Annotated in this window: 43 protein-coding genes and 1 riboswitch (1 of these 44 only partly in view); of the genes, 22 read left to right on the forward strand and 21 right to left on the reverse strand. The window is 68.0% G+C overall.

Going from position 1 to position 46,411, the window contains the following annotated elements; all coding sequences use genetic code 11:
• The 4 genes from G3T36_RS15310 to G3T36_RS15325 all read left to right on the forward strand — a co-directional run.
• On the forward strand, positions 1–407 hold the 3' portion of the coding sequence (locus tag G3T36_RS15310) for an isoprenyl transferase (protein WP_163290667.1). 379 nt of this gene lie to the left of the window's left edge; the window shows 407 of its 786 coding nt (coding positions 380–786); its start codon lies off the left edge, out of view; the stop codon is at positions 405–407.
• A gap of 59 nt (positions 408–466) precedes the next feature.
• Positions 467–1,582, forward strand: coding sequence for an aminotransferase class V-fold PLP-dependent enzyme (locus tag G3T36_RS15315; protein WP_163290668.1), 1,116 nt, complete (start codon positions 467–469; stop codon positions 1,580–1,582).
• A 302-nt stretch (positions 1,583–1,884) separates the two neighbouring features.
• Positions 1,885–3,183, forward strand: a complete 1,299-nt coding sequence (gene phoH2, locus G3T36_RS15320) for an RNA 5'-3' helicase PhoH2 (protein WP_163290744.1) — start codon at positions 1,885–1,887, stop codon at positions 3,181–3,183.
• Between the two features lie 116 nt (positions 3,184–3,299).
• Positions 3,300–3,929, forward strand: coding sequence for an A24 family peptidase (locus G3T36_RS15325; protein WP_163290669.1), 630 nt, complete (start codon positions 3,300–3,302; stop codon positions 3,927–3,929).
• Between the two features lie 105 nt (positions 3,930–4,034).
• On the opposite strand, the gene G3T36_RS15330 is transcribed toward G3T36_RS15325, so the two are convergent.
• The 4 genes from G3T36_RS15330 to G3T36_RS15345 form a co-directional block, all read right to left on the reverse strand.
• Entirely contained in the window at positions 4,035–5,441 is a 1,407-nt protein-coding gene (locus tag G3T36_RS15330) for an aspartate ammonia-lyase (protein ID WP_163290670.1), read from the reverse strand.
• A 74-nt stretch (positions 5,442–5,515) separates the two neighbouring features.
• On the reverse strand, positions 5,516–6,154 hold the full coding sequence (locus G3T36_RS15335) for a carbonic anhydrase (protein ID WP_163290671.1): 639 nt from the start codon (positions 6,152–6,154) through the stop codon (positions 5,516–5,518).
• Positions 6,151–6,777, reverse strand: coding sequence for a DUF4245 domain-containing protein (locus tag G3T36_RS15340; protein WP_338031603.1), 627 nt, complete (start codon positions 6,775–6,777; stop codon positions 6,151–6,153). The genes G3T36_RS15335 and G3T36_RS15340 overlap by 4 nt, the downstream gene beginning before the upstream one ends.
• Positions 6,778–6,803: 26 nt before the next feature.
• Positions 6,804–7,046, reverse strand: a complete 243-nt coding sequence (locus tag G3T36_RS15345) for an exodeoxyribonuclease VII small subunit (protein ID WP_163290673.1) — start codon at positions 7,044–7,046, stop codon at positions 6,804–6,806.
• Between the two features lie 147 nt (positions 7,047–7,193).
• On the opposite strand from G3T36_RS15345, the gene G3T36_RS15350 reads away from it, so the two are divergent.
• The gene (locus G3T36_RS15350; protein WP_163290674.1) at positions 7,194–9,581 is read left to right on the forward strand and encodes a cell wall-binding repeat-containing protein; all 2,388 of its coding nucleotides are present in this window, start codon (positions 7,194–7,196) and stop codon (positions 9,579–9,581) included.
• A 53-nt stretch (positions 9,582–9,634) separates the two neighbouring features.
• Here G3T36_RS15350 and xseA read toward each other — a convergent pair whose 3' ends face one another.
• Complete coding sequence (gene xseA / locus G3T36_RS15355; protein ID WP_163290675.1) at positions 9,635–10,891, reverse strand: exodeoxyribonuclease VII large subunit; 1,257 nt, start codon at positions 10,889–10,891, stop codon at positions 9,635–9,637.
• 69 nt (positions 10,892–10,960) lie between these two features.
• Between xseA and G3T36_RS15360 the strand changes: the two genes are divergently transcribed.
• A complete protein-coding gene (locus G3T36_RS15360; protein ID WP_163290745.1) occupies positions 10,961–11,992 on the forward strand; it encodes a 4-hydroxy-3-methylbut-2-enyl diphosphate reductase in 1,032 nt (343 codons plus the stop codon).
• A 47-nt stretch (positions 11,993–12,039) separates the two neighbouring features.
• On the forward strand, positions 12,040–12,897 hold the full coding sequence (locus G3T36_RS15365; RefSeq protein WP_163290676.1) for an SDR family oxidoreductase: 858 nt from the start codon (positions 12,040–12,042) through the stop codon (positions 12,895–12,897).
• 20 nt (positions 12,898–12,917) lie between these two features.
• Here G3T36_RS15365 and G3T36_RS15370 read toward each other — a convergent pair whose 3' ends face one another.
• Positions 12,918–13,493 (reverse strand): DUF6264 family protein, encoded by a 576-nt coding sequence (locus tag G3T36_RS15370; RefSeq protein ID WP_163290677.1) that lies wholly within the window; start codon positions 13,491–13,493, stop codon positions 12,918–12,920.
• Positions 13,494–13,512: 19 nt separating this feature from the next.
• A complete protein-coding gene (fbaA, locus tag G3T36_RS15375; RefSeq protein ID WP_163290678.1) occupies positions 13,513–14,538 on the reverse strand; it encodes a class II fructose-bisphosphate aldolase in 1,026 nt (341 codons plus the stop codon).
• 243 nt (positions 14,539–14,781) lie between these two features.
• On the opposite strand from fbaA, the gene glpX reads away from it, so the two are divergent.
• Positions 14,782–15,768, forward strand: a complete 987-nt coding sequence (glpX, locus tag G3T36_RS15380) for a class II fructose-bisphosphatase (RefSeq protein WP_163290679.1) — start codon at positions 14,782–14,784, stop codon at positions 15,766–15,768.
• Between the two features lie 107 nt (positions 15,769–15,875).
• Here glpX and G3T36_RS15385 read toward each other — a convergent pair whose 3' ends face one another.
• Positions 15,876–17,222 carry a DNA recombination protein RmuC gene (locus G3T36_RS15385; RefSeq protein ID WP_163290680.1) on the reverse strand — a complete coding sequence of 449 codons (1,347 nt, stop codon included), beginning with the start codon at positions 17,220–17,222 and terminating at the stop codon, positions 15,876–15,878.
• 94 nt (positions 17,223–17,316) lie between these two features.
• Entirely contained in the window at positions 17,317–17,898 is a 582-nt protein-coding gene (locus tag G3T36_RS15390) for an exonuclease domain-containing protein (RefSeq protein WP_163290681.1), read from the reverse strand.
• Positions 17,899–18,009: 111 nt separating this feature from the next.
• Here G3T36_RS15390 and G3T36_RS15395 point away from each other — a divergent pair, with 111 nt between their 5' ends.
• The 3 genes from G3T36_RS15395 (at position 18,010) to ychF (ending at position 20,314) form a co-directional block, all read left to right on the forward strand.
• Positions 18,010–18,765: a class I SAM-dependent methyltransferase gene (locus G3T36_RS15395; protein WP_163290682.1), complete on the forward strand. Its 756-nt coding sequence runs from the start codon at positions 18,010–18,012 to the stop codon at positions 18,763–18,765.
• A 24-nt stretch (positions 18,766–18,789) separates the two neighbouring features.
• The gene (locus G3T36_RS15400; protein ID WP_163290683.1) at positions 18,790–19,176 is read left to right on the forward strand and encodes a VOC family protein; all 387 of its coding nucleotides are present in this window, start codon (positions 18,790–18,792) and stop codon (positions 19,174–19,176) included.
• A 64-nt stretch (positions 19,177–19,240) separates the two neighbouring features.
• Positions 19,241–20,314 carry a redox-regulated ATPase YchF gene (gene ychF, locus G3T36_RS15405; RefSeq protein WP_163290684.1) on the forward strand — a complete coding sequence of 358 codons (1,074 nt, stop codon included), beginning with the start codon at positions 19,241–19,243 and terminating at the stop codon, positions 20,312–20,314.
• A 92-nt stretch (positions 20,315–20,406) separates the two neighbouring features.
• Here the strand turns inward: ychF and G3T36_RS15410 are convergent, their stop codons facing one another.
• A complete protein-coding gene (locus tag G3T36_RS15410) occupies positions 20,407–21,156 on the reverse strand; it encodes a patatin-like phospholipase family protein (protein WP_163290685.1) in 750 nt (249 codons plus the stop codon).
• 147 nt (positions 21,157–21,303) lie between these two features.
• On the opposite strand from G3T36_RS15410, the gene G3T36_RS15415 reads away from it, so the two are divergent.
• Positions 21,304–21,765: a DUF8821 family protein gene (locus tag G3T36_RS15415; protein ID WP_163290686.1), complete on the forward strand. Its 462-nt coding sequence runs from the start codon at positions 21,304–21,306 to the stop codon at positions 21,763–21,765.
• 1 nt (position 21,766) lies between these two features.
• On the opposite strand, the gene G3T36_RS15420 is transcribed toward G3T36_RS15415, so the two are convergent.
• The 3 genes from G3T36_RS15420 to G3T36_RS15430 all read right to left on the reverse strand — a co-directional run bounded on the left by G3T36_RS15420 (position 21,767) and on the right by G3T36_RS15430 (position 23,666).
• The gene (locus tag G3T36_RS15420; protein WP_163290687.1) at positions 21,767–22,309 is read right to left on the reverse strand and encodes a DapH/DapD/GlmU-related protein; all 543 of its coding nucleotides are present in this window, start codon (positions 22,307–22,309) and stop codon (positions 21,767–21,769) included.
• A gap of 63 nt (positions 22,310–22,372) precedes the next feature.
• The gene (locus G3T36_RS15425) at positions 22,373–23,020 is read right to left on the reverse strand and encodes an alpha/beta hydrolase family protein (protein WP_163290688.1); all 648 of its coding nucleotides are present in this window, start codon (positions 23,018–23,020) and stop codon (positions 22,373–22,375) included.
• Between the two features lie 76 nt (positions 23,021–23,096).
• On the reverse strand, positions 23,097–23,666 hold the full coding sequence (locus G3T36_RS15430; RefSeq protein WP_163290689.1) for a carboxymuconolactone decarboxylase family protein: 570 nt from the start codon (positions 23,664–23,666) through the stop codon (positions 23,097–23,099).
• Between the two features lie 116 nt (positions 23,667–23,782).
• On the opposite strand from G3T36_RS15430, the gene G3T36_RS15435 reads away from it, so the two are divergent.
• From G3T36_RS15435 to G3T36_RS15465, 7 genes are all read left to right on the forward strand, one after another.
• Complete coding sequence (locus tag G3T36_RS15435; RefSeq protein WP_163290690.1) at positions 23,783–24,277, forward strand: nucleoside deaminase; 495 nt, start codon at positions 23,783–23,785, stop codon at positions 24,275–24,277.
• 179 nt (positions 24,278–24,456) lie between these two features.
• Positions 24,457–25,680 carry an ROK family transcriptional regulator gene (locus G3T36_RS15440; RefSeq protein WP_163290691.1) on the forward strand — a complete coding sequence of 408 codons (1,224 nt, stop codon included), beginning with the start codon at positions 24,457–24,459 and terminating at the stop codon, positions 25,678–25,680.
• Positions 25,677–26,642, forward strand: coding sequence for a carbohydrate ABC transporter permease (locus tag G3T36_RS15445; RefSeq protein WP_163290692.1), 966 nt, complete (start codon positions 25,677–25,679; stop codon positions 26,640–26,642). Before G3T36_RS15440 ends, G3T36_RS15445 begins: the two co-directional genes overlap by 4 nt.
• Positions 26,635–27,447, forward strand: a complete 813-nt coding sequence (locus G3T36_RS15450) for a carbohydrate ABC transporter permease (protein WP_163290693.1) — start codon at positions 26,635–26,637, stop codon at positions 27,445–27,447. The genes G3T36_RS15445 and G3T36_RS15450 overlap by 8 nt, the downstream gene beginning before the upstream one ends.
• A gap of 54 nt (positions 27,448–27,501) precedes the next feature.
• Positions 27,502–28,743, forward strand: coding sequence for an ABC transporter substrate-binding protein (locus G3T36_RS15455; protein WP_163290694.1), 1,242 nt, complete (start codon positions 27,502–27,504; stop codon positions 28,741–28,743).
• 84 nt (positions 28,744–28,827) lie between these two features.
• Positions 28,828–30,006 carry a glycoside hydrolase family 15 protein gene (locus G3T36_RS15460; protein ID WP_163290695.1) on the forward strand — a complete coding sequence of 393 codons (1,179 nt, stop codon included), beginning with the start codon at positions 28,828–28,830 and terminating at the stop codon, positions 30,004–30,006.
• Positions 30,003–32,258 carry a glycoside hydrolase family 31 protein gene (locus G3T36_RS15465; RefSeq protein ID WP_163290696.1) on the forward strand — a complete coding sequence of 752 codons (2,256 nt, stop codon included), beginning with the start codon at positions 30,003–30,005 and terminating at the stop codon, positions 32,256–32,258. Before G3T36_RS15460 ends, G3T36_RS15465 begins: the two co-directional genes overlap by 4 nt.
• A gap of 205 nt (positions 32,259–32,463) precedes the next feature.
• Here the strand turns inward: G3T36_RS15465 and G3T36_RS15470 are convergent, their stop codons facing one another.
• The 7 genes from G3T36_RS15470 to G3T36_RS15500 form a co-directional block, all read right to left on the reverse strand.
• The gene (locus G3T36_RS15470) at positions 32,464–32,829 is read right to left on the reverse strand and encodes an iron chaperone (protein WP_163290697.1); all 366 of its coding nucleotides are present in this window, start codon (positions 32,827–32,829) and stop codon (positions 32,464–32,466) included.
• A gap of 218 nt (positions 32,830–33,047) precedes the next feature.
• Positions 33,048–34,547 (reverse strand): MDR family MFS transporter, encoded by a 1,500-nt coding sequence (locus G3T36_RS15475; RefSeq protein WP_163290698.1) that lies wholly within the window; start codon positions 34,545–34,547, stop codon positions 33,048–33,050.
• A 67-nt stretch (positions 34,548–34,614) separates the two neighbouring features.
• A complete protein-coding gene (locus tag G3T36_RS15480; protein WP_163290699.1) occupies positions 34,615–35,757 on the reverse strand; it encodes a cysteine desulfurase family protein in 1,143 nt (380 codons plus the stop codon).
• Positions 35,757–36,611: a carboxylating nicotinate-nucleotide diphosphorylase gene (nadC, locus tag G3T36_RS15485; RefSeq protein ID WP_163290700.1), complete on the reverse strand. Its 855-nt coding sequence runs from the start codon at positions 36,609–36,611 to the stop codon at positions 35,757–35,759. The genes G3T36_RS15480 and nadC overlap by 1 nt, the downstream gene beginning before the upstream one ends.
• A complete protein-coding gene (nadB, locus tag G3T36_RS15490; RefSeq protein WP_163290701.1) occupies positions 36,605–38,176 on the reverse strand; it encodes an L-aspartate oxidase in 1,572 nt (523 codons plus the stop codon). Before nadB ends, nadC begins: the two co-directional genes overlap by 7 nt.
• A 1-nt stretch (position 38,177) precedes the next feature.
• Positions 38,178–39,476: a quinolinate synthase NadA gene (gene nadA / locus G3T36_RS15495; RefSeq protein WP_163290702.1), complete on the reverse strand. Its 1,299-nt coding sequence runs from the start codon at positions 39,474–39,476 to the stop codon at positions 38,178–38,180.
• The gene (locus G3T36_RS15500; protein ID WP_193571242.1) at positions 39,473–40,237 is read right to left on the reverse strand and encodes an NUDIX hydrolase; all 765 of its coding nucleotides are present in this window, start codon (positions 40,235–40,237) and stop codon (positions 39,473–39,475) included. The genes nadA and G3T36_RS15500 overlap by 4 nt, the downstream gene beginning before the upstream one ends.
• A gap of 344 nt (positions 40,238–40,581) precedes the next feature.
• A riboswitch (glycine riboswitch) is annotated at positions 40,582–40,682 on the forward strand.
• 188 nt (positions 40,683–40,870) lie between these two features.
• Between G3T36_RS15500 and gcvT the strand changes: the two genes are divergently transcribed.
• From gcvT to gcvP, 3 genes are read left to right on the forward strand one after another with little or no spacing between them, the layout of a single operon-like run.
• Positions 40,871–42,133 (forward strand): glycine cleavage system aminomethyltransferase GcvT, encoded by a 1,263-nt coding sequence (gene gcvT, locus G3T36_RS15505; protein WP_163290703.1) that lies wholly within the window; start codon positions 40,871–40,873, stop codon positions 42,131–42,133.
• A gap of 2 nt (positions 42,134–42,135) precedes the next feature.
• Complete coding sequence (gene gcvH / locus G3T36_RS15510) at positions 42,136–42,507, forward strand: glycine cleavage system protein GcvH (protein ID WP_163290704.1); 372 nt, start codon at positions 42,136–42,138, stop codon at positions 42,505–42,507.
• A gap of 14 nt (positions 42,508–42,521) precedes the next feature.
• The gene (gcvP, locus tag G3T36_RS15515; protein ID WP_163290705.1) at positions 42,522–45,446 is read left to right on the forward strand and encodes an aminomethyl-transferring glycine dehydrogenase; all 2,925 of its coding nucleotides are present in this window, start codon (positions 42,522–42,524) and stop codon (positions 45,444–45,446) included.
• A 108-nt stretch (positions 45,447–45,554) separates the two neighbouring features.
• Here gcvP and G3T36_RS15520 read toward each other — a convergent pair whose 3' ends face one another.
• Positions 45,555–46,367 (reverse strand): CPBP family intramembrane glutamic endopeptidase, encoded by an 813-nt coding sequence (locus G3T36_RS15520; protein WP_163290706.1) that lies wholly within the window; start codon positions 46,365–46,367, stop codon positions 45,555–45,557.
• Between the last annotated feature and the right edge of the window lie 44 nt (positions 46,368–46,411).

Here is a 46,411-nt window from a genome sequence, read left to right on the forward strand (position 1 = left end):
GACTGCCCGAGTCGCTGGTGGCAGCCCTTGTCGCCGCAGAGAAACGCACGGCCGCCAACACGGGGCTGCACATCAACCTCGCCGTCGGCTACGGAGGCCGCAAAGAGATCACGGATGCGATGCGCAGCATCGTCGCAGCACACCACGCCGACGGCGGCAGCCTCGAAACCCTCGCCGACCTGCTCACGCCGGACCTCATCGGTGAGCACCTCTACACCGGCGGCCAGCCCGACCCCGACCTGGTCATCCGCACCTCGGGTGAGCAGCGGCTCAGCGACTTCATGCTCTGGCAAAGCGCGCACAGCGAGTTCTACTTCGTCGAGGCGCTCGGCCCCGACCTGCGCGAGGTCGACTTCCTCCGTGCCGTGCGCGACTACTCTCGGCGTCAGCGACGATATGGCGGCTGACCGGCCCGAATGAGCATCCCTCGCGCGCCCGGGCTGTCAGAATGAGCGCGGAGGAAACGATGACCACTGTGGAAGAGTTCGCCGCGGGATTCCGCGAAGAGCCCGGCTACCTGGACTACGGCCGGGTCGGGCCGTTGTCCGCGTCCGTTCTCGCAGAAGCCACCGGGCAGAACGAGATCCTCGCCAAGGCGCGGTTCGGGAGTGTCGAAGGGATGCGCCGGGAGGACCAGCGTGTGCGCGACGCCGTCGCGACACTGACCGGGTTCGCCTCCGATCAGGTGGTGTTCCAACCGAACACGAGCACGGGCCTCATGCACGCGATGTTCGGGATGACCGGAGACGTGCTGCTCTCGGCCGGTGAGTTCCCCAGCCTCACGTTCGCAGCGGTCCGCGCGTCGCAGGCCCTCCACGTGGTCACCCCGACCTGGCTGGAGACCGACCACGGCCGGGTGACACCCGGGCAGATCAAGGAGCAGCTCACCCCGGGCATCGCGGCCGTAGCTGTCAGCCTCGTCGACTCACGCACCGGCTACCTGACCGACATCGACGGGATCCGCCAGGTCATCGGCGATCGGCTGCTCATCCTGGACGCGATCCAGGGCTTCGGCGTGGTCGACGCACCGTACGAGGTCGCCGACGTCGTCGTCGCCGGCGGCCAGAAGTGGGTGCGCGCCGGCTGGGGCACCGGCTTCCTGGCGCTCAGCGAGCGCGCGCTCGACCACCTCACCCCGGTGTTCAGCGGCTTCACGGGCATCGACGTGGACGAGTCGTGGGACACCGTGGTCGACCCGAGCCACGCGGCGAAAGCGTTCAGCGTGAGCAACCCCGACCTCATCGCGCAGGCCCGCTTCTCGGCCGGGCTCGAAGAGATCGCCGCCGTCGGGGTACCGGCGATCAATGCCGCCATCGCCGACCGCGTCGAAAGCGTGCTCGACATCGCCGACGAGTTCGCGATACCGGTCGGATCGTCGAGGAGCTCCGACGAGCGAGCCGGGATCGTGGTCCTCGAACCGCAGCCGGAGCAGCTGACCGTGCTTGCGGCATCCCTGTTCAACCACGGCGTTACTGCGACGGGCCGCGGGCAGAGCATCCGCCTCAGCATCCACGCCGGGACCGGCGAAGAGACGCTGGACATGCTCCGCGCCGCCTTCACCTCCTACGCGAGTGCCTACTAGCAGGACGTTGTCGAGACCCTCAACTGGGGTCAGGATTCACCTCCCCGTTACCTGAACATTTGGCGTGTCACACCCGGCGTTTCCCGCCGCGGACGTACCGTCGGATTACCGGGCATGGCGCCCGGTCGAGACGGCCACGTAAGTTCGTTTCGCGACAGAACCGGCCGACTCGCCAACTGAATCCGATCGCACTCGCTGCGGCCGGGGTGGGAGTGGTTGTGGCCGAACTAGAAACCCGACAGCCAGCTGGAAACCAGGAGAACGGAACCGAACGGCGGGACTCGCAGGAGACAACTGAACAGATCGAACAGACCGAGCGTACCTATGTCCTGGATACCTCGGTCTTGTTGTCTGACCCGAAGGCGATCTTCCGGTTCGCCGAACACGCCGTCGTCATCCCGGTCGTGGTGATCAGTGAGCTGGAGGGTAAGCGCAACGATCCGGAGATCGGGTACTTCGCCCGGCAGGCGCTGCGCAACCTCGACGAGCTGCGCATCAAGCACGAGCGTCTCGACTTCCCGATCCCGGTCGGCGACGGCGGCTCCCTCCGTGTCGAGCTGAACCATTCCAACATGTCCGTGCTGCCCAGCGGGCTTCAGATGGGAGACAACGACTCCCGCATCCTGGCGGTCGCCCAGAACCTCGCGAACGACGGACTGGCCGTGACGGTCGTCTCCAAAGACCTGCCGCTGCGCGTGAAAGCCGCGTCCATCGGTCTGGCCGCCGAGGAGTACCGTGCCGAACTGGCCGTGGACTCCGGATGGACGGGGCTGGCCGAGATCACCCTCGGCTCGGATGCGATGGCCGACCTCTACGACCAGGAGACCGCTCGCTCGCCGCTCGTCGCCGAGCTCCCGGTCAACACGGGGCTGATCATCCACTCCGACCGCGGCTCCGCTCTTGGCCGCGTGACGGGAGAGCGCACCTTCAAACTGGTGCGCGGCGACCGCGATGTCTTCGGCCTGCACGGCCGGTCGGCGGAGCAGCGGCTCGCCATCGACATGCTGCTCGACCCGGAGATCGGGATCCTGTCACTGGGAGGTCGAGCCGGAACGGGGAAGTCCGCGCTCGCGCTCTGCGCAGGCCTGGAAGCGGTGCTCGAGCGCAACCAGCACAAGAAGATCATGGTGTTCAGGCCGCTCTACGCAGTCGGCGGGCAGGAACTCGGCTACCTGCCCGGAGACCAGGGCGAGAAGATGAACCCCTGGGGGCAAGCGGTGTTCGACACGCTGGGCGCCCTGGTCTCACAGAACGTTCTCGACGAAGTGCTCGACCGGGGGATCCTCGAGGTCCTGCCGCTCACGCACATCCGGGGTCGTTCGCTGCACGACGCGTTCGTGATCGTCGACGAGGCGCAGTCCCTGGAGCGCAATGTGCTCCTGACGGTGCTGAGCCGCGTCGGTCAGAACTCGCGTGTCGTGCTGACCCACGATGTCGCTCAGCGCGACAACCTCCGTGTCGGCCGGCACGACGGTGTCGCCTCCGTCATTGAAACGCTCAAAGGCCACCCGCTGTTCGGTCACATCACGCTGACCCGGTCGGAGCGTTCGGCCATTGCGGCACTGGTGACCGAGATGCTGGAAGGAAACGAACTGGCCTGATCCCGCCGCTCGGGGCGACCGCCCTCGTTCCTCCGGGAGCGGGGGCGGTCGGCTGCGCGGCCTGTGGATGGTTTCGGCGGCCGGCGCCGCTCCGGGTCTAGCGTTTCAGGATGCGCGTGGATCGATCGATCAGAGCACCGGATGCGGTGGCCCGGGTCGCGCTCGCAGCGTGCCTGATCGTGGTCGGGCTGCGCGCCGCCGACGGGCAGGTCTCCGCCGCCGTGCCGCTCCTGTACCTCGCGGTCGTGACCGGCGAGCTGTGCCGCATCGATCTCGCAGAGTTCCGGCTGCCCAACGCGCTGGTCGTTCCGGGGCTGGGGTTCGCCGCCGCGGGGCTGTCGTGGGGCGCGTTCGCCGGCGCGTTCGCCGGCGCGGACACGACCGGTGCAGCCACGACGGGTTTAGTAGCGACCGGTGCAGCCACGACCGGTGCCGCGACCGGTGCAGCCATGGCGGTCGCTGCGCTGTGCGGGGGAGCGGGCTATGCGGCGGTGCTGCTCATTCCCGCGCTTGCAGGCGAAGCGGGAATGGGCGATGTGAAGCTTGCCGCGCTGCTCGGACTCGTTCTCGGCGCGCTCGGTCCATGGCAGCTGGTGCTCGGCCCGGTCTCGGCATTCGTCGCTGCCGGCGTCGTGGCCCTCGTCACCGGGATGTTCGGTGGCACGCGGGCCGGTGATCGGATCGCCTTCGGACCGTTCATGCTGGGCGGGTTCTGGGCGGCTGTCGCCCTGTCGCCCGCTGCCTGACCGCGGCGCGCGGCGCACGTCGGGTGTGCGGTGGTTCGGTACGTCTGCCGCGGCTCGAGCGGGGGCAGACGTACCGAACATGCGCAGGCGCTCGGCCCGAGAGGACTAGCCCGGGTGGGTCATGCTCAGCACGTCGAGTGCGGTGTCGAGCTGCTCCAGGGTGACCTCGCCGCGTTCGACGAAGCCGAGGTCGATGACGGCTTCACGGATCGTGATGCCCTTCGCGACCGCGTGCTTGGCGACCTTGGCGGCGGCTTCGTAGCCGATCACCCGATTCAGCGGGGTGACGATGGACGGCGACGACTCGGCGAAGGCGCGGGCGCGGTCGACGTTGGCCTCGAGCCCGATGATCGTCTTGTCCGCGAGAACACGCGCTCCCTGTGAGAGCAGACGAATCGACTCGAGGAGTGCGGTGCCCATCACGGGGATGGCCACGTTGAGTTCGAAGCTGCCCGACGCACCGCTCCAGGCGATGGTGGCGTCGTTGCCGACGACGCGCGCACAGACCATGAGCACGGCTTCCGGGATGACCGGGTTGACCTTGCCGGGCATGATGGACGAGCCGGGCTGCAGGTCGGGGATGCTGAGCTCGCCGAGCCCGGTGTTCGGGCCGGACCCCATCCAGCGGAGGTCGTTGCAGATCTTCGTGAGGCTGACCGCGATGGTGCGCAGCGCGCCCGACGCCTCGACGAGCGCGTCACGGTTCGCCTGCGCCTCGAAGTGGTTGCGCGCCTCGGTGATCGGAAGCTCGGTCTCCTGCGTGAGAAGTTCGATCACCAGCTGGGGGAAACCGATCGGCGTGTTGATCCCGGTGCCCACGGCGGTGCCACCGAGCGGAACCTCCGCGACCCGGTGCAGTGCGGCCTGGATGCGCTCGATGCCGAGGCGGATCTGCGCCGCGTAGCCGCCGAACTCCTGGCCGAGCGTGACGGGGGTCGCATCCATCAGGTGGGTGCGGCCCGACTTCACGACCGTCGCCCAGAGTGCGGCCTTCTCCTCGAGCGCGACGGCGAGGTGGTCGAGCGCCGGAATGAGGTCGTCGATGAGCGCGCCCGTCACGGCGACGTGCACCGACGTCGGGAAGACGTCGTTCGACGACTGCGAGGCGTTGACGTGGTCGTTGGGGTGAACCGGGCTGCCCAGCCGCCGGGTGGCGAGCGTGGCGAGCACCTCGTTCATGTTCATGTTCGACGACGTGCCGCTGCCGGTCTGATAGACATCGATCGGGAACTCGCGATCGTGCACTCCGGTGACCACTTCGTCAGCGGATGCGGCGATCGCGTCGGCGATCGACTGGTCGAGAACGCCGAGGCGGGCGTTGGCCAGCGCAGCCGACTTCTTGATGCGGGCGAGCGCAGCGATCTGCGCGGACTCGAGCACGGACCCGGAGATCGGGAAGTTCTCGACTGCGCGCTGCGTCTGGGCGCCGTAGAGGGCGTCGGCCGGAACGCGGACCTCGCCCATCGTGTCGTGTTCGATGCGGTACTCGGCATGAGCCGGGGTGTCCACCACGGTGTGTTTTCCTTTCTGGGGCGCTGCGCGCTGTGCGGGTTGCACGCGCGTCACGCGTTTGAGCCGGCCGGTCCTCAGACCAGTCCGACGACGATGTCGGGAACGGCCCGACCTTCCTGGAGGCGGTAGTTGGCACCAACGATAGCCAACCTTCCCTCCGCGACGGCAGAGCTGATCAGCTCGGAGCTCCGCAGGAGATCGGCGACCGTGTCGCGCAGATGCTCCCGGCCCACCTCGCTCGCGTCGACGTCTGCTATCTCGATCGGGTGCTCGGGCGAGGCGTGCGTGATCCGCCGGACGGCGGGAACGATCGGTGCGATGAGGTTGGCGATGTGCGGCGGCAACGGTTGGGCATCCGGTGCCTGCGACTCGATCGCCGCGCGCACGGCGCCGCACTCGTCGTGCCCGAGTACGAGTATGAGTGGCACGCGCAGCACTTCGACCGCGTACTCGAGGGAGCCGAGCACCGACTCCGACATGACCTGCCCGGCGTTGCGGACGACGAAGGCGTCACCGAGCCCCAGGTCGAAGATGATCTCGGCCGCGAGGCGCGAGTCGCTGCATCCGAAGATGGCGGCCAGCGGGGACTGCGAGGCAGCGAGCGTCTCGCGACGCTCGACATCCTGGCGCGGATGCTGGGGCTCGCCGGCGACGAAACGCTCGTTTCCGCGCAGCATCGCCTCCCACACCCGCGAGGGTCTCGGGGGCGTCATTTCCCCGCTCCCAGCGTGCCGAGCTGATCGCACAGTGCGTTGGTCACGGTATCGAACTCCTGGTTCTGGGCGGTGCCGAAGACGACGACGGTGCTTGAGCCCGCCTTGGTCGCGAGGGCGTAGTCGACGTTGCCGTTGTCCTGACCCGAGTTGCGGTTGTCATAGACATCCCACCGCAGCCCGCAGGCGGTCTTCGTCGACGAGACGAGCGAGCGGTCGACCTGGGTCGCGAGCCAGCTGTCGTTGGCCTTGAAGCCCTGCATGATGCCGATGTATTCCTTCGACGGCGTGATGAGGCCGATGTACCAGGCGTCGACGCCGTCGGGAGTCTTCGTGCGCAGTTCGGCGGCGTTCGACTTCCAGCCGCTGGGCAGTGCCGGTGTCAGCAGCGCATCCGGTTCGGCACCCTGCGCCTGCCCGGCGATGCTCGCGTAGTCGACGGCGGGAGCGCCGGCGGGCTGGCCACGCGGAACGAAGAGCACGATGAGTGCCACGACGGCCACCGTCGCGATCAGCGAGAAGACGAGGTTGTTCACCGTCTGCCGGTTGCGGTGGTTGCGTGAATTCTCGGCCTTGCGCTCAGCCGTTTCTTCGGGTGTTTCCGGCCGCCCGAGTTCTGCCACGACTGCGGGGGGCCGTTTCGACGGACTCATTCGTCGTCAACGACTCCCGTCGTGGTCGGGACGGCACCGGCGCGAGCGGCGTCGAGCCGCGCCTTCGCACCGATGAGCCACTCTTCGCAGCGCCGGGCGAGCGCCTCGCCGCGCTCCCAGAGCGCGATCGAATCCTCGAGTGAGGTCGAGCCCTGTTCGAGTTCGGAGACGACGCGGACCAGTTCGTCGCGAGCCTCTTCGTAACTGAGAGCCTCGACTCCGGTGGTGGATTGCGCCATGCCACCCAGTCTAGTTCGAGCCCCAGACGGTCTGTTGCGAGTTTCCACAGGCAAGCAAAAGCATGGTCGCGTCCACCGAACTGGGCACTGCCGCGTGACGCCGTTCTTGCCTAAGCTTCTCCCGGCGACTGACATGGAAGGACTTGAATGCGATATTCCTCGTCGGCGATGGTGATCATCGCGGCGTCGTCAGTCGTGATCGCATCCATCGGCATACCGGCGAGCGCCGCATCCGCACGCACCGTGACGGCGGCGGTGATCGCGCGCGCGCATCCGGCACCAGCGGCGCCCCCGGCCAGGATGGTTCCGCATCCGGCCGCCCTGTACGAGCGCGCCGCGGCTGCGCTCCCCGCGAGCCTTCAGGCCTCGATCGGACGCGACCTGCACATCACACCTGCCGCCTATCTCGCCGCCGCGTCGGCAGCGGAGAATGCATCCGACGTTCTCGCGCGGCTTCGGACATCCGGTGTAGCGACAGACTCGGCACGACTCGACGGCACGACGCTTCGGGTGCCGGTCGCGACCGAGCGCGCAGCCAGCGCCGTCGCAGCCGCCGGTGCGACGCCGGAGCTCGGACCCATGCCGGCCTCGCCGGGCTACGCCGGTCTCACGGGCAGGCCCCTCGCCGACCTGCGCGGCGGTCAGGGCTGGGGATACACGACAGGGGCTGACGGCTCCGGATGGCGATGCTCGGTCGGCTTCAACGGCCACGACGAGACCACGGGTGCGGGTCGCTTTGTCACCGCGGGCCACTGCTACGGGCTCGGCGGGCCCGCGCTCGGAGACGCATTCCTCCTCAGCCAGGCGGCACCCGGCGCGGCCGCAGCGGGAGACGACCTGGGGCCTCTCAGCACCAGCGACTTCCGGTACGGCAACAATTTCGATGAGGGACTCGTCTCGCTCTCGCCCGGCACGAACCCCCTGCCTGCGGTCACGACCTGGAACGGAGGAGCGGGCGCGCCGTCGACGGGGATCACCGTCACGGGGTACACGGGCGGTGTCGTCGGTGCTCCCATCTGCAAATCGGGCTCCATGAGCGGATGGACGTGCGGACACGTCCTCGCCATCGACGACGTGGTGACCTTGACGGACGAGAACGGGCAGAACGGCAAGGCCGTGAACGAGATGGTCACCGATGCCTGCGTCGCTCAGGGCGACAGCGGTGGAGCAGTGATGATCGGCTCGTCGGCCGCCGGCGTCGTGTCCGGCGGAACAATCGCACCCGGTGGAACAGCGGATACGTGCACCGGTCCGGCGAGTCCGGGACAGTACTCGTTCTTCTTCCCGATGGTGTCGCCGCACGGCCAGGCGAGCGTGATGAGTTCGCTGGGTTCGTCCTGGGAACCGTCGATCTCGATCGCCACGCCGAAGGTGACCTCGATCGGGGTGGCATTCGTCGGCGGCGCGCTGAGCGGAACGCTCGCGAACGGGACGAGCCACCATGTGATCTCCGTCACCTTCGACGGATCCTCCTCACCGGTCACCGCCTCCGTTTCCTCGACCGGGTCGTGGACCGTGCCGCTGACCGGGCTCGCTGTCGGCACGCACAGCTACAGCGTCGTCGCATCGGTGGGCAGGTGGTCGATTTCGTCCCCCGCGACCGGGTCGCTGACGCTCTCCGTCAAGCCGACGGTCTCGCGTCTGGCTGGACCGGACAGGTACTCCGTCGCCGTCGCCGTTTCGAAGTCCGGGTTCCCCGGCACTGCGGCGACGGTCTACATCGCGGCGGGTTCGGCATTCCCGGATGCCCTCGGCGCTGCGCCGGCCGCGGCGCACACTGACGCACCCCTGCTCCTTGTTCCTGGAACGAGCATCCCGAGCGTCGTCGTGTCAGAGCTGACCCGCCTCAGACCGGCGACGATCGTTGTCGTCGGCGGAACAGGATCGGTCAGCGCCACCGTTCTAGCTCAGCTCCGGGCCTACGCGTCGAAAACAGTCATACGCATCGGCGGGACCGACCGTTTCGACACATCCCGCAAGCTGGCGGCGTACGCCTTCCCGGGCGGCTCGGCGACAGCGTTCATCGCCAACGGACTGAACTTCCCCGATGCCGTGTCAGCCGGAGCCGCGGCCGGGTCGGTGTCGGCTCCGATCATCCTCGTCAACGGCGCGAAAGCCACGATCGACGACGGTACGGCGACCACCATCGACCGGCTGCATGCGACGTCCTTCGCGATCGCGGGCGGCACGGCCTCGATCTCCGCCGGCATCGCCGCGCAGCTCGGCGCCCGGCCCGGCGCGACGGTCGAGCGATACGGGGGAGCGGATCGCTACCAGACCTCGGAAGCGATCAACCGTGCCTTCTTCACGTCGACCGCGACGACTTATCTCGCGTCCGGGCTGGCGTTCCCGGATGCGCTCGGTGGCGCAGCCCGCGCCGGGGCCATTCCGGCGGCCCTGTACGCCATCCCGCAGAACTGCGTTCCGTCGTCGGTCCTGGCGGACATCCAGTCATCCGGATCGACGAAGGTCGTCGTGCTGGGCGGCACTGGCGCACTGGGCACCGGCGTCGACACGCTGACGCCCTGCCCCTGAGGCCGACGCGCCATCTGCAGCCGCTGCCGGGCGTGAAGCCGGCAGCGACCCGGCTACTGGCTGGGACCGCTCGATACGGCGCCGATGCGACCCTCGGCGAGCGTGATCGCGAGCTCGGTTCCTGCGGGCGCCTCGTCGGGCGTACGCGCGACGGCGCCGGTCGCAAGCTGCACGATGGCGTAGCCGCGGTCCAGTGTTCCCTGCGGCGACAGCGCCCGGAGGTGCGAGCGCACCTCGCCGACGCGGTTGGTCTCGCGGTCGACGATGCGCTGGGCGAGTTCCGCGCCGCGCGCGACGAACCGAGTGAGCTCTTCGGCACGCGTGTCGACGATCCACGAGGGCGACGCCATGGATGGACGCGAGCGGAGGTGGCCGATGCGGTCGATCTCCGCGCTCAACAGATGCGTGAGCCGCATGCTGAGCCGCGCGCGCACCTGGTGCACGCGCACCAGCTCTTCCGCGACATCGGGGACGACGCGCTTCGCCGCGTCGGTGGGGGTGGATGCGCGAAGGTCGGCGACATCGTCGAGGAGCGGCCGGTCGGCTTCGTGGCCGATCGCGCTCACCAGCGGCGTCATGCACGCTGCGGCCGCTCGCACGACCCGCTCGTCGCTGAAGCCGAGCAGGTTCTGGAAATCGCCACCGCCTCGCGCGACGATGATCACGTCGACGTCGGGATCGGCGTCGAGCGTCTTGATCGCAGCGGTCACGTCAGGAACGACCCGGTCACCCTGCACCGCGGTGTGGATGGTGCGGAAGCGGACGGCGGGCCAGCGCAACTGGGCGTTGCGGAGCACGTCTTTCTCCGCATCCGAGTCCTTTCCGGTGATGAGGCCGATGCAGTGCGGGAGGAAAGGAAGCTTCTTCTTGCGTTCGACCGCGAAGAGGCCCTCTTCTGCGAGCTGCCTCCGAAGCCGCTCCAGGCGCTCCAGCAGGTCGCCCAGGCCGACATGCTTCATGTCGAACACCTGCATGGTCAGGGTGCCGCCCTTGACCCAGAAGTTCGGCTTGATCAGCACGACGACGTGGTCGCCCTGTTTCAGGTCCGCCGGAATCCGCGCCCGCACCGACGACCAGATCGTGAAGCTCACCGTCGCGTCCTCAGCGAGGTCCTTGAGCTTGCCGTAGACGTTGCCGCCGGAGATTCCCCACTGGGTGATCTCGCCTTCGACCCAGGCTGTGCCGAGGCGCTCGATGTAGCCGCGGATCTTGCCGGCCAGGGTCGCGACACCCCACGGCTCGTCGGCCGTCGGGAGCGCTGTCGGCGCAGAGGTGCCCTGGGCCGCGGGAGGGGCGTCGGTCACGTCCATCCCTCCCATCAGGTGTCCAGCGCACTCACCTAGACTTGCCTGGTGAGCGACGCAACGATAAGCCTGCCCATGCCGAGAATCCCTGGCGTGCGCGGCAGGCTCAAGGATACCCCGGTCGTCGGACACAAGCGGGTGCTGCTCGCGGCACCCCGTGGATACTGCGCGGGTGTGGACAGAGCGGTGATCGCCGTCGAGAAGGCGCTCGAGCACTACGGTGCCCCGGTCTACGTGCGCAAGCAGATCGTGCACAACGTGCACGTCGTCTCCACCCTCGAACAGCAGGGCGCGATCTTCGTCGACGAGGTCGATGAGGTGCCGAAGGGGGCGCATGTCGTCTTCAGCGCCCACGGTGTCTCGCCCGCGGTCGTGCGGGCCGCATCCGATCGAGGACTCCAGGCGATCGACGCCACGTGCCCGCTGGTCACCAAGGTGCACCGCGAGGCCGTGCGGTTCGCGCGCGACGACTTCGAGATCCTCCTGATCGGCCACGAAGGCCACGAAGAGGTCGAAGGGACGGCGGGCGAGGCGCCCGACCACGTCACCCTGGTGAACGGTCCGGATGATGTCCCGAGCGTCCACGTCAAGGACCCTGACAAGGTCGTGTGGCTCTCGCAGACCACGTTGTCCGTGGACGAGACGATGGAGACCGTGCGCCGCCTGCGTGAACGCTTCCCCAACCTGCAGGATCCGCCGAGCGACGACATCTGCTACGCCACCCAGAACCGCCAGGTCGCCATCAAGAAGGTCGCCGAAGACGCCGACCTGGTGATCGTCGTCGGCTCCGCGAACTCCTCCAACTCGGTGCGCCTGGTCGAGGTCGCGCTCGAATACGGAGCGAAGGCGGCCTACCGGGTCGACTACGCGAGCGAGATCAAGCAGGAATGGCTCGATGGCGTCGTCACGGTCGGCGTCACGAGCGGAGCATCCGTGCCCGAGGTCCTCGTACAGGAAGTGCTCGACGACCTGGCCGGTGCGGGCTACGGCGACGTGCAGGAGGTCAAGACGGCCGAAGAGGACCTCATGTTCTCGCTGCCGAAGGAACTCCGCAAAGACCTGTCGGGCAAAGCGGATGAACGCGCCCTCGGGGGCCGCGGCCGCTGATTCTCCCCGGCGGGAAGCATCCGGGCACCCCTGCGGTTGACCACCGCATGACCATTCTCGTCACCGGAGCCACCGGCCAGCTGGGCCGCCTCGTCATCGACCACCTCATCGCACGCGGTGTGGACCCTGCCACGATCCGGGCGGCGGGACGCAACCCGGACAAGCTTGCGGAGTTCGCCTCCCGCGGCATCCAGACCGCAGTCATCGACTTCGAGGTGCCCGGCACGCTCGTCCCTGCTTTCGCGGGGGTGGATGCACTCCTCTTCGTCTCGGGCAGCGAAGTGGGCAAGCGCATGCCGCAGCACAGGAATGCGATCGACGCCGCCGTCGCCGCCGGGGTCGGCCGCATCGTCTACACGAGTGCGCCCCACGCCGACACGACAGAGCTTCCGGTCGCTCCCGAGCACAAGGCGACCGAGGCGCTCCTTGCCGCATCCGGACTCCCGGTGACCGTCCTGCGCAACAACTGGTACACCGAGAACTACGTCGCGCCACTCGAGCAGGCTCGCGAGACCGGCACGGTGGTCTCGAGCGCGGGTGACGGCAGGATCGGCAGCGCGACCCGCAACGACTACGCGGATGCGGCGGCCGTCGTCCTGTCCACGCCGGGACACGAGGGCAAGGTCTACGAGCTGGCCGGCGATGTCGCCTGGTCGTTCGATGATCTCGCAGCGGCCTTCAGCGAGATCATCGGCTCGGAGGTCGTCTACACTCCCGTCGAGCCGGAGGAGTATGCGCGCATCCTCAGGGACGCCGGACTCGACGAGGGCACGGTCGGGTTCGTCGTCGCACTCGACCAGGCGACCCGCGACGGGGCACTGGCCGACGTGACCGGCGACCTGAGCGCACTCATCGGGCACCCGACGACGTCACTCGTGGACGGTCTCCGCGCCGCCATCGCCTGACGCGCAGCCGACGGCGCCGCTCAGGCGGAGAGCCGGCTGTAGAAGTCGACGAGGGTTGGGTCGCTCGCGATGATCACCGTGAAGAAGACGAACAGGGCGATGAAGGCGACCACCCCGCCGATGACCGGTATGAAGAACGCGAGCTTGTGCCGCGTCAGCCGGAAGATCGAGACGACGGCCGACGTCACCCAGATGCCGACCATGGAGATCTCGCCGGCCAGCAGGATCGCGGCTACGGACGGGGCAGGCTTGTAGGTTCCGAGACTCTCGTTCGCGTAGAGGAGCTGGATCGAGTCCGGCGCGGCCGCGAGCGTGCCGATGGACAGGAACATGCCGACGATACCGACGATCAGCAGCAGGATCGTCACTGGCTGGTTCCACGCCGGCACCGGTCGTTCGCCGCCCGCCTGCGCAAGGAGTTCTTCTTCACGAGACCGCACGGGAGTTGTCGGCCGTCCATGCTGCGCCTCGGGTGCCGGATGCCCGGTTTCGAGCCTGTCGGCATCCTTCGGCGGATGCCACACCCAGCCCTCCGGCGCGAGCTCGCCGAACTGGGGGCGGGGTCGCTCGTCGTGATCCTTGTTCTCGTCGGCCATGGGACGGCCGCCTCTCCTACTACCTGCCGGAGTGGCCCGCAGAGCCGAGCTGCTGGGTCGCCTCGACGACACGGGCTGCCATCGCGGTCTCAGCCACCTTGCCCCAGGCGCGCGGGTCGTACACCTTCTTGTTACCGACCTCCCCGTCGATCTTGAGCACGCCGTCGTAGTTCGAGAACATGTAACCGGCGATCGATCGGGTGAACGCGTACTGGGTGTCGGTGTCGATGTTCATCTTCACGACGCCGTTGGCGACGGCTTCCGCGATCTCGGCGTCGGTGGAGCCCGATCCGCCGTGGAACACGAGGTCGAGCGGCTTTGGACCGGTGCCGTACTTCTGGGCCAGGCCCTCCTGGATCGTCTTCAGCAGCTCCGGCCGCAACTTCACGTTGCCCGGCTTGTACACGCCGTGGACGTTGCCGAACGTGAGGGCAGCCATGTAGCGTCCATTCTCACCGAGCCCGAGGGCGTCGACCATGGCGATCGCGTCGTCGAGAGTCGTGTAAAGGTGCTCGTTGATGTCGTGGCTGACGCCGTCCTCTTCGCCGCCGACCACGCCGATCTCCACTTCGAGGATCGCGTTGATCGCCTTGGTGCGCTTGATCATCTGTTCGGCGATCTCGAGGTTCTCGGCGAGAGGCACGGACGAGCCGTCCCACATGTGGGACTGGAAGATCGGGTTGCGCCCCGCCTTGACCTCTTCTTCGCTCGCCGCGATGAGGGGGAGGACGAACCCTTCGAGAGCGTCCTTAGGGCAGTGGTCGGTGTGCAGCGCGACCGTGACCGGATAGTTCTTCGCGACCTCGGTGGCGAACTTCGCGAACGCCAGGGCGCCGGATGCGCGGTTCTTCACGGTCTGGCCGGCGAAGTAGTCGGCGCCGCCCGTCGTCACCTGGATGATGCCGTCGCTGCCCGCCTCGGTGAGACCCTGCAGCACCGCGTTGATCGTCTGCGACGACGAGACGTTGAACGCTGGGTACGCGAATCCGCCGGCCTTCGCCTTGTCGAGCATCTCGGCGTACTGATCCGGTGTGGCGATGGGCATTGCGTCTCCTCGACGGTGGTGTTTGGCGGATTGCTCCCAATCATACCGAGGCCGCATTCGGCGGACGCGCGCCGGCCGGGCCTGTGCAGAAGTGGCCGACGCCCAGCGCGCGTGAATGTTTGTGCACATCCGCCGAATGCTGTTCGGTCGCTCGATAAACTGGCACCGTCGCCCGGGTCGTGCGAAGCACAGTCCGGGGCGGTCGCCATCGTCGTCGAACAAATCCGTCCGGGAGGACCCACCGTGAACAGCACCGACACCAGCACGCTCTACATCCACCCCGACCGGAACCTCGCGCTCGAGCTGGTGAGAGCGACAGAGGCAGCGGCGATCCGTGCCACCCCGTTCATCGGCCGCGGCGACAAGAACGCCGCCGACGGCGCGGCAGTGGATGCGATGCGCGCCTTCCTGGGGACCGTCAACTTCGACGGTGTCATCGTCATCGGCGAAGGGGAGAAGGACAACGCGCCGATGCTGTTCAACGGCGAGCACGTCGGCAACGGTCGCGGGCCCGCGTGCGACATCGCCGTGGATCCGATCGACGGCACGTCGCTCACAGCGGCCGGACGCCAGAACGCGCTGTCGGTGATCGCCGTATCCGATCGTGGGACGATGCTCGACGCATCCAGCGTGTTCTACATGAATAAGATCGTGACCGGACCGGAGGGTGTCGGCGTCGTGGACCTGCGCCAGTCGATCGGGGACAACATCCGGGAACTCGCGAAGAAGAAGGGGAAGGACGTCGGCGAGATCCGTGTCGCTGTGCTCGACCGGCCTCGTCATGAGGGTCTGATCGACGAGATCAGGTCGGCGGGCGCGGGGACGCGGCTGATGCTCGACGGGGATGTCGCGGGCGGGATCAATGCGGCTCGCTACGAGTCGCGCATCGACCTGTGCGTGGGGATCGGGGGCAGCCCCGAGGGCATCACGACGGCGTGTGCGATCAAGGCGATCGGCGGCTTCATGCAGGGCCAGCTCGCGCCGCGCGACGACGCGGAACGCGAGAAGGCGCGTGCGGCCGGCCTCGACTACGACGTGATCCTGAGCGCGGACGACATGGTCAAGGGCGACAACACGTTCTTCGTTGCGACGGGCGTGACGGACGGCGGGCTCGTCGAGGGCGTTCGGCGCAAGGGCCCGATCATCCGCACGGAGTCGATCGTCCTGCGCAGCCGGTCGGGCACCATCCGGCGCATCGTCGCCGACCACCTGGCGGAGAAGTGGCTGTAGCCGCGGCCTTTCGCGCGTGTTGTGTCCCACCGCACTCATTCCGTCCCAGCGCACTCGTACGACGTAGTGCGCTCGAAGCTACGAAGTGCGGCTGGCGTTTCGCGTGGCTAGGCGCTCTTGCGAGCGGTGTCGTCGCGGCCGGCGAGTTCGAGCGGCGCCAGCTCGCTGACCAGCTCGAACGCCGTGAGTTCGCGTGGAGCCTCTTCGATGCCGTCGAGAACCCCGATGACCTTGGACTCGTCGAGCGCGTTGAGTTTGCGCGCCGTCGGCAGCACCTGGCGTTCCATGGACCCGACGAAGCCGTTGTAGTCCTTGACGGTCCGCTCGATAGAGCGCCCGAGCTTCTCGATGTGCGACGCGGTCGTCGACAGTCGCGAGTAGAGCTCCCGGCTCAGGTCGAAGAGCACCTTCGCATCGTGCGTGAGCACATCCTGCTGCCAGCTGAACGCAACCGTCTTGAGCACGGACCACAGCGTCACGGGGGAGGCGAGCGCCACGCGCTTGCTGAATGCGAACTCCATGATCGACGGATCCGCCTCCATGGCAGACGATACGAGCGACTCACTCGGGATGAACGCGATCACGAGTTCCGGTGACGCGTCGAGCCCGGCCCAGTAGGTCTTGCTGCCGAGAGTGGTGATGTGATCGCGCACGGCCTTCACATGCTGCTTCAGGAGGGCCTCGCGCTGCGCGGCCTCGACGCCCGTCGCGGTCGCCGGGATCTGGCTCGCCTCGAGGTAGGCGTTGAACGGCACCTTCGCATCCAGGGCGATGCTCTTGCCGCCCGGAAGGTGCACGATCATGTCGGGTCGTCCCGCGCCGGAATCGGAGTGGATGCTCGACTGCACTGAGAAGTCGACGCGCTCGAGGAGGCCGGCGGCCTCGACGACACTGCGGAGCTGCGTTTCGCCCCAGACACCGCGCGTGCTGTTCGACCGCAGGGCGGACGCCAGGGCTTCGGCCGTGCTGCGGAGCCGTTCTTCGCTCTCCGTCGCCGACTTCAGCTGCTGGGTCAGCTCGCCGTGCTGGTGACTGCGCTGTGCTTCGAGTTCGGTGACCTTCTTCTGCATGTCCTGGAGGCTTTCGCGCACCGGAGCCAGCGCCTGGAGGACCTTGCTCTCCGACCGTTCGCGCTCTTCGCGGGCCTGCTGTTCCACGCGGTGTCGATCGACGAGTTCGCGGTACTGGTCCTGCAGCCCGCCGACCTGCTCGCGCAGGGCATCCACCCTCGCCTCGGCCGCCGCGAGGTCGGACCGGATCTCCGCCTGCACCTCGGCCTCCGACGCACGCACCCGCGCCAGCTCCATCTCGTGACGCGCGACAAGCACCGCCGGGTCGTCTGCCGACGCCGCAGGAGCAGCCGTCGCGCGGCTGCGAAGCGCCAGCATGGTGGCGAATCCGCCGAGGATTGCTCCGCCGACGAGTCCGAGGATCAACGCGAGAATGGGGTCCATGGCTTCAGTGTGGCAGCGGCCTCCGACACCGCCTGTTGCAAGCGCCGATAACCGCGAAATCCGTGCATCCGCATCGATCGGATGTTCTAGGGCGTTACGCTGCGACGGCTGTGCCGATGCGTCCGACGCGGGCTGCTGTGGCCGCAGCGAGTTCGGAGATGGTCGAGGCGTCGTGGCGACGTGCGGCGTGGATGATGATCGCGGCGCACGCTTCGGCGTCGGCGCGCGCGTCGTGGTGGTGGAAGTCCTCGAAACCGGCGGCCATCGCCGCGACCGGTAGCCGGTACGAATCGAGGTGGTAGGTCTTGCGCGCCACCTGCAGGCTGCACAGATACGAGAAATCGGGGCAGGGGAGCCCGGTCGCGGCACACGCCGCCCGGATGACGCCCATGTCGAAGCCCGCGTTGTGGGCGACGAGATGGTCGCTTCCGGCGAACTCGACAAGGTCGGGAAGCTGCTCGGCCCAGCCGGCCGCTCCCACCACATCCGCTGCCCGGAGCCCGTGGATGCGCGTATTCCATTCGAAGAATTCGTCGTGCCCGAGCGGTGGCTGGATAAGCCAGCCCGTGCGGTCGACGACGCGGCCCGCCCGCACCTTGATCAGCCCGACGGAGCAGGCGGACGCACTGCTGGAGTTCGCGGTCTCGAAGTCGATTGCGGTGAAATCCAGTGGCACGGTGCCATGGTCGCACGGCCCACCGACGCGACCGTGGAGGATCGCCGCGTGCCGTGAATCCGCCCCCGATCGAGCCGTGAGGACGTCGGTAGCGATGAATAGACTCGGACCATGCGCGAGAGAAATGACGTGACCGCCCACGCACGAGCCTTCGACCGCGCAGCGGACGTCTACGAGGCCGCGCGCCCCAGCTACCCGCAGGCGGCCGTCGACTGGCTCGTGCCGTCCACTGCCAAGCGCGTCCTCGACCTCGGCGCCGGCACCGGAAAACTCACCCGTCTCCTGGTCGATCGCGCGCTGGACGTCGTCGCCGTCGACCCGTCCGCGCAGATGCTCGGCGTCTTCGAACGGGCACTGCACGGCATCCGGACACACCTCGGGTCGGCAGAGGACATACCGCTCGGCGACGCGAGCGTCGACGCCGTGGTGTCGGGGCAGGCCTGGCACTGGGTCGATCCCGTTCGCGCCGTGCCCGAGGTCGCGCGCGTGTTGCGGCCGGGCGGAACTCTCGGTCTCGTCTGGAATTCACGTGACGAATCCGTGGACTGGGTGGCTGAACTCGGACGCCGGATCGGCGGCGACGTCGTCTATGCGCCGGCGAACACACCACCCCGGGTCGGCGCTCCGTTCGGCCCGCTCGAGACATTCGCGGTGCACTGGAAGCAGGAGCTGACGCCCGAAGGCCTGCTCGATCTCGTGCGATCGCGAAGCTACTTCATCACGAAGGAGGCGGATGAGCAGCTCGCCGTGCTCGAATCCGTGCGGCGGCTGGTGGCCGAGCATCCGTCACTTGCCGGTCGCGACACCATCGAGATGCCGTACATCACCGAGTGCTACCGCACCGCACTGCCGATCCAGAACGGCTGAATCGGCCCGGCAGAAAGGATCATCATGTTCCTCGGACTCCGCACCATCGTCTACCCGGCCCCCGACCTCGACGCCAGCAGAGCGTGGTGGACCATGGTTCTGGGCGTTCCGCCCTACTTCGACGAGCCGTTCTACGTCGGCTTCAATCCCGGCGGATACGAACTCGGGCTCGATCCCGCAGCCGACCCGGCGTTCGGCGCCCGAACCTATTGGGGTGTGCGTGACATCGAAGCTGAAGCCGCCCGCCTGGCCGCAGCCGGCGCGGTCGTCGTCGAACCGGTCACCGAGGTCGGGGAGGGGATCAAGCTGGGGATGTTCCGCAACCCTGCGGGGCACCTCATCGGGCTGATCGAGAACCCGGTGTTCGAGGTGATTCCGGTGGCCCTCGACGGCGACGGGACCGGTCGCTGACCGCTCTCCACAGGCTGGCGGATGCGGAACCCGGCCCCCGGCACCGCCGGTAGACTGGACCCCCGTGGCTCTCACTATCGCGATCGTCGGACTCCCCAACGTGGGCAAGTCCACCCTTTTCAACGCTCTCACCAAGAACACGGTCCTCGCCGCGAACTATCCGTTCGCGACGATCGAGCCCAACGTGGGTGTGGTCAGCCTGCCTGACGCCCGCCTGAACAAACTCGCTGAGATCTTCAAGAGTGAGCGCATCCTGCCCGCCCCGGTGTCCTTCGTCGACATCGCCGGAATCGTCAAGGGCGCCAGCGTGGGCGAAGGCCTCGGCAACAAGTTCCTCGCGAACATTCGGGAGGCGGATGCGATCGCTCAGGTCGTGCGCGGCTTCGACGATCCGGATGTCGTGCACGTCGACGGCAAGGTCGATGCTGCAGGCGACATGGAGACCATCAACACCGAGCTCATCCTCGCCGACCTGCAGACCCTTGAGAAGGCTGTGGCGCGCTACGAGAAAGAGGTCAAGGGCCGCAAGCTGGAGCCGATCGTGCTCGAAACGGCTCGTGCCGCACAGGCGATCCTCGACGAGGGCAAGCCGCTCTCGAGCGCATCCATCGACCTGACGCCCATTCGAGAACTGGGGCTTCTGACGGCCAAGCCGTTCATCTACGTCTTCAACGTCGACGAGGCTGTGCTGACCGATGACGCGAAGCGCTCGGCGCTCGCTGCGCTTGTCGCACCGGCCCAGGCGGTTTTCCTCGACGCCAAGCTCGAGTCGGAGCTGATCGACCTCGACGCCGAAGACGCCGCCGAGCTGCTCGCCTCGACCGGCCAGGAGGAGAGCGGTCTCGACCAGCTCGCCCGCATCGGGTTCGACACGCTCGGGCTGCAGACGTATCTCACCGCCGGCCCCAAGGAGTCACGCGCCTGGACCATCCACAAAGGCTGGAAGGCACCGCAGGCGGCCGGTGTCATCCACACCGACTTCGAGAAGGGCTTCATCAAAGCCGAAGTCATCTCGTTCGACGACCTGGTGGAGACGGGCTCCGTTCACGAGGCCCGCGCCAAGGGCAAGGCCCGCATGGAGGGCAAGGACTACGTCATGCAGGACGGCGACGTGGTCGAGTTCCGGTTCAACGTGTGAGGAGCGTCGCCGACTCGTCACTAAGTCCCCTGAAACGCGTCGAATAAGGGGAGTTCGCGCCGACTCGACCACGGGGCGAGATCGGGTGGCGCCTACGCGGCCTGTGGGGTGAGAGCTGCCGCGTCCAGCGCCGCCGCCGCGGCGCGACGTCCCTCGGCGATGAGGCGTGGCACATCGGACATCGTCCACTGGGCCATGCCCTGCATCTCGGGCTGAATGAGGACGACCGAGGGGTCGTTCACCAGGTCCGCGGTGCGGTTGACCGTGCGCATCATGCGAACGTTCTCCCATTTGGCGTGCAGCCGGACCACGATCACGCGGGAGGCACCGAGGTCACGCGCAGCGCTCACCGGAACATTGTCGACCATGCCGCCGTCCGCCAGCCGAGCGCTGCCATGACGCACGTGGGGGAGAAGCCCAGGGATCGCAATCGTCGTACGCAATGCGACGCTCAGCGGTCCGCTGTCGATCGTCACCGCCTGGCGCGTCCGGAGGTCCGTGGCGACCGCGCCGAACGTGCGCGGGAGGTGCTCGATGAGCGGGTCGGTGCCGAAGATGCGGTGCACACTGTCGGTCACCGCGTGCGTATCGAGCAGCCCCAGGCGCGGGACGAGCGACCAGCGCGCGATCGCATTCCAGCGGAACGTCAGGGCGGCCTTCTCGATCACCGCCGGCTCGAATCCTGCGGCGTACGCTGCGCCGACCAGTGCGCCCGAACTCGTCCCCGTCACGATTCCCGGGTACACGCCTCGTTCGGCGAGCAACTGCAGCACGCCCACGTGGGCCGCGCCGAACGCACCTCCGCCGCTGAGGGCGAGACCGAGGGTGCGATCATCGCCCACGGCATTCCTCCACATCTCAATGTTCGTTGAGAATTTAACAGGATGTGGATGGGAGATATCTGTGCGGCCGCCCCGACGCCGGCTCCGCCGCGACGCCGAGGCGCCCTGCGCTACGGTGGGACCGAACGCACCTGACCAGGAGGATGCATGCCGTACGTCGTCGACTTCGTGAACGTCTCCACCGAAGGGCTCGAGTCGTCTCCGGTCGCCCCGGCGCTCGCCGGGTTGCGCGCGAACGAGGCGCGGTACTTCCGGAACAAGTACGACCATGTCTTCACCGTCAGCACTGCGGACGAGGCTCCCGAAGCGCTCGACTGGGTGACGCGCATCCTCAAAGACGAACGCGACATCGTCATCGCATCCCGCCCCCTCGAGGTGACCGCCTTCGAAGTCGAGGGCATCCGGATGGCCTACGTGTTCTACGAGTCCGGGCTGTCGATCAACGCCATGTACACGATCGAGGACGCGGGGAAGCGAGCGGTCGGGTTCAAGCTCGCCGAAGGGATGGAGGTCCCCGAGGAACTGTCGAACTTCAAGTTCGCCCGACAGAAATCGAAGCTGGCGGGGGTCATCCGCGGCTCCTACTTCGTCATCAAGGGTGAGTACTGACTCACCACTGTCGACGCACAGCCGCCTTCGCGCCGGCCACCAGAGTCGCCGCCGGCACGTCGTCCGCAACGATCGCTCCCGCCGCGATCACCGCGTCGCGTCCGATCGTGACGCCCGGCAAGATCGTGGCGCCCGCACCGATCCACACGTTCTCGGCGACATCGATGGGTCCGCCCGTGAGCCACATCCGCCGCTCGTCGGTGTCGACCGGATGGCCGACCGTGATGAAGGTGACGCGAGGTCCGACCATCACGCGCTCAGCGAGCCGGATGCCCGCGTAGTCGAGGAACGTGCAGTTCTGATTGATGAACACCCGCCCCACAAGCTCGAGGTTCAAACCGTGGTCCGTGAAGAACGGCGGGTAGATCGTCACACGCTCGGGCAACGGCCGCCCCAGGATCTGCTCGAACAGCGCGGCCTTGCCCGCTTCGTCGTCGAAAGGCAGGACGTTGAGGCGCGACGTGAGCTCGGTCGCACGAAGCACGCGCTCCGACATCGCGCGGAACTCGGGACTGTGGATGCGCATGAGAAGGTCGCTGGACACTCAACGATCCTCGACCTCGGCAGGCCACGTCGACGGGCGGACACGCCCAGCCACGCGCATCCCTCAGCTGACACCGCCGACGAACCCGGCGACGGATGTGGTCACGAGTTCGGCGACACCGCGCGCGTTCAGCGGGGCTGAGGCAGCCACCTTCATGCCGTGGTCCGCTCCCGGAACCGGGACGATCCGGATGTTCGATCGAGCGCCCACCTCTGAAGCGAGCATTGCTGCAGTGCCGAAGGTATCCCGCTCTCCTTGCAGCACGATCACCGGAACCCCGGGGGTGAGCAGTTCGCTGAGCCGCGACTTCTCCGGGCTGCCGGGCGGGTGCAGGGGGAACGCCAGGCAGACGACTCCGACAGCTCCGACGGATGCCGCCGTCCTGCACGCCACTCGGGCTCCTGCACTGCGACCGCCGACCACCAGGGGCAGTCCGTCTGCGAGCTCGGTGACGACCGGCGCCGTCTCCAGCCACGCGATGTCGAGCGATGGCGGGCGCGCCGCCACCCGTCGCCCGGCGACCCGCCAGGGCTGCTCGTAACGCACCACCGTGATCCCTTGCGCCGGCAGCGTGCGCGCCAGTGCCGCCAGGTCGACCGCCCCGATGCCGCCGCCCGCGCCATGGCCGAGCCAGAGCACGGAGCTCGGCGCATCCGCGGCGTCCACGACCAGCCGGCCGGGGCCGAGCGAGGTCGGCACGTCCACATCCATGAGTCCGACCGTACCCGCCACGCGCACCCGGTCACCAGTCGGAGGCGATCGCAAACGGTGTTCCGAGCGTCCGTGTCTAGAGGGGCGCGAGCAGCGCATCCTTCAGGCTGTCGCTGAGCTCGGGGAAGTCGTCGACCTCGACGGCGAGGGCCTGGATGGCGCGGCTGTAGTAGTTGCGCGCGGCGGCCGCGAGCGCCACATCCACGATCTCGCGGTCGCTGAGGCCGAGGTCGCGGAGGCGCTCGCTGTCCGCCTCGGTCATCGTGTCGGATGCGCGGCTCACCTTCTCGGCGAACTCCATGATCGCGACTTCCTGCTCCGGCAGCCCGGCATCGTGGTAGTCGCGGGCGATCCGTTCGAGCTCGTCCTCCTCGATGTACGCGAGTGATTTTCTGCCGTGAGCGAGCCGGCAGTGGACGGAGCGCGTGCCGAGCGCCGCGGCCAGGGTCACGAGTTCGAACCGGCGTTTGTCCATCGGGCCCGCGATGGCGCGCATGAGGTCTTTCCAGGCGGCGAACGCCTCGGGGTTGACCGTCAGCACCTTGGTGTGGCTGGCCACGTAGCCTTGCTCCCGGATGTCGCCGGCGTAGAACTCGGCGACACGATCGGTGACTTCGTCCTCGCGGGCGACTGCGATGATCGACATGAGGATACCTCGGATCTATTGCCTGCTCCCATGCTCTCACCTAGGGCTCCTCGACGGAATGTGTCAGCCCTGCAGGGCGGGCGTAGAGTCGGCGATGGAGGCTGCAGAGTGACGACATGGCTATCGACGAATCCGACCTGAGGTTCCTCGCGCGCGCCGTCGAGTTGGCGCGCGAAGCGCTCGATGCCGGCGACGAACCGTTCGGTTCGGTGCTCGTCGGCGGTGACGGCCTCGTGCTGCGTGAGGACCGCAATCGGGTGAGCGGGGGCGACGAGACCCTTCATCCCGAGTTCGAACTGGCACGCTGGGCGGCGCGCAACATGGTCGCGGAGGAGCGCGCAAGCGCGACTGTCTACACATCGGGGGAGCACTGCCCCATGTGCTCGGCCGCACACGCCTGGGTCGGGCTCGGGAGAATCGTCTACGCGGCCTCGGCGGCACAAACCAGCGGATGGCGCGCCGCACGGGGTCTTCCCGCGGGACCGGTCGAGAGCCTACCCATCTCTGTCGTCGCACCCGGGGTCCCGGTCGACGGACCGGCCCCGCAATTCGAAGCCGAACTCCGCGACCTGTTCGAGCAGCTCGCGATCCGTTCGCTTCGCCGCGGGTAGCCGGAGACGTTCCCTCGCGATTGCTCGCCAATCTATCGGCGAGCAATCGAACGCGACTGCGAACTTATTGGCAACCAACCCGGGCAAAGCGCGGATTGCCGACGCAATCCGGGGCTGGGGCTTGACGAATGTCAGAACTATCTTTTATGGTTTATTTAGTCCTAAACAAAAGGTAGGCAATGGCGCTCACATCCCCGTCTCGAACAGACGTCAACCGCTCGGCGATCCTCGCGCACCTCGGTGCCCAGGGCCCCGCATCCCGCGCGGATCTCGCACGGATGCTCGGTGTATCGCCCGCGCTGGTGACACAGCTGACCAAAGACCTTCTGGCCGACGGGCTGATCCAGGAGCTCGACCACTCGCCGTCGCAGGGCGGCAGGCCGGCGCGGATGCTCGGGGTCGTCGCCGACACCGCTCGCGCCATCGGAGTCAAGGTCGTCGCCGACCACGTGGCGTTCGTCGAGGTGAGCATCGACGGCAGCGTCATCCGCAGTGCGACCGAACCGTTCGACGCGCTCTCGACGCTCGCCGTCACGAACCTCGTCGAGCTCGCTCGGACCTTCATCGATGGCGGTGGTGACACCCCACTCCTCGGGATCGGCGTCGGCATCCCGGGTACCGTCGACGAACAGGGTGTCGGTGTCATCGATTCGACCCAGCTCGGCTGGAACCAGGTTCCGCTCGGGGCCGCGCTTCGACGGTCCCTGGGCCTCCCGGTCGTCGTCGACAACAACGTGAACGCACTGAGCATGGCGGAACGCCTGTTCGGCCAGGGCCGGTCGTGCCCCGACTTCCTCGTCGTCACGATCGGAACCGGCGTCGGAGCCGGCATCGTCTCGGGCGGCTCGGTTCTTCGCGGGCGTTCGGGCGGGGCCGGCGACGTCGGGCACATCCCGGTCACGGATGGCGGCCCGCTCTGCCAGTGCGGGAACCACGGATGCCTCGAAGCCTTCGTGGGGGAGAGCGCACTCATCGCACGCGCCGCAGAAGCCGGCGTGATCACGCCTGACGAACCGATCGCAGCCGTCACACGTGCGGCCGTGGACGGCGACCAGCGGGCGAGGGACATCTTCGCCGATGCGGGTCACCTGCTCGGTCGAACCCTCGCCGGAGTCGTCAACGTCCTCGATCCCGAACTGGTCGTGGTGCTCGGCGAGGGTGTGGCGGCCTGGGAGTTCTGGGCGCCCGGCTTCGAATCGGCGCTGCGCGCATCCCTCGTCCCCGGAAAACGCGGAGTCGAGGTCGCAGTCGAGACCTGGCAGGACGACCGGTGGGCGCAGGGGGCTGCGGCACTCGTGCTCGCGACGTCGTTCGATTCGGATGGCGTGGCCGGCGAACAGGGCCGCCTCGTCCGCGAACGCCTGGTCGCCAATTCGCGCATCCCGGAAGGTGTGTCGCGATGACTCTCTCAGCAGCGCGCGTCGCGGCGTCGGCCGAAGCGCCGCCAACCGCAGAACGGGCCAGCGAACGCGCACCGCGCAGGCGTTCGCCGAAGCAGCGCGTGAAGTATGCGCTGACCATCGCCCTCTTCCTCCTGCCGAGCCTCGTCCCTCTGCTCGCGTTCATCATCGGGCCGATGATCGCGGCGGCCTGGACCAGCCTTCACTCCTGGAACCTCATCGGACCGATGAAATGGGTCGGACTCGACAACTACAGGACCTTGCTCACCGATCCGGGCACCCAGCAGGCCTTCCTGCACACGGTCTACTACATTGTCGGCTACCTTCCGCTCGTCTACATCGGCGGACTGGCGCTCGCTCTCGCGCTCAACGCGAAACTCAAGGGACGGGCGCTCCTGCGCGGCGTCTACTTCCTCCCCGTCGTGACCAGCTGGGTCGTCGTCGCGCTGGTGTGGCGCTGGCTCCTGAACCCGAGCGTCGGAATCGTCAACTGGGCGCTGAGCCTGATCGGCATCCAGGGTCCCGGCTGGTACACCGATCCTGCCTGGTCGATGCCCTCGATCATCCTCGCGTCGGCCTGGAAGGACCTCGGCTTCGTGATGGTCATCCTGCTGGCCGGCCTCCAGACGATCAACCCCGACCTGTACGAGGCGGCCGAGATCGACGGGGCGGGTTGGTGGCGCCGGCTCTTCAGCATCACGCTGCCGATGCTGTCGCCATCCACCTTCTTCGTCATCGTCCTCTCCCTGATCAACGGCTTCCAGGTGTTCGACCAGGTGTACGTGATGACCGGCGGCGGCCCGAACAATTCGAGTCGCGTGGTCGTGCAGGAGGTCTACGATCTCACCTTCCGCTACGGCCAGGCCGGAATGGCCTCTGCGCTGTCGTGGCTGCTCTTCATCGTCATCCTGATCATCACGCTCATCCAGTTCCGCGGGCAGAAGCGGTGGGTGAACTATGCGTAACCGAATCGGCCGGATCAGCCTCTACGTCGTCATAACCGTCGGCGCGCTGATCATGGTGTTCCCCTTCGTGTGGACCGTCATCACCTCGGTCAGCCCGGGTGCGAGCCTCACGACCACGCCGCAGCTGCCCGAGCATCCGTCGCTCTCGCCGTACGCCGAGCTGTTCCAGCGCGTCCCGTTCGGCCAGGTCATCGTGAACAGCATCATCATCGCGGTCGCCGGGACAGTGCTCCAACTGGTCACGAGTGCGCTCGCCGCCTACGTCTTCGCCCGCATGCCGTTCCGTGGCAGGGGAGCGATCTTCGTGGTCTACCTCGCAACGATGATGATCCCGTTCCAGGTCCTGATCGTGCCGCTGTTCGTCGAGATGAAATCGCTCGGCCTCATCAACACCTACCTGGGTGCGATCCTGCCGACCATCGCCTCGGCGTTCGGTGTCTTCCTCCTCAGGCAGGCCATGAACACCGTTCCGTACGAGCTCGACCAGGCCGCCACCCTCGACGGCGCAGGGCATTTCCGGGTCTTCTTCCAGATCATGCTGCCTCTCATCCGGCCCGCTCTCGCGACCCTCGCGGTGTTCGCCTTCCTCAATACCTGGAACAGCTTCCTCTGGCCGCTCATCATCCTGCGCGACCCGACGATGCAGACGCTTCCGGTCGCGCTCTCGAGTCTGCAAGGGCAGTACTCGACGCAATGGGACGTCCTGATGGCCGGTTCGGTCATCAGCATCATCCCGATGTTCGCCCTCTACGTCTTCGCCCAGAAATACATCGTCCAGGGCGTCGCCGGCACCGGTCTGAAATGACCCGGCCACACCAGTCACAACCCCGCACCACATATCGAAGGAGATAGCACTCACATGAAAAAGCAGCTCGTCGCGGCCGTAGCGGTCGCGGCATTCGCAGCAATCGGGATGACCGGCTGCAGTTCGTCCGGAAGTTCGGACGGCGGCAAGGCCACCATCACCTACTCGAACTTCATATCGAACGGGGGCAACGAGAAGAACCTGACGACGATCGTCGACGCGTTCGAGAAGGCGAACCCGAACATCACCGTCAAGGTGAACACCACCGACTACGCCAACTACTTCACGAAGCTGCAGACCGATCTTGCGGCCGGGACGCAGGCCGACGTCTTCGACGTCGACACCGGCAGCTACTCCAACCTCCAGGCGGATGGCGTGCTCGCCCCGCTCTCGGGCGTCGACGCCTCGAAGTACCGCACGTCGCTGCTCGACACGTACAAGAAAGATGGCAAGCAGTACGGACTCCCGACCTCGTTCTCGAACGTCGTGCTGTTCTACAACAAGGCACTCTTCGACAAGGCCGGCGTCGCGTACCCGACCGATTCGTGGACGTGGGCTGATGAGAAGGCTGCGGCGAAGAAACTCACCGACAAGGCGGCCGGGGTCTGGGGCGACTTCCAGCCCATCACCTACAACGAGTTCTCGAAGGTCATCCAGCAGACCGGCGGTTCGTTCCTCTCCGACAACGGCAAGAAGTCGGCGTTCAACGATGAGGCGGGCAAGCGTGCGATGGCGTGGCTCACGGACAAGAGCGGCGTGACCATGCCGACCGCAGCCGCAGGGGCGAACACCCCGGACTTCGACTCCGGCCTGTTCAAGGCGGGCAAGCTCGCGATGTGGCACACCGGCATCTGGATGTTCAGCTCGCTTGGCACGCTGCCGTTCGGCTGGGATGTCGCGGTGGAGCCCGGTGACACCCAGAAGGCGAGCGCGACGTTCTCCAACGCGGTCGTCGTGTCGAACGATTCGAAGAACAAGGAAGCGGCCCAGAAGTTCGCCGACTACCTGGCGAGCTCGAAGACCACGGTCGACGTGCGCCTGAAGGCCGGGTGGGAGCTTCCGACCGTCGCCGACGACGCCGCGTTGAAGCCGTACCTGACCGCCGGAGTGCCGGCCAACCGCCAGGCCGTCTTCGACTCGCTGAAGAAGGTCGCGGTCGCGCCGAACCTCGGCCCGAACTCGCAGAAGATCCAGGACACGGTCACCAACGCGCTCGGCGAGGTGGCTGCCGGTCGCCAGTCGGCGGATGACGCTCTCAAGGCGACAGCCTCGACCGTCGACGGCCTGCTCAAGTAACACAGCACTCCATGGTTGCCCCGTGGCTCGGCCCTCAAGGCCGGGCCACGGGCACCTCCCCCAACTTCTCCAAGAAAGACAGCGATGCCCTCCGTCTCCACTTCGCCGGCCGTTCGCCTGACCGCGCTCGATCCCGCCGTAGCCCGTCTTGTGCGATCCAGCCACAGCCTGATAGCGGGGCTCCAGACACCCGAGGGCGCATATCCCGCAAGCCCCGCGTTCCCGGCTTACGAGGGCTATTGCTGGTTCCGCGATGGCGCGTTCATCGCGGATGCGATGTCCGCCTACGGCGATGACGGCTCGGCGACAGCTTTCTTCGACTGGTGCGCGCAGGCGATCGTCGCCCGACGCGACCACATCCACTGGATCGTCGACGAGACCCGGGTCGGTCGACCACCGTCGGGCGAGCGAATGCTGCCAGCCCGCTTCACGTACGCCGGCGAGGACGGCGCCGATGAATGGTGGGATTTCCAGCTGGACGGGTACGGCACCTGGCTGTGGGCGCTGGGCCAGCATCTCGGCCGATTCGAGATCGACGCATCGCCGTGGCTCCCCGCCGTGGAGCTGACAGTCGACTACCTGCTCGCTTCGTGGTCGCGGCCCTGCTACGACTGGTGGGAGGAGCACAGCGAGGCCGTCCACGTCTCGACGCTTGCCTGCATCGCGGCCGGGCTGCAGGCCGTGGCGGATGCGGGACTCGTCGACCCTCCGAGGGCCGAGGCGATCGTGGCAGCAGTCCGCGACATCCGAAACCTGATCGAGACCCGGGGCGTGCGCGATGGGCACCTCGTCAAATGGCTGGACGTCGCGGCGGTCGACGGGAGTCTCGCCTCCGCTATCGCCCCTCTCGGACTGGTCGACGCGACGAGCGACCTCGCGGGACGAACTGTCGACATCATCGAACGCCATCTCACCGTCGGAGGAGGCGTGCACCGCTACCTCGGGGACACGTTCTTCGGCGGGGGCCAGTGGCCACTCCTGAGCTGCTTCCTCGGGCTCGCGCATGCGGCTCGCGGCGATCGCGACCGGGGCGCCGAGTTGCTGGCCTGGGCCGTCGCGACAGCCAACGCGCAGTCCGAGATTCCCGAACAGGTCGATCACCACCTGATCGCGCCCGGAATGCGTCAGGAGTGGGTCGACCGGTGGGGTCCGGTCGCAACACCGCTCCTCTGGAGCCACGCCATGATCATTCGTCTCGCGGTCGAACTTGCCGCAGACGACACCGATGATACCCACGACACGCACGAAGGAAGCGCCCGATGATCCGTCACCGACCGCACGGCTCCGGCCATCCGTACTCGACCGACACCGAGGAGCGCTCGCCCGCGGTCCCGGAGGCAGGATCTCCCGTGACGCTCGGTGTGCGCACCGGCGGACCGATCGTGTCCGTCTCGTGCGAACTGGTCTGGGCAGGCGACGACACGACCGAGAGCACCGAGATCCTCGACCTCGAGCCCGTGGTCCGGTCCTCGCGTGGCCAGACCGTCGACGGAGGTCATCTGGCCTCAGCGCAGGCGCGGCTCGGGCGGGCAGCCGGCGGATGGCAGACGGTCGTACCCGGGATCCGGGCGGGCGGTCGCTACCGTTACCGGTTCGCCGCGGTCCGCGGCGACGAGGGCGTCGAGCGGACGCGATGGTTCACCTTCCGCGCCGCGGAGTGGCGTGCGGCGGATGCCGCGATCGCGACCGTCGGAACGTCGCGTGTCGTGCCCGGCTCGGTCTCGGTGCTGCACGACGGGGAACGCGCGGTGCGGGTCCGTTTCACGATGCCGCTCGGAACGACTGAGCACGTCACCGGGCTCGGTGAGCGCTTCGACGCCCTCGATCATCGCGGAGCCCTCGTGGACTCCGTCGTCTTCGAGCAGTACAAGAACCAGGGCGCCGAACGAAAGACCTACCTGCCGATGCCGTTCGCCCACGTCGTCGGCGGCGACGGCTGGGGCTTCCACATCCAGACCTCCCGCCGGTGCTGGTTCGATTTCGGCCGAACGGCGCCCGACACGATCGCCGTCGAGGCCGAACTCGACGCGACGGTGGACGGCGATGGTTCGTTCGACGGGGTGATCGGTGTGCGGTTCTTCGACGGACGGCCGACGGAGGTGCTGCGGGCATTCCTCGACGACGTCGGCTCGCCGAAGGAGCTCCCGTCGTGGGTGTTCCGGCTCTGGGCCAGCGGCAACGAGTGGAACACCCAGGCGGAGGTGTTGCGCCAGATGAACCTGCACCGTGACCACGGCATCCCCGTTGGTTCGGTGGTGATCGAGGCGTGGAGCGACGAGAGTACCTTCACCGCCTTCCGCGACTCGCGGTACGCCGTGAACGCGGATGGCGCACCGCACCGGCTGGCTGACTTCGAATTCCCATCCGACGGTGCCTGGCCGGATCCCCAAGGCATGGTCGACGAGTTGCACCGCCGAGACATCCGGGTGCATCTTTGGCAGATCCCTCTGATCAAGATGCGGCCGCACCCGGTGGGCCAGACGAAAGCGGATGCCGAAGCGGCAGTTCGCGAGAACGTCCTGATCAGGGAACTCGCGCCCGACGGGAGCCTTCGTCCGTACCGCAACCGCGGCTGGTGGTTCCCCCTCGGCCTCATGCCGGATCTCACCGACGAACGCGCAGCGCGTTGGTGGACGGACAAGCGTCGCTACCTTGTCGACGAGGTCGGCATCGACGGTTTCAAGACCGACGGCGGCGAACACGCGTGGGGCAGCGATCTGGTCTACCTCGACGGGCGACACGGGGACGAGAAGAACAACACCTTCCCGGTCGCCTACGCGAAGGCGTATGGCGATCTCCTCGAGTCCACCGGCAAGGCCCCGGTGACGTTCAGCCGGGCCGGCTTCACCGGGTCCCAGGCTCACGGAGCGTTCTGGGCCGGAGACGAGAACTCCACCTGGCAGGCGTTTCGCTGGTCGATGCTGGCGGGGCTGTCCGCTGCGGCCAGCGGAATCGTCTACTGGGGCTGGGATCTCGCCGGATTCTCCGGCGACGTGCCCGAAGCGGAGCTGTACCTGCGCGCTGCAGCAGCATCCACGTTCGTGCCGATCATGCAATATCACTCGGAGTTCAACCACCACCGCTTGCCGTCGCGCGACCGCACGCCCTGGAACATGGCTGAACGCGCCGGGGACCCGAGGATTCTGGACGTGTTCCGTGGCTTCGCCGAGCTGCGCGAGCGGCTGGTTCCTTACCTGGCCGAACAGGCTGCAGTGACGATCGCAACGGCTCGGCCCCTGATGCGCCCGCTCTATTTCGAGTACCCACACCTCGACGGAGCGTGGGATGCGCAGCCGCAGTGGCTGCTCGGCGACGATCTGCTCGTGGCCCCCGTGCTGGAGGCCGGGAGAACCGCCTGGCCGGTCCTCGTACCGGACGGCGCCTGGGAGAATGCGTGGACCGGTGAGGTGGTCGCCGGACCAGTGACCGTCGACGTGGCAGCGCCGATCGACCGCATCCCGGTGTTCATCCGTGCAGAGGCCGCCGACCGTCTCCGGGCCGTCTTCGGTCGCTAACCCGCACCCGGAGTCGCGAATGGTTGTCTGGAGCGCCCAATGGCGACTATCTGGCAACCAATCTGCGCGGGGACGACGCGAGCAGACGAGCGGGGGCGATTGATCGCCAAATATTGGCAACCAATCGCCTGCAGCGCCGAACTATCGGCAGGCAAAACCTCGCGCCCGCTTCCGCGGCCGCGTACAGACGCGGCGCGCGACTCGATCAGCGCTCATCGAGCGCGGCATCGACTTCGCGGATGCGCAGGTCGACGATTCGGCGGACGGTCGCTTCGCTGAGCGGATGCGCGGGGTCGAAGTGCACCGTGGCCCCCGAGATCGACCCCTCGTCCAGCGAGCCGGCGAGGGTTTTCGCGGCCGACGGACTCATCAGCAGCAGGCTGCATTCCTTCGCCGTCGCTGACAGTCCGACGAGACCGCGCCCGCGGTACCGGAAGATGGGGACGCGGTAGCTGATGACCTGTTCGACGTCGGGGATGGCCGCGACCAAACGGTCGCGCACCTCACGGAGTGCAGTGCCGAAAGGCTCTGGCATCCGCTGAAGATACTCGTCGACGGTTGCTGCTTCCACTCCGCGCGCCATCGCACTAGTTTGACCCGAGCGCACGCGTAGGTACTAGTGCGATCGGACAAAACGAGTGCGATCGGACAAAACTCGTGCGGTGGCGCGACAAAACGAGTGCGATCGGACAAGACTCGTGCGGTGGCGCGACAAAACTCGTGCGGCCGGACAGAACGCGCGGGCCCGTGGGTAGCCGCGCCGGCGCCCGACAGCCTGGCGCGTGCCGGTCAGTGCGCGAAGGCGAGATCGGCGGGCACGTCCGCCGGCTTGCGGATGAAGAACGCCCCCACCACACCGAAGACGGAGATGATCGCGCCCGCGAGGAATGCCATACGGACTCCGCCGGCGGCGGCGGCATCCGTCGAAGCACCCCCGGCGGCCAGGGCAGCGGTCTGAGCGGACATGATCGCGACGAACAGCGCGGTCCCCGCAGCGCCGGCGACCTGTTGCACCGTACCGACGAGCGCGCTCGCGTGTGAATACAGGTGCGGAGTCACCGCGCCGAGCCCGGCCGTGAACAACGGAGTGAACATCAGGGCAAGACCGATGCTCAGTACGATGTGCGCGGCGAGCAGCAGGTAGGGCGATGTGTTCTCGGTGACCATGGTCAGAGTCCACATCACCGCGCTCACCAGGATCGATCCGGGTACGACGAGCACCGTGGGCCCGAACCGGTCGTACAGGCGGCCGACGAACGGAGCGAGCAGGCCCATGATCAGGCCGCCGGGCAGGAGGAGCAGCCCGGTCGCGAGCGGCTGGAGGTGCAGGACCTCCTGCAGGTAGATCGGCAGCACGATGATCGTCCCGAAGAGCGACGCGGTGCAGATCGCCATCAGCACGATGGCGACGGTGAAGATCGGAAAGCGGAACGTGCGCAGGTCGAGAAGCGCGCGGTCCTTGCGCTGCAACAGCAGCTGACGCGCGATGAACGACGCCAGCGCGATGACACCGACTCCGAGCGCGACCCACATCCCGACGTTGACTCCGTCGACCATGCCCGGCACATCGCCGCCCTGGCCGACCTGGGTCAGTCCGTAGATGAGGCCGCCGAAGCCGAAGGCCGAGAGGATCACCGAGAACACATCGATCGGGACCTTCTCGGGCTCCGAGACGTTCTCGACCCGACGGATGCCGATCAGCAGCATGATGAGGGCGATCGGGAGGACGAGGATGAAGATCCACCGCCACGACAGCGAGTTCAGGATCAGACCCGAGATCGTCGGGCCGATGGCGGGCGCGACCGAGATGACGATGGAGACGTTGCCCATCGTGCGCCCCCGGCTCGCGGCCGGGACGAGGGTCATGAGGGTCGTCATCAGCAGGGGAAGCATGATCGCGGTGCCGGACGCCTGGATCACACGGCCGACGAGCAGCACCGGGAAGCCCGGAGCGATCGCGGCGGTCAGGGTGCCGAGTGAGAACAGCGACATCGCGGCGATGAAGATCGGCCGGGTGTTGAACCGCTGCAGCAGGAAGCCGGTGATGGGGATCACCACGGCCATGGTCAGCATGAAGGCGGTCGACAGCCACTGCGCGGCGATCGCCGTGATCTGCAGGTCAACCATCAGCTTGCGGATGGCCACGCTCATGATCGTCTCGTTGAGGATGACGATGAATGTCGCGGACAGCAGCAGCCAGATCACCCGGTTGTTGCGCTTGGTGTGATCGGGTGTGGCGACCGGCGCTTCGTCGATCACGTCGACGGGGGAGGCCTCATTCTCAGTCACGAGTTCCACAGTATCGAGAGCCACCGACACCGTGCGTTGCGGGCAGGTTAAGTCTGCCGATGTTCACTCACTGCGTAATCGAGGCGACGGTTCGGACCGCCTCGATTACCGCCTCGGCCACCGTTGCGAGCTCCGGCGCGCCGACCTCCGGCCCCCAGGAGAACCGCACCGCCGTCTGCGCGAGCTGCTCGTCGAACCCCAGAGCGAGGAGCACGTGCGACGCCTCGTCGCTCCCTGCGGCGCACGCGGACCCGCTCGAGCTGACGATTCCGCGCCGCTCCAGTTCCAGCAGCACGCTTTCACCGCTGGTGCCGGGGAAGACGAACGAAGCCGAAGCGGGAAGCCGCAGCACCGGATGCCCGGTCAGCGTGGCGTCGGGCACGCGCGACAGCACGGCCGCGACGAACGCATCCCTGGCGAGTGAGGCAGCCTCGGCCCGTTCCTGCCGCCCAGCGTCGCCGAGCCGGATCGCGGCGGCCAGCCCGACCGCGCCTGCGACGTTCTCCGTCCCCGACCGCCGCCCCCGCTCCTGGCCGCCGCCGTGGATGACCGGTTCGAGCGGGATCCGACCGCGCACGAACAGCGCACCGATCCCTTTCGGCGCGCCCAGCTTGTGGCCCGAGATGCTGAGCGCGTCGACGCCGAGTGCGGAGACGTCGAGGTCGAGCCAGCCTGCAGCCTGGACCGCATCCGTGTGGAAAGGGACCCCGTGGCTGCGCGCGATCGCGGCGAGCTCGGCGACGGGCTGCACCGTTCCGACTTCGTTGTTGGCGAGCATCACCGTCGCGATCGTCGTGTCGTCGCGGAGGGCGGCGGCGAACGCGGCCGGGTCGACGAGCCCCGTCGGGTCCACGTCGACGAACGTCACCTCGAAATCGTGGATGCGCTTCAGGTAGTCCACCGATTCGAGAACGGCCTCGTGTTCGATCGGTGTCGTGACGATGTGCCTGCCGCGCGGGGTCGCGAGCGCGATTCCTTTCACCGCGAGGTTGTCGGCCTCGGTGCCTCCCGAGGTGAACACCACGTCGGACGGCCGGCAGCCCAGCCAGTCCGCGACCGTGGCTCGCGCATCCGCCAGCGCACGTGCCGCCGACTCACCGACGGTGTGATGGCTCGAGGGGTTGCCGAAGTCGCCCGTCAGGTAGGGCCACATCGCCTCGAGGACCTCGCGGCGAACCGCAGATGTAGCCGCCGCGTCCAGGTAGAGCATCAGGTCACCACCACGTCCAGGCCCAGGTCGAGCGAGCGTACGCTGTGCGTCAGCGCCCCCACCGAGATAATGTCGACGCCGGTCTCGGCGATCGAACGGACGGTCGACAGGTTGACGCCTCCGCTCGCCTCTACGATCGCCCGGCCGGCGACGAGTGCCACGCCCTCCCGGAGCTGATCGACCGTGAAGTTGTCGAGCATGATCGTATCGACGCCGGCGGCGAGCACGGGTTCGACCTGGTCGATGCGATCCACCTCGACTTCGAGGTGCGTCGTGTGCGAGAGCTGAGCGCGCACAGCGAGGAGCGCATCCGTCACGCTCAGCCCGCTCTGGGCGGTCAGCACGGCCAGGTGGTTGTCCTTGGCCATCACGGCGTCCGACAGCGAGAACCGGTGGTTGTGGCCTCCGCCCGACCGCACCGCGTGTCGCTCGAACGCACGGAGGCCGGGGGTCGTCTTGCGGGTGTCGACGATGCGCGCCCGGGTGTGCGACACCGCGCTCACGTACTGTGCGGTGAGGGTCGCGACACCGCTCATCCGCTGCACGAGGTTCAGCGCGACCCGTTCCGCCTGCAGGACCGCGCGTGCGGGTCCGGAGACGATCGCGAGCTCCGCTCCGGCCTCGAATCTCTCGCCGTCTGCGACGCGCAGGTCGGTGCGGATCCCCGGGTCGGTCGCGGTCATCGTCGCAGCGAACACGGCTCCGCCGCTGAAGACCCCGCCCTCCCGTGCGACCAGGCGGGCGGTGGCATATGCCGTTTCGGGTATGAGCAGCTCGGAGGTGATGTCGCCCCACGGCGCATCCTCGAGCAGCGCGGCCCTGACGACCGTGTCGATGATCTGGGGGGTCAGCACGGTACGGTCACCTCTCTGCCATGGACGAGCTGATGCGCGAACGCGTCGGAGGGCGCAGGGAAGTCCGAGCGGAAATGTGCACCGCGCGATTCCTCGCGCTCGAGGGCGGCGGAGACGAGGATGCGCGCGAGCTGCAGCAGGTTCGCATCCTCCCGTTGGCGTCGGGTCGGGTTCGCCGACGGGCAGGGGCGCCATCCGTTCAGCGCGCGCAGCGCCTCGTCGAGTCCTTCGCCGGTGCGGTGCACGCCTGCCGCCGACCACATCAGCGACTGCAGGCTTTCGCGATCGACGACTGTCGCCGGCGTGGCGTCCTCGGCGCCGAACCCCGTGACGGATGCCGGACCGGCATCCCGCACCCGCTCGCGTCGTCGCCCGCGCGAGTCCCATTCCCACTCGACCGGCACTCCGCCGGCCAGGTCGCTCGCGGCCCGGTGGGCGAACACGATGCTCTCCAGCAGCGAGTTGGACGCCAGCCGGTTCGCCCCATGCGCCCCGGTGCAGGCGACCTCGCCGACCGCGTAGAGACCCGGTACCGTGGTGCGGCCACGGGTATCGGTCGCCACGCCGCCCATCCAGTAGTGCGCGGCGGGCGTCACCGGGATGGGAACACGCGACCAGTCGAGGCCGGCACGCCGGCAGGCCGCGTCGATGGTCGGGAATCGCCGTGCGAGGAACGCGGCCCCGAGGCCGGTCGCATCGAGGAAGACCGGCCGGCCGCCCTGGGCTGCCATCTCGACGGCGATGCCGCGGGCGACCACGTCGCGTGGCGCGAGTTCCGCCGCCGGGTGGACGTCGAGCATGAATCGCTCGCCCGCGGCGTTGCGCAGCACCGCGCCCTCGCCGCGCACGGCCTCCGACACGAGGAACGAGCCGCCCGTCGCGAGTGCCGTCGGGTGGAACTGGTAGAACTCGACGTCAGCAAGTTCGGCGCCCGCACGCCAGGCCGCTGCCACGCCATCGCCGGTCGTGACCTCGGGGTTCGTGGTGTGCAGGAAGAGCTGCCCTGCTCCGCCGCTGGCGAGCACCACGGCATCCGCCTCGATCGTCACGGCCGATCCGTCGGCCAGCCGCACCTCGACGCCCGCAGCTCGACCGTCGACGACCAGGATGTCGGTCAGGAACGTGTGCTCGAGCACGTGGGCCGCGGATGCCCGCACCGCCCGCACGAGCGCCCGCTCGATCTCGGCTCCGGTGGCGTCCCCGCCTGCGTGGAGCACCCGAGCGTGGGAGTGAGCCGCCTCCAGACCGCGTGCCAGCTGTGCGCCCGAGGTGTCGAAACCGACCCCGAGATCGATCAGGTCCCGGATGCGGTGGGGCGCCTCCGCACACAGCACCTCGACCGCGTCGCCGTCGGCGAGCCCGGCGCCGGCTGCGATCGTGTCGGCCACGTGCTCGGCGACACTGTCGTCGGGGAACACCGCCGCGGCGATGCCGCCCTGCGCGTACGCCGTGTTGCTTTCGGCCAGTTCGGCCTTGGTCACGACCGTCACGTCGTGGTACCGGCTCGCCTCGAGGGCTGCGATCAGCCCCGCGACCCCGCTGCCGACGACGACCACCCTCGACATGTCAGGCCGCCATCGTCGTGTTCGGCTTGGCCGCGAGCATCCGCTCGAGCGCGACGCGGGCCGGGTCGGCGACCTCCGCCGGGACGGTGATCCGATTGTGGATCTCCCCGCGCACCAGCCCTTCGAGCACCCACGCGAGGTAGCCGGGGTGGATGCGATACATCGTCGAGCACGGGCACACGACCGAATCGAGGCAGAAGATCGTGTGCTGCGGATACTCGGCCGCAAGACGCTGCACCAGGTTGATCTCGGTGCCGATCGCGAAGGTCGATCCTGCCGGCGCGGCCGCGATCGCCTTCACGATGTAGTCGGTCGAGCCGTACTCGTCGGCCGCGTCGACGACCGGCATCGGGCACTCCGGATGCACGATCACCCGCACATCCGGATACTGGGCCCGTGCGGCCTCGATCTGGCCGACGGTGAACCGCTTGTGCACGGAGCAGAAGCCGTGCCAGAGGATGACGCGGGCGTCCTGCATGACTGCCGTCTCGTTTCCGCCGAGCGCCTTGCGCGGATTCCACAGCGGCATCTGCTCGAGCGGGATCCCCATCGCCTTCGCGGTGTTGCGCCCCAGGTGCTGGTCGGGGAAGAACAGCACCCGCTGGCCGCGTTCGAACGCCCACTTCAGCACCGTGTCGGCGTTCGACGATGTGCAGACGATGCCGCCGTGCTCGCCGCAGAACCCTTTGAGCGCCGCGGAGGAGTTCATGTACGTGACCGGGATGACCGGAACGCGGCCATTCGCATCCGGTTCCGTTCCGTACAGCTCTTCGAGCTGCTCCCAGCACTCGGCGACAGAGTCGATGTCGGCCATGTCCGCCATCGAGCATCCGGCCGCCAGATTGGGGAGGATGACGGCTTGCCCGGGACCCGACAGCAGGTCGGCGGTCTCGGCCATGAAATGCACGCCGCAGAAGACGATCGCCTCCGCCTCCGGCCTGGCCTTGGCGGCGTTCGCAAGCTGGAACGAGTCGCCGACGAAGTCCGCGTACTGCACGACCTCGTCGCGCTGGTAGAAGTGGCCGAGCGTCACGACGCGGTCGCCGAGCTGCGCCTTGGCGGCGAGGATGCGCTCATGCAGTTCGGCCGCGCTCGCGGTGCGGTACTCCTCGGGCAGTTCGCCCTGGCGCGGCGCCGACGCCGGGATCGGGTCGGCCATCGACGCGCCGGGCCCGTAGCCGGGCGCCTGCAGGTCGAAGACCCACGGCCCGTCCGCAAGGTCGGGGCTGCACGTCTCGCCGTCCGTCACGCCGCTGGCGATGAGCTGGATGGTGGTGTCGACCGATGCTGTCGTGCTCATGCGTTCTTTCCTTCGTCGTTCAGGTGCTGCTGTGGTGCGATCAGTGGGCGGTCGTTCAGCCGGGGGAGCGGCCCCTGGTCGGCCAGGTCGATCGCCGAGTCGTAGCGGTACAGGCGTGGCGGGCGGTGGCGGGTTCCCAGCAGGACCTCGTCGGTGGCGACGACCGCGTTCGATGCCTCGATGCCGCGCCGGAAGTTCGCCGGGTCGAGCGCGCGCCCCAGTACCGCCTCGTGGACTTCGCGCAACTGCGCGAGGGTGAAGGTCTCGCCGAGGAAGGCGTGCGCGATGCGGCTGTACTCCATCTTGTTGCGGAGGCGCCAGAGGGCGTACTCGACGATCAGGTTGTGGTCGAAGGCCAGGGGAGGGAGGTCGTCGGCGGCGAACCAGCGCACGTTCTCGCCGACGCTCGCCTGCTCGGCCTCCTCGCTGCGCACCAGCGCCCAGTACACGATCGAGACGACGCGGCCGCCGGCCGAACGCCCGACATCGCCGAACGCGTACAACTGCTCGAGGTAGCGCGGGGTCAGCCCGGTGGTCTCGTTCAGCGTTCGTGCGGCGGCGACCGCAAGGTCCTCGTCGCTTCGGAGCGGGCCGCCGGGCAGCGCCCAGCAGCCTTCGTACGGCTCGCGGATGCGGCGGACAAGGGGGAGCCAGACCGTGGCCAGCTCGGAGTCGGCCTCTCGCCGGAGCGCGAAGATGACCGTCGAGACCGCGAGCGTCGCGCTCGCGTCCCCGGGCATCCGCTGCTCGTCCGAGACCATGGGATCCTTCGCTCATCCGGTTTCACTAAGTGTCATTCCGACTCTAAGTCTTTACCCATCTTAGTGTCAACGTGACCCGAAGTGCCAATCGGACGTGCTCGGCCCATCGATCGGGCGTGCTCGGCCACCACCAATCGGGCCTGCTGAGGCCGCCCACTTGGCGCAAGTGGCCGTTATTCCTCGACGCATAACGGCCATTTCCGTCGACTCGACGTCCCGTGGCGAGCGCCGCGCTCCGCCGACGAGGAACCGCGCGCGTGCGCCCCCCGCGCGTCGCGGTATGCTGACAGGGCGTCTGCGCGAATGAGCATGGGCGCTGCGAACCAACTGAATACAGGGCCATCGAGGTCGATGCGGGAGAGCCGGCGGCACGCGAGTGCACGACCGGCACCGAAGGAGCAATCCTCCCCGACAATCTCTCAGGTACGCGTACCGCATCGGACTGGCCACTCTGAAAAGCAGAACTGCGCGCCCACCAGGCGCGGCAGTCCTCGCCCACGGTGAAAGTCGCGACCCGCGAGGGCGCGGTGAAACTCTCAGGCCGGATGACAGAGGGGGAGTTCTTGTGCGGATCCGCCACCCGGTTCCGCCGCACTCTCGATTCGGCCCCGGCCGGCGAAGACCGGAGAACTCATGACCTCGCACGACACAGGCGCCAGCGACACCGCCGCCAGTGACACCGCCGCCAGCGACACCGACGCCACCGGCGCCGACGCCACCGGCGCCGACAAGGACACCGCCGCAGAGCGCTTGTCCCCTCTTCACGACGCCCACGTCGACGCGGGCGCCTCGTTCACCGACTTCGCGGGCTGGCAGATGCCGGTCAGGTATTCGAGTGATCTCGCCGAGCACCATGCCGTGCGTACCGCCGCGGGTCTGTTCGATCTCTCCCACATGGGCGAGATCTTCGTCGTCGGCCCGGAGGCCGCGGCCGCCCTCGACTACGCGCTCGCCGGCAAGCTCTCCGCTATCGCCGTCGACCAGGCGAAGTACAGCCTGCTGCTGTCCCGCTCGGGCGGGATCGTCGACGACCTGGTCGTGTATCGCACCGGCGACGACCGGTACATGGTCGTCGCGAACGCATCGAACCGCGACATCGTCGCCGAGGAACTGCGCGACAGGACGGCCCCGTTCGACGCTGAAGTGTTCGATGAGAGCGACGAGATCGCCCTCATCGCCGTCCAGGGTCCTGCCGCGATCTCGGTCCTCGCGGCCGTCCGCGAGTTCGCCGTCGAGGGCGGCCCACTCGACGGGGACGGCTTCGCCGAGCGACTCGACACTCTCAAGTACTACTGGTCCTTCCCCGCGACTTTCGACCAGCATCCGGTCCTCGTGGCTCGCACCGGCTACACGGGCGAGGACGGCTTCGAGCTCTACGTCTCACCCGACATCGCCCGCATCGTGTGGGATGCGCTGCTCGAGGCAGGCTCCGAGCAGGGCCTCGTGCCGGCCGGCCTGGCCAGCCGCGACACGCTCCGCCTGGAAGCGGGCATGCCGCTCTACGGCCACGAACTCGACCTGGGCACCTTCCCGGCGCAGGCCGGTCTCGGCCGCGTGGTCAACCTCGCCAAGGAGACGGATTTCGTCGGTCGCGCCGCAAGCGAGGTCGGTCCGGATGCGACGGCACCGGTTCTCGTCGGCCTCATGGGCCACGGCAAGCGGGCTGCGCGCGCCGGCTACCCGGTCTTCGCGACAGACAGGGTCACGGACGCGGATGAGACCGTCGGCGTCGTCACCAGCGGCGCCCTCTCGCCGACCATCGGAGTCCCGATCGCGATGGCGTACGTCGCCCCGTCGTTCGCGCGGCCCGGCACAGAACTCCATGTCGACGTCCGCGGCACCCGCCTTGGTTTCACCGTCACCGACCTCCCCTTCTACAGCAGAAAGAAGAACTGAACATGGCTGCTCCCCAGGATCTCCAGTACACCGCCGAGCACGAGTGGATCCTCGTCGACGGCGACACCGCGACCGTGGGCATCACCGCGTATGCCGCGGAGAAGCTGGGCGATGTCGTCTTCGTCGAGCTCCCCGCTGTCGGCAGCGATGTCGCGGAGGGCAAGGTCGTCGGGGAGATCGAGTCGACGAAGTCGGTCGGCGAGCTGTTCGCGCCCGTCAACGGCACGGTCGCCGAGGTGAACGACGCAGTCGTCGCGAGCCCTGAGCTCGTCAACAGCGACCCCTTCGGTGATGGGTGGCTGGTCAAGGTCACTTTCTCAGCACTTCCCACCCTGCTCAGCTACGAGGAATACTCCGCCATCATCGGCGAGTGAGGCACTAAACCCCAATGACAGAACTGTTCTCCTCGCGTCACATCGGTACGGATGCCGACGCGCAGTCCACCATGCTCGACCTCCTCGGCTTCGACAGTGTCGAGCAGCTGGTGAAGGCCGCCGTGCCGACGTCGATCCAGCTGGACGAATCCCGCGCGTCGACCCTTCCCGCTCCCGCGAGCGAGAGGGCTGCGCTCGCTGAGCTCCGCTCCGTCGCCTCGCGCAACACCGTGAACCGCTCGCTGATCGGTCTCGGTTACTACGGCACGGTCACTCCTGCAGTCATCAAGCGGAACGTGCTCGAGAACCCGAGTTGGTATACGGCGTACACCCCGTATCAGCCGGAGATCTCCCAGGGCCGCCTCGAAGCCCTCATCAACTTCCAGACCATGGTCGCCGACCTGACCGGGCTCGACACCGCCAACGCCTCGATGCTCGACGAGGGAACCGCGGTCGTCGAGGGGATGCTGCTCGCACGTCGCGCATCCAAGGCCGCGTCGAAACGCTTCATCGTCGACTCCGACACGTTCCCCCAGACGCTCGCACTCCTGCAGAACCGGGCGGATGCGGTGGGCATCGACCTCGCCGTGGTCGACCTTCACGACGTCGACCCGTCGTCGCCCGAACTGGCCGACGCGTTCGGCATCTTCGTCCAGTACCCGGCTGCCTCCGGCCGGGTCTGGAACCCGGCCGCCGTGATCGCGGCAGCGAAGTCGTCGGGCGCTGTGGCCGTCGTCGCCGCCGACCTCCTGGCACTGACCCTGCTGACCTCGCCGGGCGAGCTCGGCGCAGACGTCGCCGTCGGCACCAGCCAGCGCTTCGGTGTGCCGCTCGGCTTCGGCGGCCCGCACGCCGGCTACATGGCCGTGCGATCGGGGCTGGAGCGCCAGCTCCCCGGCCGCCTGGTCGGCGTCTCGCAGGATGCAGTCGGCAAGCCCGCCTACCGGCTCACCCTGCAGACGCGCGAGCAGCACATCCGCCGTGAGAAGGCCACCTCGAACATCTGCACGGCCCAGGTGCTCCTCGCCGTCATGGCCGGCATGTATGCGGTCTACCACGGCCCGCGCGGCATCAAGGCGATCGGGCAGTCCGTGCACTCGGCGACCGGCGTCGTCGCCGCCGCACTGCGCGAGGCCGGCGTCGAGGTCCTCTCCGAGTCGTATTTCGACACGCTCGAGATCGCAGTCGACGACGCGGATGCGACCGTCCGCCGGGCGCACGATCACGGCATCCTGCTCCACGCCGCGGATGCCCGCACGGTCACGCTCAGCCTCGACGAGCCGTCCGCCGACGACGTCCGCTACGGCACCCTGCTCGGCGAACTCGTCGACGTGTTCGTGCCCGGCTCCGGTGCATCCGTGGCGGATGCGGCGATCGCGACGGGCTTCCGTTCGTTCGACGTGACGCTGGAACGCGCATCCGCCTACCTGACGCACCCGGTGTTCAACACCCATCACTCGGAGACCGCGATGATGCGGTACCTGAAGTACCTCGCCGACAAGGACTACGCGCTCGACCGCGGAATGATCCCGCTCGGCTCGTGCACGATGAAACTCAACGCGGCGACCGAGATGGAAGCGGTCACCTGGCCCGAGTTCGCCGGGATCCACCCGTTCGCACCCGCCTCGGACGTCGAGGGTTACCTGCACCTCATCGACCAGCTCGAGACCTGGCTCGCCGACGTCACCGGCTACGACTCGGTCTCGCTCCAGCCGAACGCGGGCAGCCAGGGCGAGCTCGCCGGTCTCCTCGCGATCCGCGGCTACCACCGGTCGCGCGGCGACCTGCAGCGCACCGTCTGCCTGATCCCGCAGAGCGCGCACGGCACCAACGCCGCATCCGCAGTGCTCGCCGGGATGTCCGTCGTCGTCGTCGCGTGCGACGACCTCGGCAACGTCGACCTCGGCGACCTGCACGCGAAGATCGACGCGAACGCGGATGCCCTCGCCGCACTCATGGTGACCTATCCGTCGACTCACGGCGTGTACGAGCACGAGATCGCCGCCATCACCCAGGCCGTCCACGACGCCGGGGGGCAGGTCTACGTCGACGGCGCGAACCTGAACGCTCTCCTGGGTTTCGCCCGCTTCGGTGACTTCGGCGGCGATGTCAGCCACCTGAACCTGCACAAGACGTTCTGCATCCCCCATGGCGGTGGCGGCCCCGGTGTCGGCCCCGTCGCCGCGAAGGCGCACCTCGCACCGTTCCTGCCGGGGCACCCGCTCGCCCAGCGCGCCGAGCACTACCTCGGCGTCCAGGAGGGTGGCGACGAGACCGGGGCCGCGCGTGTGGTGCACGCAGGCGGTCCCGTCTCATCCGCGCCGTACGGCAGCCCGAGCATCCTGCCCATCAGCTGGGCGTACGTGCGGATGATGGGGGAGGAGGGCCTCACGCAGGCGACCGGCGCAGCAGTGCTCGCGGCCAACTACATCGCTGCGCGTCTGCGCGACCACTACCCGGTCCTCTACTCGGGTGAGGACGGTCTCGTCGCGCACGAGTGCATCCTCGACCTGCGACCGCTCACGGAGGCGACGGGCGTCACCGTGGACGACGTGGCGAAAAGGCTGATCGACTACGGTTTCCACGCTCCGACGATGAGCTTCCCGGTCGCGGGGACCCTGATGGTCGAGCCGACCGAGAGCGAAGACCTCGGCGAACTGGACCGGTTCGTCACCGCCATGGTCTCGATCAAAGCCGAGGCGGATGCGGTCAAAGCCGGAGCCTGGCCAGCTGACGACAACCCCCTCCGTGGCGCTCCGCACACGGCCGAGACGGTCGTCGTCGGCGAGTGGACGCACCCGTACTCGCGCGAGCAGGCGGTCTTCCCGGTGCCCGGCCTGGTGCGCTCGAAATACTGGCCGCCGGTGCGCAGGATCGACCAGGCCTGGGGCGACCGGAACCTCTTCTGCGCCTGCCCGCCGCCGGAGGCGTTCGCCTAGCGGCATCCGCTTGCTGCATCCGCCGAGTGTCACCGCTCGCGCCCAGTGTCACCCGCACGACGGTGATTCTCGGCGCGGGCGGTGACATTCGCGGTTCCGGGTCGTGCCTCAGCGGAACAGGCCCGGCCACCAGGCGACGGCGAGCGGATAGCCGACGAACGACGCGATGTCGATGATCCAGTGGGCGACGACGAGCGGCATCACGCGTCCCCACCGCGTGTAGCACCATCCGAAGACCACCCCCATGGCGAAGTTGCCGAAGAAGGGGCCGATGCCCTGGTAGAGGTGATAACTGCCGCGCAGGGTGGCCGACCCGAGGATGATCGCCCAGCGGGTCCATCCCAGCTGCCGCAGACGGGTGAAGAGGTAGCCGACGACGATGACCTCCTCCTGGAGTGCCGCGCGGAGTGCGGCCAGGATGAGGATCGGGATCGTCCACCAGTGGCTGTTGAGCGGCGCCGGGATGACGTTGACCGTCAGGCCGAGCGCCCTGCCGACGAAGTAGAGCACGAGGCCGGGAACGCCGATGAGGGCGACCAGCGCGAGACCGCCGAGCACGTCCCGCCCGGGGCGGGTGAAATCGAGGCCGATCCGTCGGAAGGTGCTGCGCCCGGGCCTCCAGAGCAGATAGATGACCAGGGCGACCGCGAACAGGTCGAAGAAGATCGCAAGGAACTGGTAGGTGAAGTCGAGCCACTCGCGTGTGGACTGCGAGCCGTTGATCGTGGCCGACTGGTTGGCGAGCGGGGTGCCTTCGGTCAGGCGGGCGATGATGTTGACGATGGAGTAGACGGCGGATGCTCCGAGCGAGAGCCCGAGGACGATCACGACCTCCCACCACAGCCGCGGACGGTCTTCCCGCGCCACCACCGTCTCGGACTGCCACGGCGTCAACGTCTTCGCCGACGTGCTCGATCGCATGTCCCCAACATACCCAGAATGGCCGCACATCCAGAGCCGGGGGG

Source organism: Leifsonia tongyongensis, assembly GCF_010686705.1.
Taxonomy (GTDB): Bacteria; Actinomycetota; Actinomycetes; order Actinomycetales; family Microbacteriaceae; genus Diaminobutyricibacter; species Diaminobutyricibacter tongyongensis.

Coding starts and splice junctions, on each gene's coding strand:
- G3T36_RS15520 (WP_163290706.1), bottom strand. CDS start 46,367: ATGCGATCGAGCACGTCGGCGAAGACGTTGACGCCGTGGCAGTCCGAG.
- G3T36_RS15500 (WP_193571242.1), bottom strand. CDS start 40,237: ATGGTCTCGGACGAGCAGCGGATGCCCGGGGACGCGAGCGCGACGCTC.
- xseA (WP_163290675.1), bottom strand. CDS start 10,891: ATGGACGTGACCGACGCCCCTCCCGCGGCCCAGGGCACCTCTGCGCCG.
- G3T36_RS15425 (WP_163290688.1), bottom strand. CDS start 23,020: ATGGATGTGGACGTGCCGACCTCGCTCGGCCCCGGCCGGCTGGTCGTG.
- G3T36_RS15360 (WP_163290745.1), top strand. CDS start 10,961: ATGCCGAGAATCCCTGGCGTGCGCGGCAGGCTCAAGGATACCCCGGTC.
- G3T36_RS15460 (WP_163290695.1), top strand. CDS start 28,828: ATGCCCTCCGTCTCCACTTCGCCGGCCGTTCGCCTGACCGCGCTCGAT.
- G3T36_RS15440 (WP_163290691.1), top strand. CDS start 24,457: ATGGCGCTCACATCCCCGTCTCGAACAGACGTCAACCGCTCGGCGATC.
- G3T36_RS15315 (WP_163290668.1), top strand. CDS start 467: ATGACCACTGTGGAAGAGTTCGCCGCGGGATTCCGCGAAGAGCCCGGC.
- G3T36_RS15395 (WP_163290682.1), top strand. CDS start 18,010: ATGCGCGAGAGAAATGACGTGACCGCCCACGCACGAGCCTTCGACCGC.
- gcvT (WP_163290703.1), top strand. CDS start 40,871: ATGACCTCGCACGACACAGGCGCCAGCGACACCGCCGCCAGTGACACC.
- fbaA (WP_163290678.1), bottom strand. CDS start 14,538: ATGCCCATCGCCACACCGGATCAGTACGCCGAGATGCTCGACAAGGCG.
- nadA (WP_163290702.1), bottom strand. CDS start 39,476: ATGAGCACGACAGCATCGGTCGACACCACCATCCAGCTCATCGCCAGC.
- G3T36_RS15465 (WP_163290696.1), top strand. CDS start 30,003: ATGATCCGTCACCGACCGCACGGCTCCGGCCATCCGTACTCGACCGAC.
- G3T36_RS15350 (WP_163290674.1), top strand. CDS start 7,194: ATGCGATATTCCTCGTCGGCGATGGTGATCATCGCGGCGTCGTCAGTC.
- G3T36_RS15455 (WP_163290694.1), top strand. CDS start 27,502: ATGAAAAAGCAGCTCGTCGCGGCCGTAGCGGTCGCGGCATTCGCAGCA.
- G3T36_RS15335 (WP_163290671.1), bottom strand. CDS start 6,154: ATGACGCCCCCGAGACCCTCGCGGGTGTGGGAGGCGATGCTGCGCGGA.
- G3T36_RS15365 (WP_163290676.1), top strand. CDS start 12,040: ATGACCATTCTCGTCACCGGAGCCACCGGCCAGCTGGGCCGCCTCGTC.
- G3T36_RS15445 (WP_163290692.1), top strand. CDS start 25,677: ATGACTCTCTCAGCAGCGCGCGTCGCGGCGTCGGCCGAAGCGCCGCCA.
- gcvH (WP_163290704.1), top strand. CDS start 42,136: ATGGCTGCTCCCCAGGATCTCCAGTACACCGCCGAGCACGAGTGGATC.
- nadB (WP_163290701.1), bottom strand. CDS start 38,176: ATGTCGAGGGTGGTCGTCGTCGGCAGCGGGGTCGCGGGGCTGATCGCA.
- G3T36_RS15415 (WP_163290686.1), top strand. CDS start 21,304: ATGCCGTACGTCGTCGACTTCGTGAACGTCTCCACCGAAGGGCTCGAG.
- G3T36_RS15450 (WP_163290693.1), top strand. CDS start 26,635: ATGCGTAACCGAATCGGCCGGATCAGCCTCTACGTCGTCATAACCGTC.
- G3T36_RS15400 (WP_163290683.1), top strand. CDS start 18,790: ATGTTCCTCGGACTCCGCACCATCGTCTACCCGGCCCCCGACCTCGAC.
- G3T36_RS15435 (WP_163290690.1), top strand. CDS start 23,783: ATGGCTATCGACGAATCCGACCTGAGGTTCCTCGCGCGCGCCGTCGAG.
- G3T36_RS15430 (WP_163290689.1), bottom strand. CDS start 23,666: ATGTCGATCATCGCAGTCGCCCGCGAGGACGAAGTCACCGATCGTGTC.
- G3T36_RS15385 (WP_163290680.1), bottom strand. CDS start 17,222: ATGGACCCCATTCTCGCGTTGATCCTCGGACTCGTCGGCGGAGCAATC.
- gcvP (WP_163290705.1), top strand. CDS start 42,522: ATGACAGAACTGTTCTCCTCGCGTCACATCGGTACGGATGCCGACGCG.
- G3T36_RS15345 (WP_163290673.1), bottom strand. CDS start 7,046: ATGGCGCAATCCACCACCGGAGTCGAGGCTCTCAGTTACGAAGAGGCT.
- G3T36_RS15370 (WP_163290677.1), bottom strand. CDS start 13,493: ATGGCCGACGAGAACAAGGATCACGACGAGCGACCCCGCCCCCAGTTC.
- G3T36_RS15480 (WP_163290699.1), bottom strand. CDS start 35,757: ATGCTCTACCTGGACGCGGCGGCTACATCTGCGGTTCGCCGCGAGGTC.